Source organism: Pandoraea captiosa (assembly GCF_902459775.1).
Lineage (GTDB): Bacteria > Pseudomonadota > Gammaproteobacteria > Burkholderiales > Burkholderiaceae > Pandoraea > Pandoraea captiosa.
Window position 1 is genome coordinate 342,381 of sequence record NZ_CABPSQ010000004.1, and the last position, 41,858, is coordinate 384,238.

General features: G+C 60.1%; 45 protein-coding genes and 2 tRNA genes (1 of these 47 only partly in view). 24 read left to right on the forward strand and 23 right to left on the reverse strand.

Annotated elements, in window-relative coordinates; translation table 11 throughout:
* From aceE to lpdA, 4 genes are all read left to right on the forward strand, one after another.
* Positions 1-222, forward strand: the final stretch of a protein-coding gene (gene aceE / locus PCA31118_RS14945; protein ID WP_150625928.1) for a pyruvate dehydrogenase (acetyl-transferring), homodimeric type. The gene continues 2,466 nt to the left of window position 1, outside the view; only the last 222 of its 2,688 coding nucleotides appear in the window; its start codon lies off the left edge, out of view; the stop codon is at positions 220-222.
* Between the two features lie 96 nt (positions 223-318).
* On the forward strand, positions 319-2,022 hold the full coding sequence (gene aceF, locus PCA31118_RS14950; protein ID WP_150625929.1) for a dihydrolipoyllysine-residue acetyltransferase: 1,704 nt from the start codon (positions 319-321) through the stop codon (positions 2,020-2,022).
* 75 nt (positions 2,023-2,097) lie between these two features.
* Positions 2,098-2,679 (forward strand): Ntn hydrolase family protein, encoded by a 582-nt coding sequence (locus PCA31118_RS14955; RefSeq protein WP_044457978.1) that lies wholly within the window; start codon positions 2,098-2,100, stop codon positions 2,677-2,679.
* Between the two features lie 20 nt (positions 2,680-2,699).
* Positions 2,700-4,484: a dihydrolipoyl dehydrogenase gene (gene lpdA / locus PCA31118_RS14960; protein ID WP_150625930.1), complete on the forward strand. Its 1,785-nt coding sequence runs from the start codon at positions 2,700-2,702 to the stop codon at positions 4,482-4,484.
* 258 nt (positions 4,485-4,742) lie between these two features.
* On the opposite strand, the gene PCA31118_RS14965 is transcribed toward lpdA, so the two are convergent.
* Positions 4,743-5,303, reverse strand: coding sequence for a phasin family protein (locus PCA31118_RS14965; protein ID WP_044455404.1), 561 nt, complete (start codon positions 5,301-5,303; stop codon positions 4,743-4,745).
* 506 nt (positions 5,304-5,809) lie between these two features.
* Here PCA31118_RS14965 and PCA31118_RS14970 point away from each other — a divergent pair.
* The 4 genes from PCA31118_RS14970 (at position 5,810) to pbpG (ending at position 10,143) form a co-directional block, all read left to right on the forward strand.
* Positions 5,810-6,751, forward strand: a complete 942-nt coding sequence (locus PCA31118_RS14970) for a histone deacetylase family protein (protein ID WP_150625931.1) — start codon at positions 5,810-5,812, stop codon at positions 6,749-6,751.
* Positions 6,752-6,795: 44 nt separating this feature from the next.
* Positions 6,796-7,818 (forward strand): DMT family transporter, encoded by a 1,023-nt coding sequence (locus PCA31118_RS14975; RefSeq protein WP_150625932.1) that lies wholly within the window; start codon positions 6,796-6,798, stop codon positions 7,816-7,818.
* A gap of 61 nt (positions 7,819-7,879) precedes the next feature.
* Positions 7,880-8,686, forward strand: coding sequence for a nitroreductase (locus PCA31118_RS14980; protein WP_150625933.1), 807 nt, complete (start codon positions 7,880-7,882; stop codon positions 8,684-8,686).
* A 188-nt stretch (positions 8,687-8,874) separates the two neighbouring features.
* Positions 8,875-10,143, forward strand: coding sequence for a D-alanyl-D-alanine endopeptidase (pbpG, locus tag PCA31118_RS14985; protein WP_150625934.1), 1,269 nt, complete (start codon positions 8,875-8,877; stop codon positions 10,141-10,143).
* A 190-nt stretch (positions 10,144-10,333) separates the two neighbouring features.
* Here pbpG and PCA31118_RS14990 read toward each other — a convergent pair whose 3' ends face one another.
* A complete protein-coding gene (locus PCA31118_RS14990) occupies positions 10,334-11,161 on the reverse strand; it encodes an IclR family transcriptional regulator (protein ID WP_150625935.1) in 828 nt (275 codons plus the stop codon).
* A 179-nt stretch (positions 11,162-11,340) separates the two neighbouring features.
* Between PCA31118_RS14990 and PCA31118_RS14995 the strand changes: the two genes are divergently transcribed.
* The 3 genes from PCA31118_RS14995 to PCA31118_RS15005 all read left to right on the forward strand — a co-directional run bounded on the left by PCA31118_RS14995 (position 11,341) and on the right by PCA31118_RS15005 (position 15,034).
* Positions 11,341-12,714, forward strand: a complete 1,374-nt coding sequence (locus tag PCA31118_RS14995) for a hypothetical protein (RefSeq protein ID WP_150625936.1) — start codon at positions 11,341-11,343, stop codon at positions 12,712-12,714.
* A 90-nt stretch (positions 12,715-12,804) separates the two neighbouring features.
* On the forward strand, positions 12,805-13,530 hold the full coding sequence (locus PCA31118_RS15000; RefSeq protein ID WP_150625937.1) for a (Fe-S)-binding protein: 726 nt from the start codon (positions 12,805-12,807) through the stop codon (positions 13,528-13,530).
* Between the two features lie 94 nt (positions 13,531-13,624).
* Positions 13,625-15,034 (forward strand): lactate utilization protein B, encoded by a 1,410-nt coding sequence (locus tag PCA31118_RS15005; protein WP_044455410.1) that lies wholly within the window; start codon positions 13,625-13,627, stop codon positions 15,032-15,034.
* A 164-nt stretch (positions 15,035-15,198) separates the two neighbouring features.
* Here PCA31118_RS15005 and PCA31118_RS15010 read toward each other — a convergent pair whose 3' ends face one another.
* The 6 genes from PCA31118_RS15010 to PCA31118_RS15035 all read right to left on the reverse strand — a co-directional run bounded on the left by PCA31118_RS15010 (position 15,199) and on the right by PCA31118_RS15035 (position 20,335).
* A complete protein-coding gene (locus tag PCA31118_RS15010; protein ID WP_150625938.1) occupies positions 15,199-15,858 on the reverse strand; it encodes an amino acid ABC transporter permease in 660 nt (219 codons plus the stop codon).
* 164 nt (positions 15,859-16,022) lie between these two features.
* Entirely contained in the window at positions 16,023-16,820 is a 798-nt protein-coding gene (locus PCA31118_RS15015) for a transporter substrate-binding domain-containing protein (protein WP_150625939.1), read from the reverse strand.
* A gap of 50 nt (positions 16,821-16,870) precedes the next feature.
* Positions 16,871-17,899 (reverse strand): quinone-dependent dihydroorotate dehydrogenase, encoded by a 1,029-nt coding sequence (locus PCA31118_RS15020; RefSeq protein ID WP_150625940.1) that lies wholly within the window; start codon positions 17,897-17,899, stop codon positions 16,871-16,873.
* 164 nt (positions 17,900-18,063) lie between these two features.
* Positions 18,064-18,852, reverse strand: coding sequence for an arginyltransferase (locus PCA31118_RS15025; RefSeq protein WP_150625941.1), 789 nt, complete (start codon positions 18,850-18,852; stop codon positions 18,064-18,066).
* Entirely contained in the window at positions 18,849-19,613 is a 765-nt protein-coding gene (gene aat, locus PCA31118_RS15030) for a leucyl/phenylalanyl-tRNA--protein transferase (RefSeq protein ID WP_150625942.1), read from the reverse strand. The genes PCA31118_RS15025 and aat overlap by 4 nt, the downstream gene beginning before the upstream one ends.
* Positions 19,614-19,717: 104 nt before the next feature.
* Entirely contained in the window at positions 19,718-20,335 is a 618-nt protein-coding gene (locus tag PCA31118_RS15035; RefSeq protein WP_246190242.1) for an NUDIX hydrolase, read from the reverse strand.
* Positions 20,336-20,546: 211 nt separating this feature from the next.
* On the opposite strand from PCA31118_RS15035, the gene PCA31118_RS15040 reads away from it, so the two are divergent.
* A tRNA-Met gene (locus tag PCA31118_RS15040) sits at positions 20,547-20,623 on the forward strand.
* Between the two features lie 125 nt (positions 20,624-20,748).
* Positions 20,749-21,204, forward strand: coding sequence for a GNAT family N-acetyltransferase (locus tag PCA31118_RS15045; RefSeq protein WP_150625944.1), 456 nt, complete (start codon positions 20,749-20,751; stop codon positions 21,202-21,204).
* Here PCA31118_RS15045 and PCA31118_RS15050 read toward each other — a convergent pair.
* Both PCA31118_RS15050 and PCA31118_RS15055 read right to left on the reverse strand, forming a co-directional pair.
* Entirely contained in the window at positions 21,201-21,431 is a 231-nt protein-coding gene (locus PCA31118_RS15050) for a tautomerase family protein (RefSeq protein ID WP_150625945.1), read from the reverse strand. The genes PCA31118_RS15045 and PCA31118_RS15050 overlap by 4 nt on opposite strands.
* 49 nt (positions 21,432-21,480) lie before the next feature.
* Entirely contained in the window at positions 21,481-22,389 is a 909-nt protein-coding gene (locus tag PCA31118_RS15055; protein ID WP_150625946.1) for a DMT family transporter, read from the reverse strand.
* 84 nt (positions 22,390-22,473) lie between these two features.
* Here PCA31118_RS15055 and PCA31118_RS15060 point away from each other — a divergent pair, with 84 nt between their 5' ends.
* The gene (locus tag PCA31118_RS15060; protein ID WP_150625947.1) at positions 22,474-23,277 is read left to right on the forward strand and encodes an AraC family transcriptional regulator; all 804 of its coding nucleotides are present in this window, start codon (positions 22,474-22,476) and stop codon (positions 23,275-23,277) included.
* 138 nt (positions 23,278-23,415) lie between these two features.
* Here the strand turns inward: PCA31118_RS15060 and PCA31118_RS15065 are convergent, their stop codons facing one another.
* Positions 23,416-24,300 carry an EamA family transporter gene (locus PCA31118_RS15065; protein ID WP_150625948.1) on the reverse strand — a complete coding sequence of 295 codons (885 nt, stop codon included), beginning with the start codon at positions 24,298-24,300 and terminating at the stop codon, positions 23,416-23,418.
* 297 nt (positions 24,301-24,597) lie between these two features.
* Between PCA31118_RS15065 and dusA the strand changes: the two genes are divergently transcribed.
* Together dusA and PCA31118_RS15075 are read left to right on the forward strand one after the other, a co-directional pair.
* Entirely contained in the window at positions 24,598-25,611 is a 1,014-nt protein-coding gene (gene dusA, locus PCA31118_RS15070) for a tRNA dihydrouridine(20/20a) synthase DusA (RefSeq protein WP_150625949.1), read from the forward strand.
* A 236-nt stretch (positions 25,612-25,847) separates the two neighbouring features.
* Positions 25,848-25,923: transfer RNA gene (locus PCA31118_RS15075), tRNA-His, on the forward strand.
* A gap of 84 nt (positions 25,924-26,007) precedes the next feature.
* Here PCA31118_RS15075 and PCA31118_RS15080 read toward each other — a convergent pair.
* Together PCA31118_RS15080 and PCA31118_RS15085 are read right to left on the reverse strand one after the other, a co-directional pair.
* Complete coding sequence (locus tag PCA31118_RS15080; RefSeq protein WP_150625950.1) at positions 26,008-27,000, reverse strand: site-specific integrase; 993 nt, start codon at positions 26,998-27,000, stop codon at positions 26,008-26,010.
* Positions 27,001-27,182: 182 nt separating this feature from the next.
* Entirely contained in the window at positions 27,183-27,413 is a 231-nt protein-coding gene (locus tag PCA31118_RS15085; protein WP_150625951.1) for a DUF4224 domain-containing protein, read from the reverse strand.
* A 91-nt stretch (positions 27,414-27,504) separates the two neighbouring features.
* Between PCA31118_RS15085 and PCA31118_RS15090 the strand changes: the two genes are divergently transcribed.
* Positions 27,505-27,738 (forward strand): hypothetical protein, encoded by a 234-nt coding sequence (locus tag PCA31118_RS15090; protein WP_150625952.1) that lies wholly within the window; start codon positions 27,505-27,507, stop codon positions 27,736-27,738.
* Between the two features lie 35 nt (positions 27,739-27,773).
* On the opposite strand, the gene PCA31118_RS15095 is transcribed toward PCA31118_RS15090, so the two are convergent.
* Positions 27,774-28,583 (reverse strand): DNA adenine methylase, encoded by an 810-nt coding sequence (locus tag PCA31118_RS15095; RefSeq protein ID WP_246190237.1) that lies wholly within the window; start codon positions 28,581-28,583, stop codon positions 27,774-27,776.
* 53 nt (positions 28,584-28,636) lie between these two features.
* Here PCA31118_RS15095 and PCA31118_RS15100 point away from each other — a divergent pair, with 53 nt between their 5' ends.
* Positions 28,637-28,894: a hypothetical protein gene (locus PCA31118_RS15100; RefSeq protein WP_150625954.1), complete on the forward strand. Its 258-nt coding sequence runs from the start codon at positions 28,637-28,639 to the stop codon at positions 28,892-28,894.
* Here the strand turns inward: PCA31118_RS15100 and PCA31118_RS27200 are convergent.
* Complete coding sequence (locus tag PCA31118_RS27200; RefSeq protein ID WP_217431270.1) at positions 28,891-29,196, reverse strand: ASCH domain-containing protein; 306 nt, start codon at positions 29,194-29,196, stop codon at positions 28,891-28,893. The genes PCA31118_RS15100 and PCA31118_RS27200 overlap by 4 nt on opposite strands.
* A gap of 3 nt (positions 29,197-29,199) precedes the next feature.
* Positions 29,200-29,589 (reverse strand): hypothetical protein, encoded by a 390-nt coding sequence (locus PCA31118_RS27205; protein ID WP_217431271.1) that lies wholly within the window; start codon positions 29,587-29,589, stop codon positions 29,200-29,202.
* A gap of 34 nt (positions 29,590-29,623) precedes the next feature.
* Between PCA31118_RS27205 and PCA31118_RS15110 the strand changes: the two genes are divergently transcribed.
* Positions 29,624-30,265: a hypothetical protein gene (locus tag PCA31118_RS15110; RefSeq protein ID WP_150625955.1), complete on the forward strand. Its 642-nt coding sequence runs from the start codon at positions 29,624-29,626 to the stop codon at positions 30,263-30,265.
* Here the strand turns inward: PCA31118_RS15110 and PCA31118_RS15115 are convergent.
* Positions 30,243-31,271, reverse strand: a complete 1,029-nt coding sequence (locus PCA31118_RS15115; protein ID WP_150625956.1) for a hypothetical protein — start codon at positions 31,269-31,271, stop codon at positions 30,243-30,245. The two genes, PCA31118_RS15110 and PCA31118_RS15115, sit on opposite strands and share 23 nt — an antisense overlap.
* 39 nt (positions 31,272-31,310) lie before the next feature.
* Between PCA31118_RS15115 and PCA31118_RS15120 the strand changes: the two genes are divergently transcribed.
* Complete coding sequence (locus PCA31118_RS15120; RefSeq protein WP_150625957.1) at positions 31,311-32,042, forward strand: RipA family octameric membrane protein; 732 nt, start codon at positions 31,311-31,313, stop codon at positions 32,040-32,042.
* A gap of 3 nt (positions 32,043-32,045) precedes the next feature.
* On the opposite strand, the gene PCA31118_RS15125 is transcribed toward PCA31118_RS15120, so the two are convergent.
* From PCA31118_RS15125 to PCA31118_RS27055, 3 genes are all read right to left on the reverse strand, one after another.
* Entirely contained in the window at positions 32,046-32,936 is an 891-nt protein-coding gene (locus PCA31118_RS15125; RefSeq protein WP_150625958.1) for a ParB/RepB/Spo0J family partition protein, read from the reverse strand.
* A complete protein-coding gene (locus tag PCA31118_RS15130) occupies positions 32,933-33,286 on the reverse strand; it encodes a hypothetical protein (RefSeq protein WP_150625959.1) in 354 nt (117 codons plus the stop codon). The genes PCA31118_RS15125 and PCA31118_RS15130 overlap by 4 nt, the downstream gene beginning before the upstream one ends.
* A gap of 123 nt (positions 33,287-33,409) precedes the next feature.
* Positions 33,410-33,559: a hypothetical protein gene (locus tag PCA31118_RS27055; RefSeq protein WP_174990481.1), complete on the reverse strand. Its 150-nt coding sequence runs from the start codon at positions 33,557-33,559 to the stop codon at positions 33,410-33,412.
* A gap of 157 nt (positions 33,560-33,716) precedes the next feature.
* Here PCA31118_RS27055 and PCA31118_RS15135 point away from each other — a divergent pair, with 157 nt between their 5' ends.
* Positions 33,717-35,102: a hypothetical protein gene (locus PCA31118_RS15135; RefSeq protein WP_150625960.1), complete on the forward strand. Its 1,386-nt coding sequence runs from the start codon at positions 33,717-33,719 to the stop codon at positions 35,100-35,102.
* Between the two features lie 314 nt (positions 35,103-35,416).
* Entirely contained in the window at positions 35,417-35,962 is a 546-nt protein-coding gene (locus tag PCA31118_RS15140; protein WP_150625961.1) for a hypothetical protein, read from the forward strand.
* Between the two features lie 183 nt (positions 35,963-36,145).
* Here the strand turns inward: PCA31118_RS15140 and PCA31118_RS27060 are convergent, their stop codons facing one another.
* Positions 36,146-36,292: a hypothetical protein gene (locus tag PCA31118_RS27060; RefSeq protein WP_174990482.1), complete on the reverse strand. Its 147-nt coding sequence runs from the start codon at positions 36,290-36,292 to the stop codon at positions 36,146-36,148.
* Between the two features lie 1,652 nt (positions 36,293-37,944).
* Between PCA31118_RS27060 and PCA31118_RS15145 the strand changes: the two genes are divergently transcribed.
* Entirely contained in the window at positions 37,945-38,589 is a 645-nt protein-coding gene (locus PCA31118_RS15145; RefSeq protein WP_150625962.1) for a hypothetical protein, read from the forward strand.
* 27 nt (positions 38,590-38,616) lie between these two features.
* Positions 38,617-39,249, forward strand: a complete 633-nt coding sequence (locus PCA31118_RS15150) for an SOS response-associated peptidase (RefSeq protein ID WP_150625963.1) — start codon at positions 38,617-38,619, stop codon at positions 39,247-39,249.
* A gap of 98 nt (positions 39,250-39,347) precedes the next feature.
* Here PCA31118_RS15150 and PCA31118_RS15155 read toward each other — a convergent pair whose 3' ends face one another.
* Together PCA31118_RS15155 and PCA31118_RS15160 are read right to left on the reverse strand one after the other, a co-directional pair.
* The gene (locus PCA31118_RS15155) at positions 39,348-40,217 is read right to left on the reverse strand and encodes a hypothetical protein (protein ID WP_150625964.1); all 870 of its coding nucleotides are present in this window, start codon (positions 40,215-40,217) and stop codon (positions 39,348-39,350) included.
* 612 nt (positions 40,218-40,829) lie between these two features.
* Entirely contained in the window at positions 40,830-41,600 is a 771-nt protein-coding gene (locus PCA31118_RS15160) for a Swt1 family HEPN domain-containing protein (protein ID WP_150625965.1), read from the reverse strand.
* Positions 41,601-41,858: the final 258 nt, after the last annotated feature.

The window sequence follows — 41,858 nt, forward strand, 5'->3', positions numbered from 1 at the left end:
CCGTTCGTTCGCGGACGTTACGTGGTGCTGGGCACCGACGGTTATGGCCGCTCGGATACGCGCGAAAAGCTGCGTCACTTCTTCGAGGTCGATCGTAACTGGGTCACGGTCGCTGCCCTCAAGGCGCTCGCCGACGAAGGCACGCTGCCGGCCAGCAAGGTTGCGGAGGCGATTGCCAAGTACAACCTGGATCCGAATAAACCCAACCCGATGACCGTCTAAAGGCACGCCACGTGCAGCGCGCGTCTGCCGGCCGCCCCCCAGCGGCAGGCGGGCACGTGGTGCACGTCAGGCGTAGCCCAGAGGAGACTGTGGAAAATGAGTCAAGTGATCGAAGTGAAAGTCCCGGATATCGGTGACTTCAAGGACTTGCCCGTAATCGAAGTGCTGGTGAAGGCGGGCGACAAGATCGACGCCGAGCAAGCCCTGATCACGCTGGAGTCGGACAAGGCAACGATGGACGTGCCGAGTCCCGCCGCAGGCGTCATCAAGGCGCTCAACCTGAAGGTGGGCGATGAAGTGTCCGAAGGGTCTCTCATCCTGACGCTCGAGACGGCGAACGGCTCGGGCGCGCAAGCGAACGGTGCGGCTGCACCGGCAACGGCACCCGCTGCCGCGCCTCAAGCTGCGCCGGCACCGGCCGCAGCGCCTGCCGCTGCGACTTCGGCCACCGCATCAGCGCCGGCCCCGGCAGCTTCGGGCGGTACGAGCAAGATCGACGTCAAGGTGCCGGATATCGGCGGTTACGACGACGTGCCCGTGATCGAGGTGCTGGTGAAGGTGGGTGACACCGTCACCGCCGAGCAGTCGCTCGTGACGCTGGAGTCGGACAAGGCGTCGATGGACGTGCCGAGCCCGGCAGCTGGCGTGGTGAAGGAATTGAAGGTGAACGTCGGCGATAAGGTCTCCGAAGGATCGTTGATCCTCGTGCTCGAAGGGGCTGCTACGGCGTCCGCTTCCTCTGCAAAGGCCGCAGCACCCGCTGCAGCGCCGGCGCCGGCCGCTCCGGCCGCTCCGTCCGTCGCACCGGCACCAGCACCGGCCCCGGCTGCAGCAGCCCCCGCGACTGCTGCGCCTGTTGCCGCACCGGGCAGCCAGCCGATCAGCCATGCCAGCCCGTCGGTGCGCAAGTTTGCGCGCGAACTGGGCGTCGATGTCACGCAAGTGAAGGGCACGGGTCCGAAGGGCCGCGTCGTCGTCGAGGACGTACGCAACTTCGTCAAGAGCGCGCTCGCAGGCAACCGACCTGGGGCAGCAAGCGCAGCGCCGGCTGGTGGTGGCGAACTCAACCTGTTGCCGTGGCCGAAGGTCGACTTCGCGAAGTACGGGCCGGTCGAGCCGAAGGCACTGTCGCGCATCAAAAGGATTTCCGGCGCGAACCTGCATCGCAACTGGGTAATGATCCCGCACGTCACGAACAATGACGAAGCCGATATCGGCGAACTCGAAGCGTTCCGCGTGCAGTTGAACAAGGAAAACGAAAAGGCCGGCATCAAGGTGACGATGCTTGCGTTCGTGATCAAGGCTTGCGTGCTGGCCCTGAAAAAATTCCCGACCTTCAACGCGAGTCTCGACGGCGACAACCTCGTCTTCAAGCAGTATTTCCACATCGGATTTGCTGCCGACACGCCGAACGGTCTTGTGGTGCCGGTCGTTCGCGACGCCGACAAGAAGGGCGTGTTCGAGATCGCTCGCGAAACGTCGGAGTTGGCAAAGCTCGCGCGCGAAGGCAAGCTCAAGCCGGACCAGATGCAAGGTGGTTGCTTCTCGATTTCGTCGCTTGGCGGTATCGGCGGCACGACATTCACGCCGATCATCAACGCGCCGGAAGTGGCCATTCTGGGCCTGTCGCGTTCCTATCAGAAGCCGGTGTGGAATGAGAGCAAGCAACAATTCCTGCCGCAACTGACCCTGCCGCTGTCGCTGTCCTACGATCACCGCGTGATCGACGGCGCTGAAGCTGCGCGCTTCAATGCTTATCTGGGCCAGCTGTTGGCGGACTTCCGTCGCGCGATGCTGTAATGGCATGGGCCGCCGGTCGCGCATGAGCGTACCGGCGGTTCGCGCAGGCTTCTGATTCTGGACGGGGAGGGCAGCATGACCACCGTAGTCGTCGTCAAGAAGGCGGGCGAGATCGCCATTGCCGCCGATTCGCTCGTCACATTTGGCGACACTCGGCTCTCGCAATCCTACGAAGAGAACCGCAAGGTTTTCCTCGTGGGCGATTCGTATGTCGGTCTGGCCGGCACGACGGCTCACTTTCCGGTGATGCGGGCCATTCTCTCCGGCATGGCGGACGAATGCCGTCTGCATTCGCGTGACGAGGTCTTTCGCACGTTCTGTCGCGTCCATCAGAAGCTCAAGGAAGAGTATTTCCTCAACACGAAGGAAGAGGAGGACGACCCGTACGAGTCGTCGCAGATCACCAGCGTGATCGCGAATCCCACAGGGATCTACGGGGTTTATTCCTACCGGGAAGTATTTGTTTTCGATCGGTTCTGGGGGATCGGCTCAGGGCGCAACTTCGCGCTCGGCGCCATGTATGCCCTCTACGACCAGGATCTGAGCGCACGTGCCATCGCCGAGGCTGGCGTCAAGGCAGGGGCCGAATTCGACAAGAGTTCGTCGGGCCCGTTTCAGGTGCATGCGTTTCCGATCGATACCACCATCAAGTCATAAATGCGACAGGGAGACCCCGCATGAGTCTCATTGAAGTCAAAGTGCCGGACATCGGTGCAGAGGGCGTGGATGTCATCGAAGTGATGATCAAGCCCGGCGACAAGATCGCCAAGGATGCGTCGCTCATTACGCTGGAGTCCGACAAGGCCTCCATGGAAGTGCCGTCCGAAGTGGCGGGTACTGTCAAGGAAGTGAAGATCAAGGTTGGCGATAAAGCCAGCGAAGGTACGCTGATCGCGATCGTCGAAGCCGAAGACGCCGCCACTACCAAGCCAGCCAAGCCGGCCGAGCCGGCAGCGGCACCGGCCGCGGCACCCGCTGCCGCGCCTGCACCTGCGGCAGCGTCGAGCGCCCCGGCTCCGGTGGCCGCCAAACATACCGGTGCGGCCGATATCGAATGTGAAGTACTCGTGCTGGGCGCGGGACCGGGCGGATACTCGGCAGCGTTTCGCAGCGCTGATCTGGGGCGCAAAACGGTGCTTGTCGAGCGTTATGCCACGCTGGGCGGTGTCTGCCTGAACGTGGGTTGTATCCCGTCGAAGGCACTGCTGCACACCGCAGCAGTGCTCGAAGAGGCGCAGTCGCTCGGCCATCACGGCATTTCCTTTGCGAAGCCGGAAGTCGATCTCGACAAGCTGCGCGCCTACAAGGAAAGCGTGGTCGGCAAGCTGACCAGCGGTTTGGCCGGCATGGCCAAGATGCGGAAGGTCGAAGTCGTCCACGGTGTCGGCACGTTCCTCGATGCCAATCACGTAGAGGTCGTCGACAAGGACGGCAACAAGCGTGTCGTGAAGTTCGGCCAAGCGATCATTGCGGCCGGCTCGCAAGCGGTGAAGCTGCCGTTCCTGCCGGAAGATCCGCGCATTGTCGATTCGACCGGCGCGCTCGAACTGCGTCAGATCCCGAAGAAGATGCTCGTTATCGGTGGCGGAATCATCGGTCTGGAAATGGCAACGGTCTATAGCGCACTTGGCGCCGAGATCGATGTCGTGGAAATGCTCGATGGTCTGATGCAAGGCGCTGACCGCGATCTGGTCAAGGTCTGGCAGAAGATGAACGAAAAGCGCTTTGGTCGCGTCATGCTCAAGACCAAGACGGTGGGCGCCGAAGCGAAGGCCGACGGTATCTACGTGAAGTTCGAGGGCGAAGCCGCCCCGGCGGACGCACAGCGCTACGACCTCGTGCTGGTGGCCGTGGGCCGCAGCCCGAACGGCAAAAAGATCGGTGCGGAGAATGCCGGCGTGGTAGTCGGCGATCGCGGGTTCATTTCGGTGGACAAGCAAATGCGCACGAACGTGCCGAACATTTTCGCCATCGGCGATATCGTCGGTCAGCCGATGCTTGCACACAAGGCCGTGCACGAAGCGCATGTGGCAGCGGAGGCCGCCGCAGGCGAGAAGGCTTATTTCGACGCGATCCAGATCCCGTCGGTGGCCTATACCGATCCGGAAGTGGCCTGGGCGGGCAAGACCGAAGACCAACTGAAGGCCGAAGGCGTGAAGTACGGCAAGGCGGTGTTCCCGTGGGCGGCGTCGGGGCGTGCGATTGCGAATGGGCGTGACGAGGGCTTCACCAAAGTTCTGTTCGACGAGGAGACGCATCGCATCGTGGGCGGCGCCATCGTTGGCACGCATGCAGGCGATCTGATCGGCGAACTGTGTCTGGCCGTCGAAATGGGCGCGGACGCCGTCGATATCGGCAAGACGATTCACCCGCACCCCACGTTGGCCGAATCGGTCGGCATGGCCGCAGAGATCTACGAAGGGGTTTGCACCGACGTGCCGCCGCCGCGCAAGAAGTCATAAAACGCCTTTGCGCGCGAGCTATGTCGGGAAGAAGCCGCCATTCCGAAAGGGATGGCGGTTTTTTTGTCGTGAATCGACACGCAACCTGCGCTGCAGGAAGGGCCGGGCAGCCAAAAAGAAAAACCCGGCGCGAGGCCGGGTTCGAAAGGTACCTGCGGTACCGAGGAGACAACTGGATGTAGTGACCGCTTGGGTTGCTAGCGCAACGGACACAGCGACAAACCGTTGGCGTCCCTCGTCAAGGCAGGACGCGCTCGATTACTTCTTGGCGCTGGCAGCACGCGACGCCTGAGCCGCAGCCTTCGAGGCGACATTGGTCGCTGCAGCGAAGTTCGTCTCGGCGATTTCCACAGCTTGCTTGGTCGCCTTCTGGACACTGTCGAATGCGCTGTTGGCAGCGGACAGTGCCGACTTGGCGAGTGCCACTGCCGACTCCGAACCGGCCGGGGCGTTCTTGGCCAGGTTGTCGAACAGTGCTTGCACGTTCTGCGAGCCTTCGGCCAGTTGAGCTTCGGCCACCTTGGTCACTTCGGCTTGCGTCGACGAAGCGATTTCGTACAAGTGACGACCGTAGGCGAGCGCCTTTTCGGCTGCCGGTTGAACGAGGTTGGCTTGCAGAGCGAGCAACTCTTGCGCGTCCTTTACGGCGAATGCCTTCTGGGCGGTCGAAGCGGATTCGGCCAGCGATGCCTTCACGGCTTGCAGGTTCAGCTCGACCAGCTTTTCAACGCCTTCGAAGGCTTTGTTGGTCAGGCCAAACAGGGTTTCCAGATTGGCTTTATGGGCGGCGGCGAGTTGCTCGGGGGTCAGAAACGACATGGCGTTCTCCTATGATGTCAAACACAACATATGGACCCGCTCCGTGTTCGCTCGTTGGTTCTCACCTTATGGCGGTGAAACCACGGTTGGGGCCTTCTCAAATTCGGTGCAATTCTTTTTGTGCATCGCACAATTGCTAGTGTAGAGATATTTTTTCTGCTGTCAAGTGATTTTTGTGCGGTGCACAAATTCAACAAAAGCTTAAAAAATCAAAAACTTGGGATCCCGTGGCAGAACCCGTGCATCGCGTTGCGGTGGGCATTCGAGATCCCCAAAAGCCTTGGTGGATGCGGCTCTGCGGCGGGATTTTTCCCTCGGTTTGCACTGAATTAGTGCCTCCGCACCCGTTGCCGGGCGATGGTACTATCGATGCGTTCCGGCACTGGCGGGCGGTCACGTGAATCTGGCAAGCGCTTGTTTAGCGTGCAGCCTCACGCGCACCGTCCGCCGGTGCCGCTGTCATTCAACGCGCTCTCGCACGTCGCACTCACTGGCCATCCGCATCGATGCAAGCGTTTTACAGCGATCATTTCGTGCTTCCGTTGCCGCCCGGACACCGGTTCCCCATGGAGAAGTACGCCCGCCTGCGAGAACGCGTCGCACGCGAGTTGCCGGACGTCGCGTTGGTTGAAGCATTACCTGCCGATGACGCCATGCTTGTGCGGGTCCATTCGCCGTCATACGTGGCCCGCGTGAGTGCGGGTGAGTTGGATCCGAAAGAGCAACGCAGCATTGGTTTTCCGTGGTCTGCCCAGATGGTGGAACGCTCACGCCGCTCGGCAGGCGCGACAGTGGCGGCGTGCCGCGCAGCCCTTGTCGATGGCGTGGCGGCGAACCTGGCAGGCGGTACCCATCACGCGTACGCCGATCGCGGTGAAGGTTTCTGTGTTTTCAACGACGCCGCCGTGGCGGCCCGTGCCATGCAGGCCGAACTCGGGCCGGGCACGCGTGTGGCGATCATCGATCTCGACGTACACCAGGGGAATGGCACCGCCGCCATTTTCGAGCGCGACCCGAGCGTTTTCACACTGTCTCTGCACGGCGAGCACAACTATCCGTTCCACAAGGCGAGCGGAGATCTCGACGTCGCACTGCCGGACGGCTGCGGCGATGACGAATACCTCATCGCGCTTGGTCAAGCCCTGACGGACCTCTTCGCGCAGTTCAACCCGTCGCTGGTCATTTATCTGGCAGGCGCCGATCCGTTGGAAAACGACCGTCTCGGGCGGCTTGCCCTTTCTCATGACGGTTTGCTTGCACGCGATCAACGTGTGCTCACGGCGTGCGCCGAACGCGGACTGCCGGTCGCCATCGCCATGGCGGGGGGCTATGGCCGGGATATCGATCAGACGGTTGCCGCGCACTTCGCCACAATCCGTCTTGCGAGCCGGTTTGCGCGGACGCAGCGTCGCGAATCTCGCGCCTATGCCGATGGTGCCCTCGCATGAGTGAGCACAGAACCCTGCCGCCAGCCGCCCCGAACGCCGTCAATATGAGAACTGAAGCGAAGCACGAGCGCGGTGCCATCTGGGCCGCGACCATGCCATGGTGGTTCGTGCTGATCTGGAGCACCGGTTTCATCGTCGCCAAATATGGCATGCCGAACACCGAACCGCTGACGTTTCTTGCCTGGCGCTTCGGTTGCACGCTGGTCGTGATGTTGCCAGTTGTGCTGCTAACGCGCACGCCCTGGCCGAGGCGCGGGATGAATGCCCGCGATGCCGGCAACGCCGTCCCCACCGCGCGTATCGATGGTATCGGTGGTATCGGTGGTATCGACTGGCCGTTGCTCATGCATCTGGCCGTCTCCGGCATTCTGATTCAGGCGGTATATCTCGGTGGCGTCTGGGCGGCGATCAAGCAGGGTGCGCCAGCGGGGCTGGCTGCGCTGATCGTCGGCATTCAACCGTTGTTGACGGCACTTTTTGCCCGCGTCGTCGGTGAGCCGGTTTCGCGGCGCCAGTGGCTCGGCCTGTTGTGCGGGTTTGTTGGCGTCGGACTCGTGGTCGCGAACAAGGTGGGCGTTCGCGGCGTAGGGGCGGGGACGATAGCGTTATGCGTCCTGAGTCTGGTCGCGATCACCGCAGGGACGCTGTATCAGAAGCGCTACTGCGCACAATTCGACTTGCGTGTGGGCACGGTCGTACAGTTTGGCGCGGCCTTTGTTGTGACGCTGCCCGCCGCATGGGCGCTGGAAACGATGGAAGTGCGCTGGAACGCCGAAATGATCGGCGCGCTGGCGTGGTCGGTGCTGGCCCTGTCGATCGGCGCGATCTCGCTGCTCTTTCTTCTCATTCGCCATGGCGCGGCGACCAAGGTGTCGAGTCTGATGTATCTCACACCACCGACGACTGCCGTCATGGCGTGGCTGCTGTTCGGGGAAACGCTCTCGCCGTTGAGCGCGGCCGGTATGGTCGTGGCTGCCCTCGGCGTCGCGCTTGTCATCGAGCGGCGAGCGGCGGGGAGCGCGCCGGCGTCGTCATCCTCCCCCTCGCCACCTTCCTCGGCCCCGTAAGCGTGGCTTCGCCATGCGTTTGCAGTGGTTTTCCGTGGTTTTCCGTTGTGAGTCGATGTCCATGAAACACCCACCATCCCGTACGGACGCTGCGCTTCAGATCAACGACACAGCGGCAACGTCGCACGTGCACCCTGGGGCTGGGGAAAGTACGCATCCCGCCTCTGTCAACGACAACGCGGGGTTGCGCGTGGAATATGTCGACGAGGCGATTCGCAGTCGACGCTCGATCCGGGCCTATTTGCCGACACCGGTGCCGCAAGCCACCGTGGCGGAAATACTTTCGGTCGCTTCGCGCGCACCGTCCGGTAGCAACATTCAGCCGTGGCAGACCTACGTACTGACCGGCGAAGCACTGAAACGGTTGACGACGCGCTTGCTGGAAGCCTTCAACGATCCGGCCCAGCGTGTAGTGCACCAGGAGGAATACGCGTACTACCCGCGCGAGTGGACGCAGCCGTACCAGGCCCGACGTCGCAAGGTGGGCTGGGATTTGTATGGTCTGCTGGGCATCGGACGCGCGGACAAGGCGCGCATGCACAGTCAGCATGCACGCAACTTCACGTTCTTCGACGCGCCGGTCGGGCTGCTTTTCACGATCGACCGGCATCTCGAACAGGGAAGCTGGCTGGACTACGGCATGTTCCTGCAAAGCGTGATGGTGGCGGCACGGGCCAGGGGGCTCGACACTTGCGCCCAGGCGGCGTTTGCCACGTTTCATCAGGTGATTGCTGCGGAACTGCGTTTGCCTGAGACCCGGATGGTGGTGTGCGGCATGGCAATGGGTTACGCCGACCCGAACGCCGTGGAAAACGGGCTCGTCACGGAGCGTGCGCCCCTCGATGAGTGGGCGCATTTTTTGACCTGATGCAACAGGGGGAGTTGGCGTTATTTGGCAATTGTTGGCAAGTGTGCAAATCGCCGCGTTGCGCTGCACAAAACTGCCAGATGCCGGTTTAAGTATTTCAGCTAAGTCATTCATATTGCTTATTTTTTCGGAAGTTACTAAACTTCTCCCAAACTTGTTGCCTGCCAACCTCACGCTACTCCCAATCTATGTACGCGATCACCACCCTTGCGCGTCTGTGCCGCTCCCGTCTCTGGGGTGCTGCCGTCGTGGCGATCTCGCTCGCCGCCGGTACCCCGGTCGTCGTTCACGCCGCCGGTAAGACGAGCGAATGCTCGCCCAAGACGGCCAAGACGGCTGCTCAGAAACGCGCGTGCGCGAACCCCAAGGCGACGAAGGCCGTCGTCACTTCCAAATCCGGTGCCAAAGGCGCTGCCACCGCGTCTGCCGCTCGTGAAGTCAAGAGCGCCAAGGCCGGCGGCAAAGCGCGCAAGCTCGCGACCGTCGACGACGACGGACCCGCAGCGAAAAAGGTGGCCGTCAAACGCGTTGTCTACAAGAACGGCAAGCGTCGTGTGGTGACGTCGTATCGCACCGTCAACTTTGCGCCGCAAGCGCCGGAGCGTCTGTCGACGGGGCGTGCTTTCGGTCTGCATGAAACGCCTGATGCGCTCGCGCTGCGTTCGTCGGTCGCGTATGTCGTTGACGAGCGCACCGGCGAATCGCTGTTCGACAAGAACTCGCAAGCCGTGCTGCCCATCGCGTCGATCTCGAAGTTGATGACCGCCATGGTGGCGCTCGATGCCGGCATTCCCATGACCGATGTCATGGAAGTGACGGACGAAGATCGCGACTACGAGAAGGGCACGGGTTCGCGTCTATCGGTCGGATCGCGACTCTCGCGCGAAGACATGCTGCACATTGCCCTGATGTCCTCGGAGAACCGCGCGGCGGCTGCCCTGTCGCGTTACTTCCCGGGCGGTCGTCCGGCGTTCCTCGCCGCGATGAACGCGAAAGCCAAGCAACTGGGCATGAACGATACGCACTTCAACGACCCGACCGGGTTGTCGAGCCAGAACGTGTCGAGTGCGCGGGACCTCGTGAAGATGGTCAAGGCAGCGTACCAGTACCCGATGATTCGCCGTTTCTCGACGGACAGCAATTACGACGTGAACACCGGACGTCGTGAATTGCATTACGTCAGCACGAACCACCTCATTGGTCATTCGGGCTGGGAGATCGGGCTGCAAAAGACGGGCTACATCAACGAAGCGGGTCAGTGCCTCGTGATGCAAGCCAACGTCGACGGCCGTCCGGTGATCATGATTCTGCTGGACTCGACCGGCAAGTACTCGCGCTTTGCCGATGCAACGCGCGTTCGCAAGTGGCTGATGGAAGGCGGCGGCACGACGCCGCAGCGCACGGCAGGCACCACGCCGACTGCGCAGGTCGCGACCAACAACGGACACGCGCTGTAATTCGTGATGCTTTTGCCGTAGCCCCAGCGGTCTGCGGAAATGGAAAGGCGCTCCCGAGGGAGCGCCTTTTTGTTTTCACCGTCGACGCGCTTCGCACCTCGCGCGTGGCCCGCGCGTACTGCGACATCGGGCGACGGGGCCAGGCCGAGCCGCCCGCATAAGCGCGCCACGGCCGCTGCCCGCAGCCAGATCACTCCGCCGTTGCCACGTGCGACATGCCGCCGCCGGCGTCGGGGCTCGGCGCATGGAACCCGAGCGACGACGAAATTTGCAGTGCCGTTTCGTTCAGATTCGCGAGCCAGGCATCTTGCAACCGATCGGCGGGGGCCGAAAGCGAAAGCCCGGCCACAAGCTTGCCGCTGTCGTCGTAGATGCCGGCAGCGATGCACCGCACACCCAATTCGAGCTCTTCGTTATCCCGCGCGTAACCCGACTTGCGCACATGCGTCAGTTCGCGTTCGAGTTTTTGCAAATCCGTGATGCTGTTGCGCGTGTGGCCCGACAAACCGGTGCGGGTGGCGTAGGCGCGCACGCGCGACGCTTCGTCGGCGGCGAGGAACAACTTGCCGACCGATGTGAGGTGCAGCGGCGCGTGGCCGCCGATGGCACGTACGACCTGCATGCCGGAGCGTTCGCTGTAGGCGCGTTCGATATAGACGATTTCGTCGCCCTGACGCACCGACAAATTGACCGTCTGCCCGGTAATGCGATGCAGCCCTCGCATGGGCGTGAGTGCGGCGTCACGCACGGAGAGTCGGGCCTTGACCAGATTGCCGAGTTCAAGCAATCGCATGCCGAGACGGTACGTCCCCGGATCGCAGCGATCGACGAAGCGGCACGCCACCATGTCGTTCAGGATCCGGTGTGCCGTGGATGGATGGAGTTCCGTGGCTTGCGCCAACTCCTTGAGACTCACGGGATCGGCATGTCCGGCCAGCGCATCGAGCAGACGCATCATGCGCTCGATTACCTGAATGGACGTGCGCGACTCCGCGCCTTGGCTGATGTCGTCTTTCATGAGGTAGGGCCGAGTTTCGTATAGCGTCGATTTTATATCATATGGTGAAAAATTCGCACCCCTTGCGTAGAGGAGTTCTGCGAAAAACCGAGGATTGTTGTCACTTCCACAGAGGGTGCGTCGAAGTCGCAGTATCTGCGGGCCGAAACCGAAAGTGGCCGGAATCGGCGGCCGCTAGCATGCGTCCGTACTTCATCAACGACGCGACGGTCACTCGTCGTAGCGCGAGCGGTCGGCGCGTCTCAACGGAGGTGTTGCGCATGTTCGGGTATGTGTACGCACCGGCGGTTGCGAAATGGCCTGTGAGGCAAAAGCGGGTACAAGTCGACGCCGTCAGTCAGACCGGCACGAAGTTGTCGATCGCCGAAAAACGCGCGGAAATCGCCGGCAGGTTCGCCAGCATCGCGAACGCCAGGTCGCGTCTGGGGATGAGCACCCAGGATATCGGGGACTTGGGGGCGGCGTTCGACAAGTCGTACAGGAAGGCAACGTCCGGCTACTGGAAGGGCGGATTGTGGGATGGCTGCTGGCGCTATCCCTCGTCCATCGGACAACACGGCGCGTACTCGCGGGTGCGTGACCAGCTAGACGTTCGTCATCCGGATCGACTGACGCCGTCCGCCCGCCGGTTCCGGGAAATTCTGGAGCGCTTGAACGAAGTGCTGATCAAGGAGGAGGAGGCGATTGGACATTGCGAACGAATTTGCGATCGCGCCGCGAATCTCGCGCGCGACACGTATGCCAGCCCATCCGACGAGCGGGCGGCGTATGCCGGCGTCAAGGCGGACTGCTCGGCGCTTATCGCGCAGACCAGTCGGTGTCTTGCCGATGCGCGCCGGTCGGTGGGGCTTGCTTCCAAACAGGTCTGGCCTGAAAAGAAGCACTATGGCAAACGATTTTCGCTCTCGGGTGGCCTGTATCTGGCGGCAGCGACTGTTGCGGCACTGGCGCTTGCGAAGGTAGGCCTGGCGATCGCAGTCATCGGATTCGCTGTGACGATGCTCATTCGTATCGTGAGTCTGGGCAGCATTCGCGGCTTCGATCGCGAGCGCGGCTGGAAGGCGACCGAAAGCATGCTGGAGTCGACAAAGCAATGGTTGAGGAATGAGGAGACGGAAATGAGAACCTATCTGGAAGGGATTCAGGCGAGCGCTTCGCAACGTCTGGACGACATGATGTGGGACACGCTGGGCGTGCTCAAGGACGGGCAGCAGGACACGATGCGTCGGCTGGATCAGCTTGAGAGCACCACCGCCCGGCAGTTCGCATCGCTGGAGATGCGGCTGAGCAATCGCATCGGTGGCATCGAGAGCCGATTCGACGGTCTCGACGGACGAATCGATCGGGTGGAAAACCGCCTCGACAGTCTCAGCGAAAAATTCGATGTCATGCGAGCGGACTTGCAGCGGGTCATCGCCGCGCAGGACGCCCATGCTTGCGGCGGGCAGGTCGCGACAGCCGAGGCGGGCGCCTCCCGGTCTGCGAGCCGCCCGCCACCCGAGCGTGCGAACTCTTGGGGCTACTACAGCAAGCATCCGTCGCCGCGGGTGTAAGCGCTCGCGCGATATGCGGGAATCCACGCTGGGCCGGTTCGGCCCAGCGACTTATAATGGCGCATTATTCCCGAAAAGAGGATTCCCCCAATGCGCGTCGGACTGTTTGTCACGTGTCTGATCGACATGATGCGGCCGGAGATTGGCTTTTCCACGCTCAAGCTGCTCGAGACAGCCGGCTGCGAAGTCGTGATTCCCGATTCCCAGACCTGCTGCGGCCAGCCGGGGTACAACTCCGGCGAGCGGGCCATCGCCCGCGATCTCGCGCAGAAGTTTCTCGACGAATTCGAGTCCTTTGATTACGTCGTCGTCCCCTCGGGGTCGTGCGGCGGCATGGTCAAGGCGCATTACGGTGATCTCTTTGCCGATGATCCGGAACTCATGGGGCGCTACGAGCGCCTGCGCCCGCGGGTGTACGAGCTCACCGACTTCCTGGTCAACGTACTGCACATCGACACGGTGCCCGGCGACTACAACGGCGAAGTGACGTATCACGATTCATGCTCCGGCTTGCGTGAGCTTGGCGTCAAGTCGCAACCGCGCGCGCTGCTCGCCAAAATGCCGGGCGTGAAGATGACCGAGATGAAGGACTGCCAGGCGTGTTGCGGCTTTGGCGGCACGTTTGCCCTGAAGTACGGCAACATCTCGACGGCCATCGTCGACGAGAAGTGCGCCAATATCGCGGCAAGCGGCGCCCCGGCCGTCGTGCTCGGCGATCTGGGCTGCATGCTGAACATCGAAGGGCGTCTGCGTCGCACGGGCGACACCAAAACGCGCGTGCTCCACATTGCACAGGTGCTCGCCGGCGATGCGTAAGCGCGGCGCCATGCGTGCGGTTCTCCCGATCATTCGATCCGCGCACGTGCTCGACTTCACGTGCCCGGTCAGTTCCCACCTCTGGTGAGTTGCGATGCAAGTTCAATCGATGCAATTCAAGGCGCGCGCCGGGCAGAAGCTCGCGGACCAGCGCCTGCAGGCCAACCTCAAGAAGCTCTCCACCAAGTTCGTGACGGCGCGCGCCGCCGCCATCGAGGAAATCGACTTCGAGGCCACGCGCGAGGCGCTCAAGGAGCGTCGCAATCGCGGCATCGAAAATCTCGACGTGTGGTTGGAGATCTTCGAGCGCGAAGCCACCCGACGCGGCGCGACGGTACTCTTCGCCGAGTCTACGCAGGACGCGGCACGCCTCATCGCGGAGATTGCGCGCAAGCACGACGTGAAGAAGGTGATCAAGTCGAAGTCGATGGTCACCGAAGAACTGCAACTCAACAAGGTGCTCGCCGACATGGGCGTGCAGTCCGTGGAAACGGACCTTGGCGAGTACATTCTTCAGATCAATGACAACGAACCGCCGTCGCACATCATTGCGCCGGTCGTGCACAAGGACAAGGACGAGGTCGCCGACCTGTTCGCGCGCGTGCATCAGAAGCCGCGTCTGACGGAGATTCCGTTGATGACGCGCGAGGCGCGCGAGATGCTCCGCCCGCAATTCCTGTCGGCCGACATGGGGGTGACCGGGGGCAACTTCCTCGTGGCCGAGACGGGGTCGGTCGCGGTGGTGACCAACGAAGGCAACGAGGGCATGTGCACGATCATGCCGCGCGTGCACGTGGCGGTGACGGGCATCGAGAAAGTATTGCCCACGCTCGAAGATCTGGCCACGGCCATGCGTTTGCTGCCGCGCTCGGCGACGGGGCAGGGCACGTCGAACTATTTCTCGCTGCTCACCGGCACTCGCGCCGAAGGGGAAGTCGACGGTCCCGATCACATGTATTTCGTGCTGGTCGATGGTGGCCGCTCGGGCCTCATTGGCGGCGCGTTCCAGGAGATGCTGCGTTGCATTCGTTGCGGTGCCTGCATGAACCACTGCCCGGTGTACCAGAAGATCGGCGGGCATGCGTATGGGTGGGTGTATCCGGGGCCAATGGGCTCGGTTCTCACCCCAAGCTATGTGGGGTTGGAGAAGACGCTTGATCTGCCGCAGGCCGCCACGTTGTGCGGTGAGTGCAATCGCGTATGCCCGGTGGGAATTCCTATTTCCGACTTGCTGCGCAAGCTGCGCGAGCGTCAGGTGGATCGGGGGCTGCGGCCATGGCAGGAGCGTGCGGCATTGGCCGCGTGGGCATTTGCCGCTCGACGTCCGCGACTGTACGCGGCGCTCTCCGGCCTTGGCTCGTGGGCACTCAAGCGCATGGGGCGCGATCGCGGCAGTATCTCGAAGCTCCCCTTTGCCGGCGGCTGGACCGATACGCGAGAGATGCCGGCACCGAGCGGTAAGACGTTCCGTGCCATGTATCGTGAGCGTCGCGCACCGCGATAATTCATGCGTCCGGCGGGTGTGCCTGACGCATCGGTCGCCCAGGTCGCCCCGTCGAATGAAAAAAGCTGGCCTCCCTTCGGAGCGCCAGCTTTTTTTGCGTCCGCAGCGTAGCTGCCTTAGCTGTCTTGGCGGTCTAAACCGTCTTCATGATCCCTCGGCGGCGCTCAGGTGCGCGCGGGCAACGCGAGGCGCTTTTCGATACGTCGTTGCAGCGCTGACAATCCTGTCGACAGGACCCAGTAAATGGCCGCACACGCGAGGTACAGCGGCAAGGGCTGATACGTCGAGGCGATCACCTCCTGTGCAGAGCGCAACAGCTCCGTTACCGTGATGACCGAGACGAGCGACGTGTCCTTGATGAGGCTGATCAGGCTGTTGCCAAGGCTTGGCACGGCGATTCGCAGCGCCTGCGGCGCAATGATGTAACGCAACGTTTGCCAGTACGACAACCCCAGGCTGTACGCGGCCAGCCACTGGCCGCGCGGCATGCCTTCGAGCGCGCCACGCATGCTCTCGGACAAATAGGCGCCGACGTTCAGGCTGAGCGTGAGCACGCCGGCTGGTGTGGGTTCGAGCGAAATGCCGATCCCGGGCAGGCCGTAATAGACCACGAAGATCTGCACCAGCAGCGGGGTCCCGCGCATGATGCTGACGTAGGCCCGCGCAATGGCGCGCAGCACTCGCACCTTGCCGATGCCCATGACCGCGACAACAATGCCGATCGCCAGGCCGAACACCATCGACATCAAGGCAAACTTGATCGTGAGCACGGTGCCCTGCAACAGCACTGGCAAGGACTGGGCAGCAAGTTCGAATGGATTCATGGGGGGATGTCTGATGAAGTGTCGTGAAGCAGAAAGACGACGGCCGGCATCCGCGAAATGGGCGAGATGCCGGCCGGGGTGACGGCTTCGCGACCCGATGCCGTGCGACCTGCATGAAGTCGTGCGGCCGGTACGCGAAGCACGTCGTTACGCGGCTTGCGTATTTACTGCGCGGGCTTGGACGTGTCCTTGCCGAACCACTTCTGCGCGAGCTTGGCGAGCGAGCCGTCCTGCTTCATGCCCGTCAGTGCGTCGTCGATGGCCTTGGCGAACTTCGGGTTGCCCTTGCGGAACGGAATGCCGACCGCCTGATTGGTGCCGGGAAGCACTGCCCCGGCTTCGAGCGGCAGCTTCGCATTTTCAAGCAGGTACGCCATCATCAACTGGTCGTTGAGCGCCGCGTCGACACGGCCGGCGGCGAGGTCGGCGAGATATTCGGGTGCGCCCGGATAGGTCCGCACGTCGATCCCCGGCACGGCCTTGGCCATCTTGTCGTAGTTGCTACCCAGGCTCACGCCAAGCTTGTGGCCCTTGAGCGCGTCGAGCGTCTTGAACTCGCGCTTGTCGTCCTTGCGACGAATCAATTGCGCCGCCGAATATGTGTACGGCTCACTGAAGTCGAGCGACTTCTTGCGCTCGTCGGTGATGGCGACCTGATTGACGATGACGTCGAACTTGCCGGCCTGAAGCCCGCCGATGATGCCGCTCCATTCGGTGGTGACGAACTGCGGCTTCACGCCGAGGCGTTGGACGACGGCCTTGGCGACATCGACGTCAAAGCCGTCGAGCTGTCCGGACTTGTCGCGATAGTTGAACGGCGGGTAGGTGCCTTCGATGCCGATCTTCAGGACGCCCGCAGACTTCACGGTGTCGAGCAGGTCGGCCGCGCGGGCGGGGGAGGTGCCGATCAGTGCGGCGGCAGCCAGCGGAACGAGGCAGAGCGTCTTGAGCCAGGATTTCATGATGTCTGGTTTTTCCCTGTGTCGATGAATGGGACGCGGCGCCGGATCGGTCAGACCTTGCGCAGCGCTTGCACGCATTCTCGCACCAGCTCGGGGCCGCGGTAAATCAGGCCGCTGTACACCTGGACCAGACTGGCGCCGGCATCGAGCTTGGCCTGCGCGTCGGCACCCGAGAGGATGCCGCCTACGCCGATGATCGGCAGGGCGCCGCCCAGCTCGGTGGCGAGCGCGCGAATCACGCGGTTCGACGCATCGAACACCGGGCGTCCCGACAGGCCCCCGGTTTCGCTGGCGTAGGGCAGGCCGGCAACGGCTTCACGCGAGAGCGTGGTGTTCGTGGCGATCACCCCATCGAACCCGTGACGCGTGAGCGTGCCGGCGATCACCTTGATCTGTTCGTCGTCGAGATCCGGTGCGATCTTCAGCGCGATCGGTACGTATTTGCCATGGCGATCGGACAGCGCACGCTGCTTGTCCTTGAGCTTGCCGAGCAGGGCGTCGAGCTCGTCGCCGCCCTGCAGTTGACGCAGGTTCTTGGTATTGGGGGACGAGATGTTGACCGTCACGTACGTGGCGTACGGGTAGACCTTTTCGAGGCAGATCAGGTAGTCGTCGACCGCGCGCTCGATCGGCGTGTCGGCGTTCTTGCCGATGTTCAGGCCCAGCGGCCCTTTGTAGCGGGCCGATTGCACGTTTTGCAGGAACTGCTCCACGCCGCCGTTGTTAAAGCCCATCCGGTTGATGATCGCTTCGGCTTGCGGCAGACGGAAAATGCGCGGTTTCGGATTGCCGGTCTGCGGGCGCGGCGTGACCGTTCCCACTTCCACGAAACCGAAGCCAAGCGCTGCGAGGCCGTCGATGCAGCTGCCGTCCTTGTCCAGACCCGCTGCGAGACCGACCGGATTCGGGAAGCGGATGCCCATGACCGTGCGCGGATCTTCGGGCAGCGTCTGACCGACGAGACCGGCCAGACCGAGCGAGGCGGCGCCGCGCAGCGTGGCCAGTGTCAGGTGGTGGGCTTGTTCGGCATCAAGACAGAACAGGGCGCGGCGAGCCAGAGGGTAGAGAGGCGCAAGCACGATGTCGGGTTCGGCAGAATCGGAAAGTCGCCATTTTACCGGTATCCCGGGGCCGGAGCGTGTCTTTTTCTACGCTCTGCGTACTCTCGTTCGCGGGATGTTTAGCGTGCAGATGAACGCGATGCGCACTGTCGGCGGTTCGTACGCTCGACAGTGCGCCGTGACTACGGCTGAGGTGCCTGACCGGCGGTATCGAGCATGGCCTCGGGCATGTCCTGCCATTGGCCGTCGATCAGGCCCTGCAACGGGCGGAAATTCGCCTTGTAGACCATCTTGCGGCTTTGCTGGATCCAGTAGCCGAGGTAGACGTGCGGCAAGCCGAGTGCGCGCGCCTGCTCGACCTGCCAAAGAATGTTGTACGTGCCGTAGGACGCCCCTTCGACATCCGGATCGAAGAACGTGTAGACCGATGACAGACCGTCGCTGAGGATGTCGACCATGCTGATCATGCGAAGCGTGCCTGCGCCTTGATGCCCCGGCGGCTCGCGAAACTCCACGAGGCGCGAGTTCACACGACTTTGCAGCAGGAACTGCTCGTACTGTTCGCGACTGTCGTGATCCATGCCGCCGCCCGCGTGGCGCCGCGACTGATAGCGCATGTAGAGCTGATAGTGCTCTTCGGTGTAATGCAGGCCCGAGACGTTTACGGCGAGCGACGCGTGGCGCTTCCAGATACGTCGCTGTGTGCGGTTGGGGACGAAGCGCTCGATCGGCACGCGCACCGGAACGCAGGCCCGGCAGCCGTCGCAATAGGGACGGTACGTGAATACGCCGCTGCGGCGAAACCCGGAGCGCACGAGTTCGCTGTAGACGTCCGAATTGATCAGGTGGCTGGGCGTGGCGACCTGCGAGCGTGCCGTGTGGTTGTCCAGATAGCTGCAGGGATAGGGCGCCGTTGCGTAGAACTGAAGGGCGGACAGCGGAGAGAGCGGCAGTTCGTTCGGATGGGTCACTGCGAAACCTCGTGAGCCTTGTCTGCTGCGTTACCGTAGGCCAGTGCGCTGAGCGTCTGCTTGTCCAGACGCCAGACCGGCGCGGGGGCCATGACCGCCTTTTTCACGTGCGCCAGAAAGGTCTCGCGGGGAATTTCGCCCCCGCCAAGTGACGCCAGGTGAGCGGTACTTTGCTGGCAGTCTATCACCTCTATTGCGTGCGTGCGTGCAAACGCGACGAGCGCCGCGAGCGCAATTTTGGAGGCGTCGGTGCGCTTGGCAAACATCGATTCGCCGTAAAACATGCGCCCGAGCGCCACGCCATAAAGACCGCCGACGCGCTCCCCTTCGTAGAACGTCTCCACGCTGTGTGCGAGACCGGCGTCGTGAAGGGCTCGGTAGGCAGCGACGATGGCGGGGGTGATCCATGTGCCGTCCTGCCCCCGGCGCGGTGCCTGCGCGCACTCGCGCATGACGGCGGGGAAATCGGCATTGAGGCGAATTTCCCAGGCGTCTTCCCGAATCACGCGGCGCAGTAGTTTGCGGAAGTTGTGGCTGACGACGAAGTTCTCGGAGCGCAGCACCATACGCGGATCGGGACTCCACCAGAGCACCGGCTGGCCTTGCGAGTACCAGGGGAAGATGCCTTGCCGATAAGCGGCGAGCAGTCGTTGCGGCGAGAGGTCGAGTCCGGCGGCGAGCAACCCGGGCGCGTCGCTCGACGCGTCGAGTGCCTCGTCAACCGAGGGGAAGGGATCGTTTGCTTCGAGCCAGACGACCATGGCGACGTTAGCGTGGCGGGATTTGCGCCGACTTCACGGCAATACCGGTAATACCGGGGAACGCGACGAGGTCGATGCGCATGGCGACGCGAGCGCCCACGCGTTCAGACACGCAGCATCGGCGTGAGAATGTCCTCGGTGTGCGCCGTGTGGACGGGCAACGACGGGACAGGCGCGCCTGGCACCGCGGCGTCGGGCGTGGAGGTTTCGAGGTGAACGCCGAACGCGCCTGCACGGCGATCTTCGAAAAAATATCGCAGCGTCTTGGCAACGGTCGGGAACGCAATGTCGTCCCATGGAATTTCGTCTTCCGAGAACAGAGCCACTTCGAGACTCTCTTCGCCGGCGGCAAATTGCGGCTCTCGCATTTGTGCCAGATAGAAGATGTGGACCTGATTGACGTGCGGCACATTGAGCAGCGAGAACAGTGCGCCGACATCCACGATGGCGCCGGCTTCTTCCAATGTTTCGCGTGCGGCGGCTTGCGACGTCGTCTCCCCGATTTCCATGAATCCGGCCGGCAGTGTCCAGTACCCCAGCCGCGGCTCGATGGCGCGCTTGCAAAGCAACACCTGATCGCCCCAGACGGGCACCGTGCCGAGCACGTTGCGCGGGTTCTGATAGTGGATGGTGCCGCAATGGGTGCACACATGCCGTTCTCGGTTGTCACCGGGCGGAATGCGCAGCTCGACCGGATGGCCGCAGGCGGAACAGAATTGGATGGGAGGACGTCGGTTCATGGTTGCTGCGAGTGTATCATCGGCAACGCGCGCTGTGCGGCGACGCACACTGGGTGCCGGGATAACCCGCGTGTCCGGGCGAGCCGTTGAGCCGCATGGCGGTTTCCTTCGACAAGCGAAGGCGCGCCGGGAAAATATTCGGCCTGCCATGTTGCACTGCGATGGCAATTGTCATATAATCTAATTCTTCAGACGCGGGGTGGAGCAGTCTGGCAGCTCGTCGGGCTCATAACCCGAAGGTCACAGGTTCAAATCCTGTCCCCGCAACCAAATTCGAAAGCCTGATTTCTCCGAGAAATCAGGCTTTTTGCGTTTCTGTCACTGCTCAATGTGGTGAAAGTCGTTGATGGTGTGCAAAGGTGTGCAAACCATCAATCTCCAGCCATGAGGTCTGCATGTCCGGCATCTTTATCGCGCATGAAAACGAATTCGACGCCATCACCGAACTTTGGGAGGCCTCCGTGCGTGCAACGCACGACTTCCTGAGCGACGACGATATTGCCTGGCTGCGTCCGCGCATTCGCGATGACTATCTGCATGCGGTGACGTTGCGCGTATTCCGCGACGACGCTGGCGTCATTCGCGGGTTCCTCGGGGTGTCGCCGGGCAATGTGGAGATGTTGTTCGTGGCGCCCGAAGCGCGACGCCAGGGGATCGGCGCTGCACTGCTGGCTTACGCCGTGCGCGAGCTCGATTGCACGAGTGTCGACGTCAACGAGCAGAATCCGCAGGCGCTGGCCTTTTACCGGCGCGAGGGATTCGAAGTGATCGGCCGCTCGGAAATCGACGCGCAGGGGCGTCCATTCCCGATATTGCACATGCGTCTCGCAACGGCAAAGGCTGCCCCCTAACGCGGGCAGTATCCCGGCTTCTTATAAAGGTAGCCCTTCTTTTCCTCGATCTCGGGGCGATAGACGGCGTCGTACCAGAGCATGGGCGACACATCCTGCACCGCAATGGATATCGCATTGGCTTCGACGCCCAGCACCGCCTGCAATGTCTCGGTGATTCTATCGGCCAGATCCTGCTTCTGATGTTCGCTACGGCCTTCGGATAACTTCACGATGACGTGCTGCATGGTTACTCCTGTCGCTGATGGGTATCGGTGAAAGTTCAGGTGAAAGTTCTCATCCCTCGGCGGGCGCCACGGCCGGACGTTGCGGCATGTGGCGTGTGCGCGTCTGACTCAGTGCCACGCCGAAAATCGTCAGCCCGCCGCCGACCAGGTGATAGCCATGCAACGTCTCGCGCAGCAGCAGCGCTGCGGCCAATGCGGTGGCGATTGGTATGAGGTTCATGAAGATGCTCGCGCGGTTCGCGCCCAGGTGGCTCACCGACAGCATCCAGGCATAGGGCGCCACGATCGATCCCGGAATCGCCGCGTAAAGCACCATCGCAATGTTCGACGCGGAATATGTCATCGCCGGTTCGAGCAACATTCCCGGCAACAGAAAAATCAACGCGAACGCCATTTGCACGTAAATCGACGTGAACGTCGGCAATGCACTCGCCCAGCGCTTGAGCAGCACGCCGTACGCCGCGACGGACAGTGCCGCGACCAGCATCATGGCGTCGCCGCGTCCGACACCCTGCGATAGCAGCGCGCGGGGATCTCCTTTGCCGATGACAAGCACAATGCCCGCGAACGAGATGGCGACGCCCAGCATGGCGCGTCGTGACGGCAGGTCGCGAAACAGTGCGACACCGATCAGGAGCGTGAGCAGCGGCACGAGCGACAACAGAATCCCGATGTTCGTGGCCGAGGTGAAGCTCGCAGCGTAGTACGCGAGGCCCTGGCAGGTGGCCATGCCAAGCAGGCCGAGCAGCGCGAGCCGGGGAAGTTGCGTACGGATCGTCGCGCGATATTGCCAGACACGCTTCGCGACGAAAGGCGTCAGAACGAGAAAAGCAATCAACCACCTGTCGAACGCAATGGTGCCGGGCGGAATCGCGCCGGCCGCGAGCTTGCCGACGATCGCGTTGCCCGCCCAGATGCTCACGGCCAGCAGGCACAGAAAGAGATAACCGGGATTCATTCGAAAGCCTCAAATGCGAAATGGCACAGTGAGGCTAGAATAGCGAATATCTTTTTTTCGTTATATAACGACTTTCAGACAAACATGGATCAAACCGGACAGGACCGACAAGCGGCCTGGAGTCAGCTGAGCGGTGTGTTGCCAGACCCGGCGCCTTTGACGTTCCGGACTGCGACCTTCGAGGGCGGGCAGGTGTTCGAGCCAAGATGCCAGCCATGGGGAAAAGTCGGGTTTGCGCTGACCGGGGTGATGGAGGTGATTGTGGAGGGGAAGCACTTTCTTTCGCCGCCGCACTACGCGACCTGGATACCGGCGCAGGCGTCTCATCGTTGTCACAATCGGCAGAGCGTCAGGTTCGTCACGATCTACATCGATCGCGACTGGTGTCGCGACATGCCGGAGACGGCGTGTACGTTGGCGCTCAGCCCGTTGATCCGTGCGATCTTTGCGGACTTTCTGTCTCGTGACGTGATGACGCCGCAGGGCGAAGACGATTTGCGTCTCGCACGAGTGCTGATGGATCAGCTGCGCAAGGCGCCGCGCCGCGACAGTTATTTGCCCTTGTCGGACGATCCGCTGGTGCGGCCGATCACGGACGCGCTGCAAAGCCACCCGAGCGACCGGCGCTCGCTTGCCGACTGGGCAGAAAGTCTGGGCGCAACCGAACGCACTGTGTCGCGGCGCTTTCAGTCGAGCATGGGGATATCGTTCAACGAGTGGCGGCAGCGACTCAAACTCGTGATCGCGTTGTCGCAGATCGAAGAGGGGAAGCCGGTGCAGCGTATTGCGGACGATTTGGGATACAGCACGCCGTCCGCCTTCATTGCGATGTTTCGGCGTCAGACCGGCACTAGTCCGTCGTTCATCGCGACGCAAGACTGGGGGTAAAGCGGTGGCGACGCTGCTGCGCTGGTCCATGCTTCCGGCGTCGGATTTGTAGGCCCAAATGCAGGCCCAAATGCAGGCCCAAATGCAGGCCTAAATGCAGGGCCGCACGCAGGCTCAAATACAGGCTCACATGCCGGTTTAACGCGCCGAAGGCAGCAGACGTTGCTTGATGCGCGCGCCGAAAACGTTGATGACGAGGCCTGCCATGACGAGCGCGGCCCCGGCGATTTGCGCCGAAGTGAGTTGTTCGTCGAGCAGCAGGGCGGCGGATGCCAGACCGATGATGGGCACGAGCAATGAAAATGGCGCGACCTGACTGGCGGGGTAGCGTGTCATCAAGCGTCCCCAGAGCGAGTAGCCAACGAGTGTTGCGATGAACGCGAGATAGGCAATCGCGAAGACCGAGGATGCGGGGATGTGCGAGAGCGAGGCGGCAATCTGTTGCGGGCCTTCGAACCAGTAGGACAGCAATGCAAAGGGAATTGGGGGAATCAGGCTGGCCCAGACAACGAGCCCGACCAGATCGACGTTGCCGATCTTTTTCGTGACGATGTTGCCCGTCGCCCAGCTAAGCGAAGCGCACAACGTCAGCACGAAGCCGATCAGCGTCATGTCGCCGCCGCCCTGCATGCCAATGACGGTCAGACCTGCCGCTGCGATCAACAGACCGACGATGTTTTGCGCGCGGAAGCGCTCGCCGAGGCACATCACGGCTAGCCCCAACGTGAAGAAGGCTTGTGCTTGCAGCACCAGCGACGCCAGTCCGGCGGGCATGCCCACGTACATCGCGGTAAAGAGCAGCGCGAATTGTCCGAACGAAATCGTCGCGCCGTAGGCGATGAGCCATTTCAGTGGCACTTGGGGGCGCTTGACGAAGAACACGGCGGGGAAGGCGGCGAGCAGAAATCGCAGTGCGCCCAGGAGCATGGGCGGCACCCCGTGCAGGCCGACCTTGATGACAACGAAGTTCACGCCCCAGGCGAGTACCACGATAAGTGCCTGCAAGAGGTCCTTCGGTGTCATGCGGGCATCTCCTTGGGCGGTATTAGTTAATTTGTTATCGACGCAAGCCGAGAGTGTACTCCCGGCGCGTCGACATGTCGTGCTGAGAAACTGTCCGGTGCTCGTCCTGAGGGTGCTCGTCCTGTGGGCGCGCCGAGCCGTGGTCTCGGTCCCCCGGCTTCGGCGGTCGAGGATGGCATGACGTATACTTTGGGTTTCGTATATCAAACGACGCCGTCTCTAATCGCCCAACGGGTCTGTGCTGACCGGTTGTGGATGCGTTGGCGAGACGGCGTTTGTAGTATCTGAGGAATTTGCATGACTTTGCCTGCCCGCCGCGTCAGTGTGGCGCCGATGATGGATTGGACGGACCGCCATTGCCGGGTCTTCCATCGTCAGCTTTCACGTCATACCTGGCTATACACCGAGATGGTGACGACCGGCGCCCTGCTGCATGGCGATGTTGCCCGTCATCTCGACTTCGATGCGGTAGAGCATCCGGTTGCGTTGCAACTGGGCGGCAGTGAGCCGCAGGACCTGGCGCGCGCGGCCAAACTGGGCGAGCAGTGGGGGTACGATGAGATCAACCTCAACTGCGGTTGTCCGTCGGAGCGTGTGCAGCGGGGGGCGTTCGGCGCTTGCCTGATGGCGGAGCCGGGTTTGGTAGCGGATTGTGTCAAGGCGATGCGCGACGTGGTGCAGGTGCCGGTGACGGTCAAGCATCGCATTGGTATCGACGACGTCGAGTCGTTCTCGTTCGTGGAAGACTTCGTTGGCAAAATTGCTGAGGCCGGATGTTCAACCTTTATCGTGCATGCGCGCAATGCGATCCTGAAAGGGTTGAGTCCGAAAGAAAATCGCGAGATTCCACCGCTGAAATACGACTACGCGTATCGGCTCAAACAAGTATTCCCTCACCTCGAGATTCTGATTAACGGTGGCGTGAAGACGCTCGATGAGGTTGAACTGCATCTTCAGCATGTGGACGGCGTGATGCTGGGGCGCGAGGCATATCACAATCCGTATGTGCTCGCGGAGGTGGACGCGCGTTTTTACGGTGACACGGCGCCGGTGAAGTCTCGTGAAGCGGTTGAGGACGCACTGATCGAATACGCGGCGTCGCAGGTCGAGCGCGGTCAATATCTCGGTGCGATCACACGTCACGCGCTCGGACTGTATCGTGGCGTGCCGGGCGCACGCGGTTGGCGTCGCGTGCTATCGGATCCGAAGCGCCTCAAGGCCGGCGTAAGCGCATTCGAAGAAGCGCGGGCGCAACTCCGTGCTGGGGCTTTCAGTGAGCATGAGGATGCGGCGTCGATGGCTGCGGCATGATCAGGTCCGTGCGACGCGTTGATTGGCGCCGTCTTCACGGACGGCTTGCCATCGACGCCGAAACGGCAGCCTCCGGCGCCGAGCGTTCGCCGCGCGAGATGACGATGTTGCGCATCGAACGCGCACGGAAGAGAAGAAATATTTCGAAGAAGTGAAAAAAGTGTTGGCAACGCGATAAAAACGTCGCTATAATCTTGTTTCTGTTCAGCGAGCAAGTCAAGGCGCTGATCACGGCGGTGGCCGTAGCTCAGTTGGTAGAGTCCTGGATTGTGATTCCAGTCGTCGTGGGTTCGAGTCCCATCGGTCACCCCAAAATTCCCTTGTAGTTCAAAGCGTTACACGCGCACCTTACGTTCCACTAAGCGAAATTCGGAACGAAAATCCCAAATTCGGAATTCACTCTGTAGCGTCAGCGACCTTTGTCTTGCGTCGATCGTAGTGTCGATGTGTCGTCGATGGGCTCGTGTGAGCGGCGAAATCGTACGCATCTGCAGCGCGCTGTTCTAGCTTCGAGGTGATGGCAGCGGGGCGGATGTCGAGCAACGAAAAGTACTCCGGATGCTTCGTGAGTTGAAGTTCCAAGTCGGCCACAGCTTCGCCTCTTCGCTGAGCTGCCTCGCGCGCCTTCTTCGCCTCGAATTCTTCGGCGATCGCGGCGTCCTTCTCGCCGATGTACGTGTACATCGCGTCCTGCCAAACCGAGTTCCAGCCGCTCTTCGTGTACGGCCGTCCCCTGCGATTCGGGAACAGAAACACGCTCGCGACTTTTCGTCCGCGCTTCGCGCGCTCGACAACCACGCGAAGGCGTGGGGACCATTTCCTCAATTTGCGAGTTTCCGATTCGCCCATCTTCCGCTTCGCGCTGACGACCATCACGCCGTCGTCGCTCAGCCCTGACATGTGATACGGGCGCACCTCTGCGGCGCGGAAGCCGGTCAAGTACGTGAACATGCCGGCCACACCCATCGTACGAAAGGCCTGCTCCTGCTTTACCGACCACAGGTAGAAACGAATCACCTGGCTGCGCACGACGTCGCGGACGACGGTGTCGGCTTTGTTCAACATGAGGTTACGGAACGGGTGGACGCGGATCAGCCCCCAGCGAATCCCGTAGTTGCAGATCGTCGACATGAGGGCCATTTCCTTGTTCGCCCCCTTAGGGGCGCCGGACCTTGCTCGTGCGTCGAGATACTGATAGCCGTGGACTGGCTCCAACGCTGCGGGCTGCATGCGTCCGAAGAATGCCGTGAGCCGTTCATATGTCCCTTTGCGCACGGCGATACCGGCCTTCGACTGGTCGGCGTAATGAGTGGGGTCGATCTCGGTGCGGAAGCGGTCGATCATGTCGCCAACCGAATCAGCGATGATCTGCCCTGCAATGATGTCCATCGCGCGGCGCTGACTCACCGCCGCGGCGCGCGCGATTTCTGCCCGGTCACCACGCGGCGCGCTCGCGATTGTTTCCCGGCGCCCGTCCGGGTATTTGTACCAGAAGGTGACCTTTCGGACGCCGAACCTCTTGTAAAGGCGCGGGGTACCGGTGGGCTCGTCGGTGACAGGGGGGGCTGCTCTTACGCGAAGGCTTGGAGGTTCGGCGTTGCGTCATATTTGTTAGTGCTGCTGTTGTTCTCAGTGATGCCCATTTTCTTGTCGCGGTAGGCGCGCGCCACTTTCGGCTGCCCATGGCTGTCGACCACGTACCGCCAGCGGTTGGCGTCGAGCCACTTCATCATTGCCGAACGCTGGTTCGGCTTGCAGCCGATGAGGTCGGCCAGCTCCTGCATGGAGAGGTAGTCGTTCATATCCCGATTCCCCAATCTCTCGCGGTGACCCGCGGTATTTCGTTCGTACTATCATGGTTGCTCGGCCACTCTCGGACGTCGCCCCCCCCACATGCCATCTCTCAACTCCGTGTATCGCGAGTGCACCGTCGACATTGAGATCGTCGATAGCGCTGCTACTTGGGACGTGACGATCAAGGTCACGCCGTTTGATGGCGTCGAGCTGATCGAGCCGTTTGGCACGCGCGAGATGAAGCTGGCGAAGTCCGAGTCGCTCGACGAGATACAAGGTGCGCTTCGCGAAGAGGTTAGGCCGGCGATCGATCACCGGCTGGTCGCCTGCTGAATCGGTCAGTGCTTCGGCCATGCCCCGATGGGTGGTCATGCCACCTCCATAAGCAGGTCGGCATGTGGCACGTTCGGCGAAAGCCAAAGCACCTCGGTGCGCGCGCCGGAACCGCGATTGGCCGCAATCTGAGCCTTGGATTCGACTCTTCGCCAACCAGCGAGCCGTTCGTCATAGGCTTGGTGCGGATAGCCGCTCAGGATCACCATGCGATCCAGCTCGAGTAAAGCGTCGAGCAAGGCGACATGCTGCTTGTCGTCCATCTCGTGGCGGTAGCAGGCGGACGCCATCTTCCGCGTGCCGTGTACGTAAGGCGGATCCACGTAGAAAAGCGTGTGCGGTGTGTCGTGATCGCGTAGTACCTGAAGCGCTGGCCGGTTCTCGATGAGAACGCCCTGCAACCGCAGACCAAACGCGCGCAGCCCGTCCGGGACTTGTGACCAAACCTGCATCGCCGTTCCGTAGTTGCGCTTCGAGTCGATGCGAAAGCCTGTGGTGCCCTTCGTGGCCCCGGCGGAGCCGAAACCCATTTCGGCGCGGATGAATGTGCGCCGCGCGCGCTCGACCGGTTCATCTGTAATTTCCCATGCGATGTCGAACTCTTCACGGGCGTAAGGCGTGAACGCGAGTACCTCGGCAAGCGCTTCACGGGTCGTCGAGTCCTTGAGAACGCGCATGACGTTCACCATGTCACCGTCAAGATCGTTGTAGACCTCGCCATGGCTGCGCGGCTTCTTCATGAGGACCGAAGCGGCACCACCGAACGGCTCGACATAGACCTTGTGCTGTGGAAACTGGGCGATGATCCAGTCGGCCAAACGCCATTTGCCGCCGTGGTATCGCATGATGGGGCGAGTCGGCGCTATCATGTTAGGTTTCCTATACAAAGAGACTGAAAATGCCGAAACTAGATTCGTTCACGTGCAACGAGAAGCAATTCGAGGTGCACTACATCGAAGTGGGCTTGTCAGCGCATGGCATTGGGATTTCACCGCAAGTTCGCCGCGTCGGGACAGGGGCTTGGAGGAGCATTGGGCCGTCAAGCGCGGTTTATGCGGGTAAGGCGGAAGCATTTGAGGCAACAATCGAATTCGTGAAGAACGAAATTTTCTTTTGGGACGAATGGGAAGCACGAGCTAACGCCCCGGCAAACTAACGTCGTCGGGTTAGGTCGCCGATGCGCTTGAATTCAACAACCCACACCCACGGGGTGGCGTTCCACGAGCCAGGGCCGTTGATCTGGCTCCACAGGTTGAGGAACCACGATTTCGGATCGAGCGGGTTCGGGTTCTTGCCGTCATCGGCCATAGGGCCCCACCCTTCAGCACGGGCGTCGTCGTAGCTGATGGCCTGCAGTCGCTCGACGCGGACGCCGGTGATTTCGAGAGTTATGCGCGAAGCCCAGCGCGGCATGTGAAGCGACGGCACGCTGTTGCCCTTGATTGCGGATTGCGGCATGTACTAGCCCGCAGGAATGTCGTGGCCAGAGAGGAACTGACCGTCGCCACCCGCGACGTAGTCGACCCAGATATCGTCGTAGTCACAGGCGTTGATGCCACGCGAGTGCGACACTTGCGGCCGCCATGTCTCGCGCACCCATAAGCGATCGCCGGGTTGCCCGCAAGGGCACATCGCAAGGATCTGCTCTTTGCCGTTAGGCCAGAGCGTTCCACTGTCTGGGCCGGTAGGCAGATACCACGACGGGAAGATGCCGCACACGTCTCCGTAGACCGTCTGCGGCTTCATCATTCGCCGCGTCTGCGTCTTCGAGCCGTCGAGGATTGCGCGCACCATCGGCGCGCTGAAAAGGATAGGGCGCTCGCGCGCCGGTGGAGGGGCGTCATGGCTCATGCTAGGATTCCAGAAAAGCAAACTCGGGGATTGAATGGACGCGTTTAAGGATCTCGCGAAGGCGTTGGGTGTTGTCTTGATAGTTGCAGCGACTCTCATACTCGCCGTCTACCTCGGCATGAAGCTGGAAGCCGAAATGGGGGACGCAGGCAAATCCCTTTCCAGTTGGGTTCAGGCTGTCGGGTCAATTGCCGCGATCTTGGGGGCCGTTTACGTGACTCGGATGCAGATGGATCACTCCGATAGAAATCGGCGGGCGGCTATTGTCGCTATTGCCGAAGCGGCTATGCGACGAGTGAACGAGGTTCATAACCTGATGTGGACGAGCGACCCGCGTGACGCCCTATTCACTAAGTTTCCGTCGTGGAGATTGGATCGCATCATCTCTGCTTTTGACGCGGCACCAGTTCATGAGATTCAGTCTGGAGAGGGCGTAGTTGCGTTTTTGGCGATTCGCGAACACCTGGTGCTCCTACAAAAGGCAGTGAAAGAGAGTACCGACGGGCCGGACAAGCATCCAGATTTTGCTGATAACCTTCGGGAGCTATTGGATGACGATGACTTGACGGGGTACCAGGAGCAGTTTGCTCGTTGCACGGCAGTGCTGAGATCGAACGTTATGACGCAAACCGGCGTAATCCGAAAGCACTACGCTACTCTCGAAGGGTGCTTGTAGCCGCCCGCTTCGTCGACTTGGCGGCGATGGCGGCGATTGCGGCGATACGTTCGTCGTCGGGTGGCAAATGCTGGAAGTCGATAGTCGGTCGACGCAGCGGGTCGATCATGCTGCACGGCCACATCTTGTCGGTATCGCGCTTGCAGATGCGTTCGGCTTCTTCGTGGGTGTACTTGCCCGCCTCGTCAATCCGAGTCACATAGCCGCGAAAGTCCTTACCCCACCACGTAGGGCAGTTGCCCACGAACGATCGAGTGTCTTGGACGTAGTAGAGATTCGCGCCGCCATCTTCGGCGTTCGCGAGCACAGCGTAGAGTGCTTCAGGTTCATATCTGCACGTATAGTCGAACTCATGGTTCGGCCATTCGTTCCACGCATCGCATGCGTCGCAGTTATCCCCGTCATGCTCGGGGTGCTCGACGCAAGATTTCGGGCGTTGCTCGACGTTGCACTTGACCGTCTTGTGGGTGACGATCCCGGAAACCACGCTGTCGACCTCTTCGCTCCAGCCGTCATCGAGATAGCCACTGATGGCAGACTTGTGCGCGGCAGCGCGCTCGGCGTCTGTGCCGTATTCCTCGTAACCGCCTTCGTTGTCGTACACAAAGTACCGCACCGCCTTTCGCCCTGCGCTCTGTGCGGCCGGCGTGGCGGCGGTTCCAGGTGCAGGAGGAAGCGGCATCCAGTGAGTCGGCGTGATGCGCCAGCATTCTTCGATCTCCTCGCACGTTTCGAACCAGCCGGCATCAACGCCGTCGGGTTCTTCCCAGTAGCGGGCGATGTACTCGATGGACATCCACTGGCCGCGAACGGTGCGCCAATTTCCGTGGGAGTTCGGACAGCCGAGCAGCAGCGTGCGGCAATCCTTGGGTGCCCTCTCAATCGGCTGCCACTGGCTCGCATCAAACGGTACGGCATTGAGGTCTGGCGTGCGGAGCGTCTCCACCACAGACGGCGGCGCTGGCTGGGTATTCAGCCCTTCAGGGCGGGGTTCGTAGGGGCTCATGCTAGGATTGGTCGAGCGCATGTCCATGGAGAATAAAAAATGAATCGATTTAAGCGCGGACGGGGTTTTTCAAACGCACGGAAGGCTATTCGGTCCTCCGAAATGAGTCCGATGGGGGATATCAATGAGGCATTTGCGCTGACGCTTAAACAGCGTGAATTTGAGATTTCGCAACTGACTCAGCGGAACAACTTTTTCATGATTTTTCAGGGGGTTATGATTGCCGGGTTGATTCAGTCGGGCGGCCAGGCTGCCCCAGTGGTCAACTTTGCAGCATGCTGTCTTGGCATAGCAGTGGCGTTGATGCAGGCGCAGATGGCCGCAGGTGCAAAGTTCTGGCAGATGAGGTGGGAGAGAGCGACGCGAACGCTTGAGTTATGGCTGCTCCACGACCTCCGGGATCATGATCACGTCTTCCAATTTTTCACTTCTGACACGGCGTTCCTGACGGACACGGAAGAGGCAGCACTAAACGCTCTGAATCTGAATAAGGCTCGCGAGCGCGATCCTTTAGTGATGCGAAAGGACAGGATCATGGACTGGGTCAAGGAGGACCTGCAGCTCGAAAAGCTGAAACGCGACGGCAAATGGGCTAAGTACCTATTTTCCCGATTGATCCTAACGAAACCGTCGGTGAGCCGTCTGCCCATATCTGTCGGGCTGGCCTTGATGGTTTTCTGGTTCGTTGTTCTTGCACATTCAATTGCGTATGGTCCCGAATTTATGGAGGGCGGGTTCGGTAAGTGGTTGCATTTGGTACCGCTCAAGTGACATTCAAGATGCGATGCCAACTATGTCGGAATGACCGCGAAGCAAGTCGCGGAGTGCCTTCGCGCTGACTGTCACCTGAAAGTCAGTTTCGCTGTTCGCAATGGCATGGCGCTGCGCTTCAGGGAGATGCGAAACAGACGATCCAACGCGCTCGACGTACGCGCTAACGATCTTGTGCGGATACGAGCGGCCCTTGATGGATCCGGCCGTAACCTTCTTCTTCCCGCCGGCAGCGGCCTTTTGCAGTTCGCCACTTAGGAATGCGCCCGCGTCTTCGCCGTGTTGGCGGACGGCATCCGCTGCAACCGACGCGGAGGCTTTCCCGGCGAACACGAGGCGGTGAACATCGGAGTTCGCGCTCGCCAGCACAAGCATCTTGCCAACCCACTGCGGTGAAACGTGGTCGCCTTCTGCGATGCGTGTGTTATTCCACCCGAAGCGGGCCAAGCGCTGGTAGCCGAATGCCTTCTCCAGAGGATGCAGGTCTCGCTTCTTGTTGCTCGAAAGGATCCGTAGCGTTCGGTCGGCGTCGTTGCCTTCGAAAGCGTCGATACGCACCATCAACTCGCCAACCTTGTCGCGAAGCGGTGCGCCCTCAGCGTCGGCGCGGCCGATAGCGGCATGGCGGCGGTGCCCGTCGACCAACCAGACGCCACCCTCGGCGCGCGGGCGAACTTCGAGCGCCGGATACTGGCCGCCCGCCATGATGTGACGGAACAGGCTTTCGTCATCCTCCTGGGCCGCTTTGAGCGCGTCGCCTTCGAGAAGATCGAGCGAGGCGCGCAGATTGAAGCCGGGTTCGACGTGGATATCCTCGTAGCGGATCTTCATCGCGTCCGCGCGGCGGATTTCCTTGTCGAGGATCTTCTGTTTGAAGGACGGTACGGCGGTCATTTCATTCCTCGTTCGCGGTCGACGGCGGTACGGATGTGTTCTCGGAATCCCTTTGAAGGGTGTCCGCCGTATGGGTAGTGGGTTTCCATGTGCTCCCAGCGAGCGGCGTTCTGTTCGACGTCGGTGCGCCGCTGAGCGTCGGTCTTGATGTAGAAGGCGAGGGCGGCGATTACGACATGGGGCTGAGCGGCGAGCGCTTCGGGAATCGCTTGCTTCGTCTCGGCTTCTTCGTGAAACCGCGCAGTGCCGGGGAGGGCTGGCCGCGCTGAGCATGAGTGCTGCTTGTTGACCAGTGGCCGCAGCTTTTCCCAAAGTCGCTTCGCCGCAGCCCTGTTCGGGGCATTGCTCATGCTGGAAACGTCCACCTCACATAGAGGCAGGAGACCAACAGCAAGCCCCAGATCGCCCATGCTGCTGCCCTGTGCCGACGAATCCAACGGTCAGCGCCGTTGACGGTCGCGACAACAAGTCGATCAAGCATGCGCGGGCCTCACGATGATGCAGCGCGCCTCGGTACCAAACTGATCGGCGACGGCGTTTTCGAGCTCGAACCACGAGCGAGCGATTCCATTGCCGCGATAGCGGCCACCGGCCGTGTAGACCGTCACGATGAAGTGTTTCATAGAGAACTCCCTGAGAAGTCAACTGAGAAAGGGGCGCCTGCAAGGAGGGCAAGCATTGCCGCCGTCGTAGCGGTGTCGCTATTCGTGAAGAGGGACGTAGGCTCTGTGTACTGGGTTAAGCGAAGTTCGTTCTGGAGAACCCAATATCGATTTCGGCATGAGATTTTTTGGAAGCCAAAGAATCATTCATCCGAATGATTGTTTTTTATTTATTTTGCGACATAATCCGCAAAAATCTAAACGGGGGGCGAATATGTTGCGAACTATTTTTAAAGGTCTGCTTAATAGCGCGTTACTTCTCTGGGCCGGTATCGCTATGGCCCAGTATCCGATAGGTACGCCTGGAATGCCGGTAGGCGCCCAACCTGCGCCTTGGGGGCGTTGCGACGACATGGTTCGCATGCAATCATTCGCAATCGACCAGAATTTGTATGCGTATCAACTGGGTTTCCCCGGGAATAACGGTATCGCTGCACGCGACCCATCCGGGCAGACGTTCCTTAGAATGCCCGCAGCAAACCCGACGATAGACGCGTTCTTTGTAGCATGGAACCTCGATCTGATTCAGATATCTGCGTATCTTCCCGGCCCGCAGGTCATCGGCCGATGTGCATTCGCGTCTATGCCATCACGGCCGGTAGCGCCTACTTTTAATGCAAATATGGCGGCCACTCAGGGGGTGATCTATCAACCGAATCCGACTGGTCTAATCGCTGTTCCGGTGGGCGTAGCGAACAATTCACTGGGTTTCTCTCCGCCGGGAATAGCGACGCCAGCAGACGCGCAGCGATGCATGAGCACTACTCAGAATCGTGAGCAGTTTGTGGCGTGCATGATTCCCCAAATGCTTTCCCCGACACAAAAGGATGCTTACGCATGTGCGATGCAGAATCGTGGAAACAATCTGCTGCTCTCGACATGCTTGGCAAACACTGTGTTGGGCGGGAACGAGCGGAAAGCGCTGCAGCAAGCGACGGCATGCTATCAACAGTATGGTGGGGATGTAAGCAAGTATCCGTTGTGCATGGCAACGCAGAATTTTGATCCAAAAACCGCCGCAACGATTGATTGCGTCAGCCAGCATTCAAAAACCGGTCAATTATCGGCTTGGACCGCTGCCGGTTGTGCTGCAGGGACGCAGTTCAACATGAATGCGGAAGCCACAGTTGCCGTCCAATGCGCAATGTCGACAGGCGGTGAGCCTCAGGCGTTCGCGGCGTGTACCGCTGGTCAACTGACGATGAATGAGTTGGACAAGTGCTTTACCGTTGGCGTCGGTGGTAACGGATGCTTCGGCGATAACAACACGATTGTGCAGGGCCTGCGCTCGCTTGGCGTATCTGTTCAAAACGTTCTGGGACCGAATAGCTTTCCCGTCCAGGCCTGGAACAACATGGTTGGCGACATAAAGAACGGGCCGGGCGCGAACAACGAGATTGTGAAGGCTGTGCGAACGATCAACCATGATTTGACTCATGGTCTCGGGAAGAACAATGATTTAAGGAAGGTAGCAAGTCGACTCGGATTAGGTGGGTTGTTCTAATTCTAGGTTTCACAGCATTCCTCAAGAGAGCAGACCCGAGATCCTGATCAGATCGGGGAAGTGAGATACGGGCTTTATGACGACGCCGCGCCGCCGTCGGATCTGCTCGCTTGAAGGTGCGTACAGATCAGGGTTTGTATTTCGCAAATACAGCCTTTGGTTTGTAAAGCGAGGGGCCGGCACTGTTCCCCCGACAAAGCATCGTTACCCGGCCGCACGTATCGTGGCTCGCTGCTCCCCGGCGCTGACGCTGCTCGTCGAAATGCTCACGAAGGGCCTGATAGAATCCGACAAAAATTTCCGGGGCACGTGGCATGGGAAAATCATTCCGCTTTATCACTGATCCAGCGGGCGAAATGGAGGTGCTCCAGTGGTTCAGAGACCTGCCTGAACCGCCGGAGGAGGTGCACAACGCAACGCATGTTCAGTTGTACTTCCGCCCACTTGGCCCCCTGCAATATCTCTCCGATGGCTCGATCGACGCAGAGAAGTCGCCGATCGTGTCGATAGCGAAGCCGCGAGTCGTCCATAATTTGCTTTGGACCGTTGGGGTGATCAACTTTCGCACGAGCGCTCTCAGCAAGCTCTATCCGTCGCTGCATCGGACCCAAAAGGATCTTGAGCAGTGGCTCAGTGATTTGCCGTGCATCTACTCCGGCACCGACCGCGACAACCAGTACAGCTACTACCTGGAAGGCGGCGTCAGGAACGAGATTTCCCCGATATATGCTTTTCCGTCGGGCCTGGAAGCGATCGAGCGTGGCCGTTACTTCGTTTCCCATCTTGATACCGAAGGTCGGCTGGCTCAGCTCCGCCAGACCCTCCGACTCCGCGGTTTGAACTTCGACGCTGCCGCCTAAAAGCGCCGCACTCTGGCGGCCGTCACGCCTGCGTCATCGGGGGCGTTCCCTCGCCGGGGAGGTGTCCGGTCACTTCGCGTCGGGCTTGATAAATTCCCAGCCATGCAAGGCGTCGAATCGAATGACTCCGCCTTTGCGAAGAGCCTGAAGCCGCCGATCGAGAAACCGGCCGGCGACGGGACGTCACCATTCGGGGCCGGTATGTTCGTTGTTCAACCGGTTGCACTCGTCGCGCACTTCGCCTGTCAGCAGTTGGCTGAAAGTTGACGGTCTGTTGCGCACCGCGCCGGTGATAAGGCCGTCGAGCTTCACATACTTGTTCGTCACCATCTCAATCCTCCTCGTGTATATGGCGCGGCTCTCGGAAGAAAGCCGCCTCAGATACATATCTCGTATAGGACTAAAGTCCAATGCGGCACGTCCATTCGGTCGCTACGCTTTCAAACGCAATGGGTGAATCCATTGCGCCGAAGCCGACTCGGGACCATGTCGGCGGCGGCCCCGTGCTACGCCACGGAAAGCCGATAGACAAATAGGGGTAAGAATGGGAACTTCAACCGGGGAAACCCGGCGACTCGACGGAAGTTGACCAGAACACCGTCGCTGAGCTGACCGAGGGCGAGATGGCTCAGGTCGGTGGCGGGCAGGGAGTTTCTACTCTCCAAGTGCTGGGCACTCAGACCGTCTGCAACAGATTGCCTACGTACGGCAACACGCCATCTTTCTTGGTGTAATCGAGGCGAAAGAGGCAAAGCGCCCCATGCGCCGGCTAGACTGGGAGTAGCACGGGGCGCTGCTGTTATGTCGACTACCTCGCCGTCGACACGGTGTATGGGCGCCGCGATGAACTGCGGAAGCCAGTCGGGCCAGCCGACCTGTAGTGTGTGGATCTCGCATGGCGGCCTCCCTCGTGGTGCTGGTGAGGGAGGTAAACTAGCACAAATACTGTACAAAAATACAGTATTTGTATCCGTCACTTTAATGATGTGTAAGCCTGTGCCCGCGTCGTAGAATCTGCGAAAACACAAACGGGAGGACGAATGCGAGGATTGGTCGGGGCCTGCCTCTTCACGATGTCCACGATTGCTTTCGGACAGGGCAACACCTGTGACTGCCAACAGATCGTCGACACATGTGCTGTGTCAGTGAGCCTCATTCCTACCGAATCGACGAAAGGAAGTTATGGGGCGGATCTAAAATTCACGTCCAGTGCCCCCGTCTGCTCTAAGGTCGACTACTACGTTGACGGGACGCCATATTTCACAATTCTGAGCCAAGGAAACCGGGGCGAGGACAGGGTTTTCGGACAGAAGCCGATCACTCGCTCAACCATCAGCGAAATTAGTTGCCGTGTGTGTCGCCGAGTGGATGGAAATGTGGACAAGTCGACTACCGGGTCTAAGCCTACGTCAGGCGGGTCCCAAGTCACGATGTTCCGTCCTTCGGGAGAGCGAGGGTCGGCGGTTTCGAATCAGGTCCTCGTTGATGGCTCTGCTGTTGGAGTTCTTGGAAACGGTCAAAGTGTTTCCGTGAATCTTTCCCCTGGTTCGCACACGTTCAAAAATGTTCGGATGTACCAAGGCGCTTGGCAGGGGGAGTGCAGCCAAACGGTCCAGATCGACGGCGTATCGCAGTACCGCTACGAGGTGGCGTTGGAGCAACTTGTAGGGACGACCGCTACCTCTGCGGCCGAGACGGCATGCCGATTTGTCGCACAATGAACACCCTCACGTGTACACGCGCTCTCGCGTACCGATTGGCAGTTGTTTGGTGACAAGTACAGATTCGTCAACCGGATCTTGCGCGGCGGCCTATCTCGCGGTGCTGGTGAGGGAGGTAAACTAGCACAAATACTGTGCAAAAAAACAGTATATGTATCCGTCACTTTGATGATGTGTAAGCCTGTGCCCGCGTCGTAGAATCTGCGAAAACACAAACGGGGAAGTCGAATGCGAGGATTGATCGGAGCGTGCCTACTGTTTGTGACCACGATTGCCTTTGGACAAGGCAACAATTGCGATTGCCAGCAAATCGTTGGCACATGTGCCGTATCTGTGAGCGTCATTCCCACTGAATCGACAAAAGGCAGCTATGGCGCAGACCTGAAATTCACGTCCAGTGCTCCCATCTGCTCGAAGGTCGATTACTACGTTGACGGGACGCCGTATTTCACAATACTAAGTCAGGGAAATCGCGGCGAAGACAGGGTGTTCGGGCAGAAGCCGATCACGCGAGCAAATCTGTCCTCGGTCTCATGTCAGGTATGTAAGCGGGCGGGCGACCCAACTGATAATTCGGGGCGAGCAGCCTCGGCTGACCAACAGCCGCAGAAAATTGATTTAAGCGGTACCTGGAACTCTGTTCAGACGTGTAGTTATGGTACGGGTACAAGCACCATGACGATCACGCAGGCAAATCCCGGTGACGCATCAATTAGCGGCAACCTTTCCAACGCCAAAATCAATTCCGGTCGCATTGAAGGGAGTGTTGTAACAATTCAGGCAAGCAACTGGCTCGGAAACCAAATTCAAATGGAAGGGCGAGTGATTGGGGCGGGCAGAATTTCGGGTACATATACGCAGACGGCTACAGCAGGTGTGTGCCAGTGGGAAGCCACGAAGATGTAAAAGAGTCCGCGTTCCAGGAATTGCAATATGTGCACCAACTACCGCGTTCCAGACAAGCAGCTATTCAGCGAGTATTACGGCACGCCGGCGCCGATCGGTGAATGGCGGGACGAGGTCTACAAGGACTATTTCGCCCCGATCATTCGCCGCGACGGCGACGGGCCGCACTCTGACTTGGCGTCGTTCGGGATGGTGCCGCGCGAGAAGATCCCGCCAGCCGTGAAACTGTTCGACACGATGAATGCGCGAGCGGAGACAGTAGGGGAGAAGCGTAGTTTCAGCGGCGCCTGGAAGAAGCAGCAACTTTGCCTGATCCCGACGCAGGTGTTTTACGAACCGGACTACGAGACAGGGAAGGCCGTACGCTGGTCCACCGGCATGGCCGACGGAAGCCCGTTCGCGATTGCGGGGCTATGGCGGGAGTGGGAAGGCGAGGGCGGCACGCGGCTGTCATTCACGATGCTGACGCTGAACGCGGACCATCACCCGCTGATGAAGCGCTTCCACAAGCCGGGAAGCGAGAAGCGGTCGGTGATCATCGTCCGGACAGACGATTACGACGACTGGCTGGCGTCGCGATCGACTGATGAGGCGCGGTCGTTTGTAGTGTTGCCTGTTGCTCGATCAATGAACGCGGCGCCAGCGCCGAAATCTGCATAGCTGCCCTATTCGCTGCCAAGAATATACGAGCCAGGTGCACGTAAGGGCCTGATTGGGTGCTACGCTGCTATGCAGAAAAACGCGAGCGGATTTATGAATTATTGTTGGGCGATTGGTGTCTCCGAAGCCCGAGCATATGCGCCGCAATCCGACGCGTAGGGACAACGGAAATCGGGCTCATGATCGAACCATTGCCGAGACTGACAGACCCCGCTGTTGAAGTCGATATGCGCAGCGATAGTCAGCTTTCGTCCGTACCCTCGGCCACGAAAGAATCCGCAAAACACATCAATCGGTTCAGCACTCAGTCCTTGGTTCAGGTGGTGGAATATAGCTCCAAGGAACACGTTTACCCCGTTGAACAGCTCAATAAGTTTTGCAAAAACATCGGGTATTTCCAAGGTTTTGTTGGCGTGCCTAACCCCGCGGTGCATATAAGTGGTTTTTCCCTCCTCCGTTAGTCGGCACGCCCCGACGTCTGAATGAGTAAGTTCGTCGCGGAGCATTCTAAGCTCGTCATACCATGTAGCCTTCTCGAAGGCGACTTTCAGTTCGGCGGGGAAGTCACCGATTTGCCCAGCGGCGGCTCGCGCGAAAAGCCTCCGAGTTGATCCGCCGGGCATATGCCTACATCGCCTGTAAACAGTCGATATGATCTTGCTCGCGCAATCGATTGATGAATAAAGCTCGGTGAAGACTTCTTCAATGACGGCTGATACCTCTTGCGAGTTGGTGGCGGATGTATAGCCCTTTTCTTTCAGTTCGGAATTGTCGATGTTCATGCTCGGAGCAAGCTTCACCGCAAGGCCGTGAAGCTTGAGTGCCTTGTCGTAATGTCCACCTATTCCAGAGACGGCTTTTTTGATATCGGAGCTAAAGTCATGCGTTGTGGCGTAGAACTGCTTGAATTTTCCGACTTCACCCCAGTATTCAGGGGCGAAAACACGGACTGTAGGGCTAACATTCATTCTTGTAGTTGCTCAAAGTCATGTTTGGAAACTCTAAAACCGGTTAGAGCGGCGTAATGCTTCAATTCTCCAAAGCTCCTCGGGAGAGAGCCCGGATATACTAACTGCGCAGTCGGCGTTACGGTCGTTTTTTTCGACGCATGTGTTCCTGTGCAGGTACGAAATCGATGCTGTTTTCTGTCAACGGCCACCCGGAAAGCCTTATGCTACCGTGGGCGAAAGTGGCATCATGGTTGACAAATCGGGCTACCTAACCATCTGGATATTAATAGAAAATCAGACTTTGATGACTGGATTGTGATTCCATGCGTCATAGCTCTGGTGCCCCGCTGAGGATGAGTTGGGGGGGGACAGAAGTGGCCAGGGATCAGCTTGCGGCCTGACGATTAGGATGACTGCCGGCGCGTACGCTCGATCGACGAGGCGCGGTCGTTCGTCACGTTGACCGTTGCGCGAGCGATGGCAGCGGCGCCCGCGCCCAAGGATGCCACCTAAGTTCGGTGCGCCCTACGAATCAACGGATTGGTTCAAATGAAAAAAACCGCACTGCCGATGACTGTGCGGGTTCGTTCTGCTGGTTAGGCAACCCGAAGAGGGTGCGCGATTGCCGTGTCAACCGACAGCAGGAAGTACCGTGTACCTAAATTGCACGAGGTCGTCGTGCCCGTGAAATGCGGTATAGCCTCTGGTACTCTTTACCATCATTTGGATGTCGCACGTCTTACCGATGTCTGCTTTGTCGAATGTAATCGTTTTGTTGTTTTCGTGCGACCAGTCATATGGTTGTCCTGGCCTGTGAATGGAGTATTTGAGATCGGCTCCATATGGATCGGTAGCTATTATCTGGAATTCAACGCTGTCACCGACACGCAAAACGTTCTTTATCTCAATAAACTTCAAGCCATTCGGAAGCGGCGCAAAGTTACCAAGGTTGTCACGCGCAAGTTCAATTAGCGGGAAATAGTCGTCCACATTCTCTCCTTTGCCCCTGTGCAGCACTATCCTCGTTCTCAGCTCCCCAGAGATCCCTGCGATTAGCCACTTCTGGTGGCTAGTAAGTTCTCGGCGATGAGCGTTCGGATCTCGCAACTTCTCCATTTGCTCCAAAAAAACTTCAGTGGTCCTAAGATCACCGAATGCTGCCGCAAAGCCTTCGTCCCAGTGTTTTCTTAAAATAGAGCGGATATCGTAAAAATCGGCATAGTAAAGCAGACGTTCATCGAGTGCTTTCCCGCCCAATCGAGCTTGCTCGATCGTTCGACGTTCTTTCCATGCTTCAATTCTTGCGGGTGTAACCTTAAGCGCACCCATCCAGTTAGCGCCGTGCTTTCGCTCCAATATCAGTTGTATGAAGTCACGCATCGCGTTTTCGAGCGACTTCAATTCGGATTCCGCGTCTATCGAGGAGCTCATGGCGTCAGCAATACTCGGTTACGTACAATTCTGTTGAATAGATCACTGCACCGGACACGGCTTCACCACGATGCCTCGCCGGTCCAATGCGGCGGATGCATGCGTTCGAAACAAATTGCAACAACGAAATCCGACATTCCTTTGAGGGATGTTGACCTGCTCCCCCTGAATAGTCCGCAGACGGTGTAGAGTCCGTTCCAACGAAGGGGAACGGAAGTGAAGAAGCGA

What these genes read in the sequence shown, in the direction of transcription:
- aceF (WP_150625929.1), top strand. Translation starts at nt 319, where the DNA reads ATGAGTCAAGTGATCGAAGTGAAAGTCCCGGATATCGGTGACTTCAAG.
- PCA31118_RS14955 (WP_044457978.1), top strand. Translation starts at nt 2,098, where the DNA reads ATGACCACCGTAGTCGTCGTCAAGAAGGCGGGCGAGATCGCCATTGCC.
- lpdA (WP_150625930.1), top strand. Translation starts at nt 2,700, where the DNA reads ATGAGTCTCATTGAAGTCAAAGTGCCGGACATCGGTGCAGAGGGCGTG.
- PCA31118_RS14965 (WP_044455404.1), bottom strand. Translation starts at nt 5,303, where the DNA reads ATGTCGTTTCTGACCCCCGAGCAACTCGCCGCCGCCCATAAAGCCAAT.
- PCA31118_RS14970 (WP_150625931.1), top strand. Translation starts at nt 5,810, where the DNA reads ATGCAAGCGTTTTACAGCGATCATTTCGTGCTTCCGTTGCCGCCCGGA.
- PCA31118_RS14975 (WP_150625932.1), top strand. Translation starts at nt 6,796, where the DNA reads ATGAGAACTGAAGCGAAGCACGAGCGCGGTGCCATCTGGGCCGCGACC.
- PCA31118_RS14980 (WP_150625933.1), top strand. Translation starts at nt 7,880, where the DNA reads ATGAAACACCCACCATCCCGTACGGACGCTGCGCTTCAGATCAACGAC.
- pbpG (WP_150625934.1), top strand. Translation starts at nt 8,875, where the DNA reads ATGTACGCGATCACCACCCTTGCGCGTCTGTGCCGCTCCCGTCTCTGG.
- PCA31118_RS14990 (WP_150625935.1), bottom strand. Translation starts at nt 11,161, where the DNA reads ATGAAAGACGACATCAGCCAAGGCGCGGAGTCGCGCACGTCCATTCAG.
- PCA31118_RS14995 (WP_150625936.1), top strand. Translation starts at nt 11,341, where the DNA reads ATGCGTCCGTACTTCATCAACGACGCGACGGTCACTCGTCGTAGCGCG.
- PCA31118_RS15000 (WP_150625937.1), top strand. Translation starts at nt 12,805, where the DNA reads ATGCGCGTCGGACTGTTTGTCACGTGTCTGATCGACATGATGCGGCCG.
- PCA31118_RS15005 (WP_044455410.1), top strand. Translation starts at nt 13,625, where the DNA reads ATGCAAGTTCAATCGATGCAATTCAAGGCGCGCGCCGGGCAGAAGCTC.
- PCA31118_RS15010 (WP_150625938.1), bottom strand. Translation starts at nt 15,858, where the DNA reads ATGAATCCATTCGAACTTGCTGCCCAGTCCTTGCCAGTGCTGTTGCAG.
- PCA31118_RS15015 (WP_150625939.1), bottom strand. Translation starts at nt 16,820, where the DNA reads ATGAAATCCTGGCTCAAGACGCTCTGCCTCGTTCCGCTGGCTGCCGCC.
- aat (WP_150625942.1), bottom strand. Translation starts at nt 19,613, where the DNA reads ATGGTCGTCTGGCTCGAAGCAAACGATCCCTTCCCCTCGGTTGACGAG.
- PCA31118_RS15045 (WP_150625944.1), top strand. Translation starts at nt 20,749, where the DNA reads ATGTCCGGCATCTTTATCGCGCATGAAAACGAATTCGACGCCATCACC.
- PCA31118_RS15050 (WP_150625945.1), bottom strand. Translation starts at nt 21,431, where the DNA reads ATGCAGCACGTCATCGTGAAGTTATCCGAAGGCCGTAGCGAACATCAG.
- PCA31118_RS15055 (WP_150625946.1), bottom strand. Translation starts at nt 22,389, where the DNA reads ATGAATCCCGGTTATCTCTTTCTGTGCCTGCTGGCCGTGAGCATCTGG.
- PCA31118_RS15060 (WP_150625947.1), top strand. Translation starts at nt 22,474, where the DNA reads ATGGATCAAACCGGACAGGACCGACAAGCGGCCTGGAGTCAGCTGAGC.
- PCA31118_RS15065 (WP_150625948.1), bottom strand. Translation starts at nt 24,300, where the DNA reads ATGACACCGAAGGACCTCTTGCAGGCACTTATCGTGGTACTCGCCTGG.
- dusA (WP_150625949.1), top strand. Translation starts at nt 24,598, where the DNA reads ATGACTTTGCCTGCCCGCCGCGTCAGTGTGGCGCCGATGATGGATTGG.
- PCA31118_RS15080 (WP_150625950.1), bottom strand. Translation starts at nt 27,000, where the DNA reads ATGGACATCATTGCAGGGCAGATCATCGCTGATTCGGTTGGCGACATG.
- PCA31118_RS15085 (WP_150625951.1), bottom strand. Translation starts at nt 27,413, where the DNA reads ATGAACGACTACCTCTCCATGCAGGAGCTGGCCGACCTCATCGGCTGC.
- PCA31118_RS15090 (WP_150625952.1), top strand. Translation starts at nt 27,505, where the DNA reads ATGCCATCTCTCAACTCCGTGTATCGCGAGTGCACCGTCGACATTGAG.
- PCA31118_RS15095 (WP_246190237.1), bottom strand. Translation starts at nt 28,583, where the DNA reads ATGCGATACCACGGCGGCAAATGGCGTTTGGCCGACTGGATCATCGCC.
- PCA31118_RS15100 (WP_150625954.1), top strand. Translation starts at nt 28,637, where the DNA reads ATGCCGAAACTAGATTCGTTCACGTGCAACGAGAAGCAATTCGAGGTG.
- PCA31118_RS27200 (WP_217431270.1), bottom strand. Translation starts at nt 29,196, where the DNA reads ATGCCGCAATCCGCAATCAAGGGCAACAGCGTGCCGTCGCTTCACATG.
- PCA31118_RS27205 (WP_217431271.1), bottom strand. Translation starts at nt 29,589, where the DNA reads ATGAGCCATGACGCCCCTCCACCGGCGCGCGAGCGCCCTATCCTTTTC.
- PCA31118_RS15110 (WP_150625955.1), top strand. Translation starts at nt 29,624, where the DNA reads ATGGACGCGTTTAAGGATCTCGCGAAGGCGTTGGGTGTTGTCTTGATA.
- PCA31118_RS15115 (WP_150625956.1), bottom strand. Translation starts at nt 31,271, where the DNA reads ATGAGCCCCTACGAACCCCGCCCTGAAGGGCTGAATACCCAGCCAGCG.
- PCA31118_RS15120 (WP_150625957.1), top strand. Translation starts at nt 31,311, where the DNA reads ATGAATCGATTTAAGCGCGGACGGGGTTTTTCAAACGCACGGAAGGCT.
- PCA31118_RS15125 (WP_150625958.1), bottom strand. Translation starts at nt 32,936, where the DNA reads ATGACCGCCGTACCGTCCTTCAAACAGAAGATCCTCGACAAGGAAATC.
- PCA31118_RS15130 (WP_150625959.1), bottom strand. Translation starts at nt 33,286, where the DNA reads ATGAGCAATGCCCCGAACAGGGCTGCGGCGAAGCGACTTTGGGAAAAG.
- PCA31118_RS27055 (WP_174990481.1), bottom strand. Translation starts at nt 33,559, where the DNA reads ATGAAACACTTCATCGTGACGGTCTACACGGCCGGTGGCCGCTATCGC.
- PCA31118_RS15135 (WP_150625960.1), top strand. Translation starts at nt 33,717, where the DNA reads ATGAGATTTTTTGGAAGCCAAAGAATCATTCATCCGAATGATTGTTTT.
- PCA31118_RS15140 (WP_150625961.1), top strand. Translation starts at nt 35,417, where the DNA reads ATGGGAAAATCATTCCGCTTTATCACTGATCCAGCGGGCGAAATGGAG.
- PCA31118_RS27060 (WP_174990482.1), bottom strand. Translation starts at nt 36,292, where the DNA reads ATGGTGACGAACAAGTATGTGAAGCTCGACGGCCTTATCACCGGCGCG.
- PCA31118_RS15150 (WP_150625963.1), top strand. Translation starts at nt 38,617, where the DNA reads ATGTGCACCAACTACCGCGTTCCAGACAAGCAGCTATTCAGCGAGTAT.
- PCA31118_RS15155 (WP_150625964.1), bottom strand. Translation starts at nt 40,217, where the DNA reads ATGAATGTTAGCCCTACAGTCCGTGTTTTCGCCCCTGAATACTGGGGT.